This is a genomic window from Streptomyces sp. NPDC005151, assembly GCF_053599875.1.
In genome coordinates this window covers 1-49665 of record NZ_JBSFYR010000055.1, presented here as the reverse complement: position 1 = coordinate 49665, position 49665 = coordinate 1, and the positions used below count along the sequence as shown (strand labels likewise).

Annotated in this window: 50 protein-coding genes and 1 pseudogene; 25 read left to right on the top strand and 26 right to left on the bottom strand. The window is 70.2% G+C overall.

All coding sequences use genetic code 11. The annotated features are described in order from the left end of the window. Positions 1–98, bottom strand: a pseudogene (locus tag ACWD6R_RS26010) (CoA ester lyase); the annotation flags it as partial. Between the two features lie 58 nt (positions 99–156). Here ACWD6R_RS26010 and mmpB point away from each other — a divergent pair. Together mmpB and ACWD6R_RS26000 are read left to right on the top strand one after the other, a co-directional pair. Then, a complete protein-coding gene (mmpB, locus tag ACWD6R_RS26005) occupies positions 157–285 on the top strand; it encodes a morphogenic membrane protein MmpB (protein WP_266982230.1) in 129 nt (42 codons plus the stop codon). A gap of 77 nt (positions 286–362) precedes the next feature. Next, positions 363–974, top strand: a complete 612-nt coding sequence (locus ACWD6R_RS26000) for a nucleoside triphosphate pyrophosphatase (protein WP_451820907.1) — start codon at positions 363–365, stop codon at positions 972–974. A gap of 14 nt (positions 975–988) precedes the next feature. Here ACWD6R_RS26000 and ACWD6R_RS25995 read toward each other — a convergent pair whose 3' ends face one another. After that, on the bottom strand, positions 989–1459 hold the full coding sequence (locus tag ACWD6R_RS25995) for a hypothetical protein (protein WP_451820906.1): 471 nt from the start codon (positions 1457–1459) through the stop codon (positions 989–991). Between the two features lie 412 nt (positions 1460–1871). Here ACWD6R_RS25995 and ACWD6R_RS25990 point away from each other — a divergent pair, with 412 nt between their 5' ends. Both ACWD6R_RS25990 and ACWD6R_RS25985 read left to right on the top strand, forming a co-directional pair. Then, positions 1872–3626, top strand: a complete 1755-nt coding sequence (locus ACWD6R_RS25990; protein WP_451820905.1) for an acetyl/propionyl/methylcrotonyl-CoA carboxylase subunit alpha — start codon at positions 1872–1874, stop codon at positions 3624–3626. 183 nt (positions 3627–3809) lie between these two features. Beyond that, positions 3810–4406: a TetR/AcrR family transcriptional regulator gene (locus ACWD6R_RS25985; RefSeq protein ID WP_384036428.1), complete on the top strand. Its 597-nt coding sequence runs from the start codon at positions 3810–3812 to the stop codon at positions 4404–4406. 300 nt (positions 4407–4706) lie between these two features. Here ACWD6R_RS25985 and ACWD6R_RS25980 read toward each other — a convergent pair whose 3' ends face one another. Further along, entirely contained in the window at positions 4707–5669 is a 963-nt protein-coding gene (locus ACWD6R_RS25980; RefSeq protein WP_451820904.1) for a DeoR/GlpR family DNA-binding transcription regulator, read from the bottom strand. A 216-nt stretch (positions 5670–5885) separates the two neighbouring features. Further along, entirely contained in the window at positions 5886–7325 is a 1440-nt protein-coding gene (locus ACWD6R_RS25975) for an NAD(P)H-quinone dehydrogenase (RefSeq protein ID WP_451820903.1), read from the bottom strand. 274 nt (positions 7326–7599) lie between these two features. Here ACWD6R_RS25975 and ACWD6R_RS25970 point away from each other — a divergent pair, with 274 nt between their 5' ends. From ACWD6R_RS25970 to ACWD6R_RS25960, 3 genes are all read left to right on the top strand, one after another. Further along, on the top strand, positions 7600–8037 hold the full coding sequence (locus ACWD6R_RS25970) for a gamma-glutamylcyclotransferase (RefSeq protein WP_358857946.1): 438 nt from the start codon (positions 7600–7602) through the stop codon (positions 8035–8037). 102 nt (positions 8038–8139) lie between these two features. Next, positions 8140–8964 carry a purine-nucleoside phosphorylase gene (locus ACWD6R_RS25965; RefSeq protein ID WP_451820902.1) on the top strand — a complete coding sequence of 275 codons (825 nt, stop codon included), beginning with the start codon at positions 8140–8142 and terminating at the stop codon, positions 8962–8964. 108 nt (positions 8965–9072) lie between these two features. Further along, positions 9073–10713, top strand: a complete 1641-nt coding sequence (locus tag ACWD6R_RS25960; protein ID WP_451820901.1) for a phospho-sugar mutase — start codon at positions 9073–9075, stop codon at positions 10711–10713. 353 nt (positions 10714–11066) lie between these two features. Here the strand turns inward: ACWD6R_RS25960 and ACWD6R_RS25955 are convergent, their stop codons facing one another. Beyond that, complete coding sequence (locus ACWD6R_RS25955; protein WP_451820900.1) at positions 11067–12512, bottom strand: NCS2 family permease; 1446 nt, start codon at positions 12510–12512, stop codon at positions 11067–11069. A 275-nt stretch (positions 12513–12787) separates the two neighbouring features. Here ACWD6R_RS25955 and ACWD6R_RS25950 point away from each other — a divergent pair, with 275 nt between their 5' ends. From ACWD6R_RS25950 to ACWD6R_RS25940, 3 genes are all read left to right on the top strand, one after another. Then, positions 12788–13465, top strand: a complete 678-nt coding sequence (locus ACWD6R_RS25950) for a helix-turn-helix domain-containing protein (protein ID WP_451820899.1) — start codon at positions 12788–12790, stop codon at positions 13463–13465. A gap of 86 nt (positions 13466–13551) precedes the next feature. Beyond that, positions 13552–14166: a TetR/AcrR family transcriptional regulator gene (locus ACWD6R_RS25945; protein WP_451820898.1), complete on the top strand. Its 615-nt coding sequence runs from the start codon at positions 13552–13554 to the stop codon at positions 14164–14166. An 88-nt stretch (positions 14167–14254) separates the two neighbouring features. After that, complete coding sequence (locus ACWD6R_RS25940) at positions 14255–14485, top strand: hypothetical protein (RefSeq protein ID WP_451820897.1); 231 nt, start codon at positions 14255–14257, stop codon at positions 14483–14485. 447 nt (positions 14486–14932) lie between these two features. On the opposite strand, the gene ACWD6R_RS25935 is transcribed toward ACWD6R_RS25940, so the two are convergent. Beyond that, the gene (locus tag ACWD6R_RS25935) at positions 14933–15592 is read right to left on the bottom strand and encodes a PH domain-containing protein (protein ID WP_451820896.1); all 660 of its coding nucleotides are present in this window, start codon (positions 15590–15592) and stop codon (positions 14933–14935) included. Positions 15593–15728: 136 nt separating this feature from the next. On the opposite strand from ACWD6R_RS25935, the gene deoC reads away from it, so the two are divergent. Genes deoC through ACWD6R_RS25920 form a run of 3 tightly spaced genes read left to right on the top strand, consistent with a single transcriptional unit; the run spans position 15729 to position 19094 of the window. After that, entirely contained in the window at positions 15729–16691 is a 963-nt protein-coding gene (gene deoC / locus ACWD6R_RS25930) for a deoxyribose-phosphate aldolase (RefSeq protein WP_451820911.1), read from the top strand. A gap of 5 nt (positions 16692–16696) precedes the next feature. Further along, positions 16697–18133, top strand: coding sequence for an aldehyde dehydrogenase family protein (locus ACWD6R_RS25925; RefSeq protein ID WP_451820895.1), 1437 nt, complete (start codon positions 16697–16699; stop codon positions 18131–18133). Next, entirely contained in the window at positions 18126–19094 is a 969-nt protein-coding gene (locus ACWD6R_RS25920; protein WP_451820894.1) for an aldehyde dehydrogenase family protein, read from the top strand. Before ACWD6R_RS25925 ends, ACWD6R_RS25920 begins: the two co-directional genes overlap by 8 nt. Before the next feature lie 93 nt (positions 19095–19187). On the opposite strand, the gene ACWD6R_RS25915 is transcribed toward ACWD6R_RS25920, so the two are convergent. Next, positions 19188–19568 carry a hypothetical protein gene (locus ACWD6R_RS25915; protein ID WP_451820893.1) on the bottom strand — a complete coding sequence of 127 codons (381 nt, stop codon included), beginning with the start codon at positions 19566–19568 and terminating at the stop codon, positions 19188–19190. A 64-nt stretch (positions 19569–19632) separates the two neighbouring features. Between ACWD6R_RS25915 and ACWD6R_RS25910 the strand changes: the two genes are divergently transcribed. Further along, entirely contained in the window at positions 19633–20340 is a 708-nt protein-coding gene (locus tag ACWD6R_RS25910; protein WP_451820892.1) for a uridine kinase family protein, read from the top strand. Between the two features lie 743 nt (positions 20341–21083). Here ACWD6R_RS25910 and ACWD6R_RS25905 read toward each other — a convergent pair. Beyond that, positions 21084–21872, bottom strand: a complete 789-nt coding sequence (locus ACWD6R_RS25905) for a SigE family RNA polymerase sigma factor (RefSeq protein ID WP_451820891.1) — start codon at positions 21870–21872, stop codon at positions 21084–21086. A 181-nt stretch (positions 21873–22053) separates the two neighbouring features. On the opposite strand from ACWD6R_RS25905, the gene afsQ1 reads away from it, so the two are divergent. The 5 genes from afsQ1 (at position 22054) to ACWD6R_RS25880 (ending at position 26030) form a co-directional block, all read left to right on the top strand. After that, the gene (afsQ1, locus tag ACWD6R_RS25900; protein ID WP_189275392.1) at positions 22054–22731 is read left to right on the top strand and encodes a two-component system response regulator AfsQ1; all 678 of its coding nucleotides are present in this window, start codon (positions 22054–22056) and stop codon (positions 22729–22731) included. Beyond that, positions 22728–24266, top strand: a complete 1539-nt coding sequence (locus tag ACWD6R_RS25895; RefSeq protein WP_451820890.1) for an ATP-binding protein — start codon at positions 22728–22730, stop codon at positions 24264–24266. Before afsQ1 ends, ACWD6R_RS25895 begins: the two co-directional genes overlap by 4 nt. Beyond that, entirely contained in the window at positions 24266–24889 is a 624-nt protein-coding gene (locus tag ACWD6R_RS25890; protein WP_451820910.1) for a hypothetical protein, read from the top strand. Before ACWD6R_RS25895 ends, ACWD6R_RS25890 begins: the two co-directional genes overlap by 1 nt. A 288-nt stretch (positions 24890–25177) precedes the next feature. Further along, positions 25178–25732 (top strand): VanZ family protein, encoded by a 555-nt coding sequence (locus ACWD6R_RS25885; RefSeq protein ID WP_451820889.1) that lies wholly within the window; start codon positions 25178–25180, stop codon positions 25730–25732. A 94-nt stretch (positions 25733–25826) separates the two neighbouring features. Continuing rightward, positions 25827–26030, top strand: coding sequence for a PspC domain-containing protein (locus tag ACWD6R_RS25880; RefSeq protein WP_451820888.1), 204 nt, complete (start codon positions 25827–25829; stop codon positions 26028–26030). A 105-nt stretch (positions 26031–26135) separates the two neighbouring features. On the opposite strand, the gene ACWD6R_RS25875 is transcribed toward ACWD6R_RS25880, so the two are convergent. Together ACWD6R_RS25875 and ACWD6R_RS25870 are read right to left on the bottom strand one after the other, a co-directional pair. After that, positions 26136–26489, bottom strand: coding sequence for a hypothetical protein (locus ACWD6R_RS25875; RefSeq protein WP_451820887.1), 354 nt, complete (start codon positions 26487–26489; stop codon positions 26136–26138). Positions 26490–26623: 134 nt separating this feature from the next. Further along, a complete protein-coding gene (locus ACWD6R_RS25870) occupies positions 26624–27778 on the bottom strand; it encodes an adenosine deaminase (RefSeq protein ID WP_451820886.1) in 1155 nt (384 codons plus the stop codon). Between the two features lie 187 nt (positions 27779–27965). Between ACWD6R_RS25870 and ACWD6R_RS25865 the strand changes: the two genes are divergently transcribed. After that, positions 27966–28643: an alpha/beta hydrolase family protein gene (locus ACWD6R_RS25865; protein WP_451820909.1), complete on the top strand. Its 678-nt coding sequence runs from the start codon at positions 27966–27968 to the stop codon at positions 28641–28643. A 17-nt stretch (positions 28644–28660) separates the two neighbouring features. Here the strand turns inward: ACWD6R_RS25865 and ACWD6R_RS25860 are convergent, their stop codons facing one another. The 6 genes from ACWD6R_RS25860 to ACWD6R_RS25835 all read right to left on the bottom strand — a co-directional run bounded on the left by ACWD6R_RS25860 (position 28661) and on the right by ACWD6R_RS25835 (position 33445). Beyond that, positions 28661–28987 (bottom strand): hypothetical protein, encoded by a 327-nt coding sequence (locus ACWD6R_RS25860; protein WP_451820885.1) that lies wholly within the window; start codon positions 28985–28987, stop codon positions 28661–28663. A gap of 405 nt (positions 28988–29392) precedes the next feature. Then, positions 29393–30187: a hypothetical protein gene (locus ACWD6R_RS25855; RefSeq protein ID WP_451820884.1), complete on the bottom strand. Its 795-nt coding sequence runs from the start codon at positions 30185–30187 to the stop codon at positions 29393–29395. A gap of 326 nt (positions 30188–30513) precedes the next feature. Next, complete coding sequence (locus ACWD6R_RS25850; RefSeq protein ID WP_451820883.1) at positions 30514–31722, bottom strand: MFS transporter; 1209 nt, start codon at positions 31720–31722, stop codon at positions 30514–30516. An 85-nt stretch (positions 31723–31807) separates the two neighbouring features. Further along, positions 31808–32119: an ArsR/SmtB family transcription factor gene (locus ACWD6R_RS25845; protein WP_358861369.1), complete on the bottom strand. Its 312-nt coding sequence runs from the start codon at positions 32117–32119 to the stop codon at positions 31808–31810. A 65-nt stretch (positions 32120–32184) separates the two neighbouring features. Beyond that, positions 32185–32433 (bottom strand): hypothetical protein, encoded by a 249-nt coding sequence (locus tag ACWD6R_RS25840; protein ID WP_451820882.1) that lies wholly within the window; start codon positions 32431–32433, stop codon positions 32185–32187. A 58-nt stretch (positions 32434–32491) separates the two neighbouring features. After that, on the bottom strand, positions 32492–33445 hold the full coding sequence (locus tag ACWD6R_RS25835) for a LysR family transcriptional regulator (RefSeq protein WP_451820881.1): 954 nt from the start codon (positions 33443–33445) through the stop codon (positions 32492–32494). A 62-nt stretch (positions 33446–33507) separates the two neighbouring features. Between ACWD6R_RS25835 and ACWD6R_RS25830 the strand changes: the two genes are divergently transcribed. The 4 genes from ACWD6R_RS25830 to ACWD6R_RS25815 all read left to right on the top strand — a co-directional run bounded on the left by ACWD6R_RS25830 (position 33508) and on the right by ACWD6R_RS25815 (position 37000). Continuing rightward, positions 33508–34812, top strand: a complete 1305-nt coding sequence (locus ACWD6R_RS25830; RefSeq protein WP_451820880.1) for an MFS transporter — start codon at positions 33508–33510, stop codon at positions 34810–34812. An 87-nt stretch (positions 34813–34899) separates the two neighbouring features. Further along, complete coding sequence (locus ACWD6R_RS25825) at positions 34900–35616, top strand: L,D-transpeptidase family protein (RefSeq protein ID WP_451820879.1); 717 nt, start codon at positions 34900–34902, stop codon at positions 35614–35616. A gap of 125 nt (positions 35617–35741) precedes the next feature. Continuing rightward, positions 35742–36731, top strand: coding sequence for a sigma-70 family RNA polymerase sigma factor (locus ACWD6R_RS25820; RefSeq protein ID WP_451820878.1), 990 nt, complete (start codon positions 35742–35744; stop codon positions 36729–36731). Further along, positions 36728–37000: a hypothetical protein gene (locus tag ACWD6R_RS25815; protein WP_451820877.1), complete on the top strand. Its 273-nt coding sequence runs from the start codon at positions 36728–36730 to the stop codon at positions 36998–37000. The genes ACWD6R_RS25820 and ACWD6R_RS25815 overlap by 4 nt, the downstream gene beginning before the upstream one ends. Positions 37001–37024: 24 nt before the next feature. Here ACWD6R_RS25815 and ACWD6R_RS25810 read toward each other — a convergent pair whose 3' ends face one another. The 10 genes from ACWD6R_RS25810 to ACWD6R_RS25765 form a co-directional block, all read right to left on the bottom strand. Further along, positions 37025–37336: an STAS domain-containing protein gene (locus ACWD6R_RS25810; protein ID WP_451820876.1), complete on the bottom strand. Its 312-nt coding sequence runs from the start codon at positions 37334–37336 to the stop codon at positions 37025–37027. A gap of 73 nt (positions 37337–37409) precedes the next feature. Beyond that, entirely contained in the window at positions 37410–38000 is a 591-nt protein-coding gene (locus tag ACWD6R_RS25805) for a Uma2 family endonuclease (RefSeq protein WP_451820875.1), read from the bottom strand. A 98-nt stretch (positions 38001–38098) separates the two neighbouring features. Next, the gene (locus tag ACWD6R_RS25800) at positions 38099–39376 is read right to left on the bottom strand and encodes a thymidine phosphorylase (protein ID WP_451820874.1); all 1278 of its coding nucleotides are present in this window, start codon (positions 39374–39376) and stop codon (positions 38099–38101) included. A gap of 192 nt (positions 39377–39568) precedes the next feature. Beyond that, positions 39569–39967, bottom strand: a complete 399-nt coding sequence (locus ACWD6R_RS25795) for a cytidine deaminase (protein WP_451820873.1) — start codon at positions 39965–39967, stop codon at positions 39569–39571. Further along, positions 39964–41253, bottom strand: a complete 1290-nt coding sequence (locus ACWD6R_RS25790; RefSeq protein WP_451820872.1) for an ABC transporter permease — start codon at positions 41251–41253, stop codon at positions 39964–39966. Before ACWD6R_RS25790 ends, ACWD6R_RS25795 begins: the two co-directional genes overlap by 4 nt. After that, positions 41250–42365, bottom strand: coding sequence for an ABC transporter permease (locus ACWD6R_RS25785; protein ID WP_451820871.1), 1116 nt, complete (start codon positions 42363–42365; stop codon positions 41250–41252). Before ACWD6R_RS25785 ends, ACWD6R_RS25790 begins: the two co-directional genes overlap by 4 nt. After that, positions 42362–43954, bottom strand: a complete 1593-nt coding sequence (locus ACWD6R_RS25780) for an ABC transporter ATP-binding protein (RefSeq protein ID WP_451820870.1) — start codon at positions 43952–43954, stop codon at positions 42362–42364. Before ACWD6R_RS25780 ends, ACWD6R_RS25785 begins: the two co-directional genes overlap by 4 nt. 455 nt (positions 43955–44409) lie before the next feature. Then, positions 44410–45450, bottom strand: coding sequence for a BMP family lipoprotein (locus ACWD6R_RS25775; RefSeq protein ID WP_451820869.1), 1041 nt, complete (start codon positions 45448–45450; stop codon positions 44410–44412). 138 nt (positions 45451–45588) lie between these two features. Beyond that, complete coding sequence (locus ACWD6R_RS25770) at positions 45589–46860, bottom strand: amidohydrolase (protein ID WP_451820908.1); 1272 nt, start codon at positions 46858–46860, stop codon at positions 45589–45591. 477 nt (positions 46861–47337) lie between these two features. Beyond that, the gene (locus ACWD6R_RS25765) at positions 47338–48399 is read right to left on the bottom strand and encodes a hypothetical protein (protein ID WP_451820868.1); all 1062 of its coding nucleotides are present in this window, start codon (positions 48397–48399) and stop codon (positions 47338–47340) included. Between the two features lie 371 nt (positions 48400–48770). Between ACWD6R_RS25765 and ACWD6R_RS25760 the strand changes: the two genes are divergently transcribed. Further along, positions 48771–49589, top strand: coding sequence for a helix-turn-helix domain-containing protein (locus ACWD6R_RS25760; RefSeq protein ID WP_451820867.1), 819 nt, complete (start codon positions 48771–48773; stop codon positions 49587–49589). The last annotated feature ends 76 nt before the right edge of the window (positions 49590–49665 follow it).

Genomic DNA, 49665 nt, shown 5'->3' with positions numbered 1-49665 from the left:
TCCAGGTCCAGGACGTCCGGGAACACCGACTGGGTCGGCGGGGCAAGCCCCGCCGCGCGGGCGGCAACCACCACCCGGCTGCGCGACCAGTCCAGACCGGGCGGCTGAGTACCTGTACTCAGGCGCCGCGGGGGCGGCCGCAGCAGGATCGGGATCATGCTGTGGTCCGACCCCGAGAACAAGCCCCCGAAAGAGCTGCGCGACGCCCAGGACATGATGCGGCGCGTATGGCTGGTGCTTGCGCTCGCCATGGTCGTCGCGATGCTGGCGCTGGGCACACGCTGACGCCGTGGGCGCCCGGTGCCGCGGCGTGCGCCGAGGCCGTGGATGCGTGGCACTGCGGCGCGCCGGGCCCTTCTACGATGGCCGGTATGACTGATCAGCGCCGTCTCGTGCTCGCCTCCGCCTCCCCCGCCCGTCTCGGTCTGCTGCGCCAGGCCGGCTTCGCACCCGAGGTGATCGTCAGCGGTGTGGACGAGGACGCGCTGACCGCCCCGACGCCGGGCGAGCTGGCGCTCGTCCTCGCCGAGGCGAAGGCCGCCGCCGTGGCCGGCCGTCCGGAGGCCGCGGGGGCCCTGGTCATCGGGTGCGACTCGGTCCTCGAACTCGACGGCGAGGCGCTCGGGAGGCCGGCCGACAGCGAGGACGCCACCGCCCGCTGGAAGTCCATGCGCGGCCGGTCGGGGGTCCTGCAGACCGGCCACAGCGTGATCGACACGGCGACCGGGCGTACGGCGTCCGCGACGGCGTCCACCGTCGTCCGGTTCGGTGAGCCCACGGATGCCGAGATCGCCGCCTACGTCGCCTCGGGCGAGCCGCTCCATGTCGCGGGCGCCTTCACGCTGGACGGGCGCTCGGCACCGTTCATCGACTCCATCGAGGGCGACCACGGCAATGTCATCGGGCTCTCGCTGCCGCTGCTGCGCCGGCTCCTGGGCGAACTGGGTTTCTCCGTCACCGACTTGTGGGTCTGACACGCTCGGGCGGGTCACGCGGGCGCCGGAGCACCCTCTTCGGCGCCGCCGCCGTTCCCGTCCGCCTCGCCGTCACGCTTCTCGCGCACGGTCCCGTACGCCACCAGAGTCAGCACGATCAGTCCGAGCACGACCATCATGAAGGCGAACGCGGCCCAGCCGACCAGCCCCACGGTCAGCGCGCCCAGCACCCCGTGCACCACGGTGCAGCTGATCAGGGCGAACCGGCCGACCCGGCCGGGGGCGCGGTCCCGGATGCCGGTCAGCAGCAGGACGAGACCGCACAGCAGCAGATAGAGGCCGGCGACGCCGCCCATCGCCCACGCTCCGGCGGACATGGCGGCGGGATCGAGCCCGGCCAGTGACATCTCCTGGTTGTCGACGACCGTCGCCAGGATGCCGTTGACGAGCACCATGCCCGCGGCTTCCACGAACAGCACGATCGCGGCCACGAAAGCCACCGGTCTGCGCACCACGGCGCTCACCCCCTGTTACCTGCAGTACGTGCGATAGCGCGGACCCTACTAACGGGTAATCCTTCGGACAAGAGTTCAGACCGCCCCGCCTGCCTCTTTCCGCACCCGGACACGGATCACACTCGGAACACGAACCCCGCGTTGTCGTGCCCCTCGTGCGTCGCGCAAAGAAAACCCCGCCCATTAGTAGGTACTCCACAAAGAAACGCCAGGAGCTGGCGCTCCTCTGAACAGAGACCTGGACCACACCTCGTGGCTACTGTGCGGTCATGAATCCCGGCGTACCGTGGTGCCACAAGGGATTTCGCGCTTCGAGCAGGCCTCGAATCACGCTCCGTGTGGGCAAGCTCACCAATGGGGACGGGTCGTAAGGCCGTGTCGGTAGTCCCTAAACTCAGCTTGTTTCAAGGAGGGAGCCATCGTGCGCAAGGTGCTCATCGCCAACCGTGGCGAAATTGCTGTCCGTGTTGCTCGGGCGTGCCGGGATGCCGGGATCGGGAGCGTGGCCGTCTACGCCGACCCGGACCGGGACGCTCTGCATGTGCGTGCGGCCGACGAGGCATTCGCTCTGGGCGGTGACACCCCGGCCGCCAGCTACCTGGACATGGCCAAGGTGCTGCAGGCTGCCAAGGACTCGGGGGCGGACGCGATCCACCCGGGCTACGGCTTCCTGTCGGAGAACGCCGAGTTCGCCCAGGCCGTGCTGGACGCCGGGCTGACGTGGATCGGTCCGCCGCCGCAGGCGATCCGGGACCTGGGCGACAAGGTCGCCGCGCGGCACATCGCGCAGCGTGCCGGTGCGCCGCTGGTCGCCGGCACCCCGGACCCGGTGTCGGGTTCCGCAGAGGTCGTGGCATTCGCCGAGCAGCACGGGCTGCCGGTCGCGATCAAGGCGGCGTTCGGCGGCGGCGGTCGCGGGCTGAAGGTGGCCCGGACGCTGGAGGAGATCCCGGAGCTGTACGACTCCGCGGTCCGCGAGGCGGTCGCGGCGTTCGGGCGCGGGGAGTGCTTCGTGGAGCGCTACCTCGACAAGCCGCGGCACGTGGAGACGCAGTGCCTGGCCGACAGCCACGGCAATGTCGTCGTCGTGTCGACCCGTGACTGCTCGCTGCAGCGCCGCCACCAGAAGCTGGTGGAGGAGGCTCCCGCGCCGTTCCTGTCCGAGGCGCAGAACGCGGAGCTGTACGCGGCGTCGAAGGCGATCCTGAAGGAGGCCGGGTACGTCGGTGCGGGCACCGTGGAGTTCCTGGTCGGGGTGGACGGCACGATCTCGTTCCTGGAGGTCAACACCCGTCTCCAGGTCGAGCACCCGGTCACCGAGGAGGTCACCGGTCTCGACCTGGTCCGCGAGATGTTCCGGATCGCGGACGGCGAGAAGCTCGGTTACGACGACCCGGCGGTACGCGGGCACTCGTTCGAGTTCCGGATCAACGGTGAGGACCCGGGCCGCGGCTTCCTGCCCGCCCCGGGCACGGTGACGGTGTTCGCGCCGCCGACCGGTCCGGGTGTCCGCCTCGACGCGGGCGTCGAGTCCGGCTCGGTCATCGGCCCCGCCTGGGACTCGCTGCTGGCGAAGCTCATCGTGACCGGTGCGACGCGTGAGCAGGCTCTGCAGCGGGCGGCGCGCGCACTGGCCGAGTTCAACGTCGAGGGCATGGCCACCGCGATCCCGTTCCACCGCGCGGTCGTCACCGACCCGGCGTTCACCAGCGACCCGTTCCGCGTCCACACCCGCTGGATCGAGACCGAGTTCGTCAACGAGATCAAGCCCTTCGCCACCCCCGCCGACGCGGAGGCGGAGGAGGAGGCAGGCCGCGAGACGGTCGTCGTCGAGGTCGGCGGCAAGCGACTCGAGGTCTCCCTGCCCTCGTCGCTGGGCATGAGCCTGGCCCGCACCGGACTCGCGGCGGGCGCCAAGCCCAAGCGCCGCGCGGCGAAGAAAACCGGCTCCGCGATCTCCGGCGACACCCTCGCGTCCCCGATGCAGGGCACGATCGTCAAGATCGCCGTCGAGGAGGGCCAGGCGGTCAACGAGGGCGATCTGATCGTCGTCCTGGAGGCCATGAAGATGGAACAGCCCCTCAACGCGCACCGCGCCGGCACGATCAAGGGTCTGGCCGCAGAGGTCGGCGGCTCGGTCTCGTCCGGCGCCGTGATCTGCGAGATCAAGGACTGATCCACGGAGCCGTCCCGGGGCCCCTGCGGAGTCGTACGAACGACTCCGCAGGGGCCCTTGCCGTCTGCCGGCGCCGTCCCGGTGCCGCGGCGGGGTTCCGGTCCGGCCCCGGCAAGCGGAGGAGACCTACGTGTACGCAATGGCATCCTGGACCCCGGGGGGCGGAATAGGGAGGACTGCGCAATGGCGATGAGCACGGCACAGACGCCGGGCCGGCCCATGCGCGCCGACGCGCGCCGCAACTACGACCGGTTGCTGTGCGAGGCCCGTACGGCGTTCGCGGAGCACGGCACCGATGCCTCGCTGGAGGACATCGCACGCCGGGCGGGCGTGGGGATCGGCACGCTGTACCGGCACTTCCCGAACCGGCACGCGCTGATGAGCGCGGTGTTCCAGGAAGCAGTCGCCTCACTGCTCGCCCGCTCCCACGAGCTGGCTAAGGCGGATCCGTGCGGGGGTTTGGTGGACTGGCTCGGCGCGATCATCACCCATGCGGGTGAGTACCGCGGGCTTGCGCAGGCACTCATGTCGACGTCACGGGACGAGACTTCGGCCCTGTCCGACTGCAACGTGCCGCTGCGCGAGGCGGGGGCACGGCTACTCGCACGGGCGCAGGCAAGTGGGACGGTACGGGCGGACGTGTCGATCGGCGACCTGATGCAGCTGACGAATGCGATTGCGCTGGCGGCGGAGCAGGCGCCGGAGGATCCGGCGCTGGCCGGGCGACTGCTGACGCTGACGTTGCAGGGGCTGAAGGGGCCGCGGGCGGCGGCGGGCTGAGACTGCCCCTCAATCGCCGGAGGGGCCGGGTTCTGTCGGCCCCATCAAGTGCCGTAACCGGCAATGTTTGCCCCATGAGGAGCGTCGTCCGGTGCGTGCGGTCGCAAGGCGGCCGGAAGTCCCCCAGTGGGGTCTCCCCTGCTCGAACGAAGGTGAGAGCTTGGGGAAGGAGCTACCAGGACTTGTGGTCAACGCGGCGAGCGGGCGTGCTGGGCGGCGCGACGGGGCAAAGCTTGCCGGGAGGGGCACCAGCCCGTCCGGCACGTGGACGCTGGGGTTCGGGGCAGTGCCCCGATGGACTCAGCGGCGACGGAGGTCCGCCACGCGGGACCGGTCGCCCGGGGACTGATCCGTCAGGGCCGAAGCCGCGCTGCGCAGTTGCGGTCCCGGACCGCCATGCGTGCGCCGCTGACCGGGCAGGGGCATGTCGCGGCGCGCTTGGCGCCCCGACGGGTGGGAGTCGGTCCCGACCGGCCCCGTCCCCGCCCCGGCCACCGCGATCTGTACGCCCTGGTCGGCCAGCGCCTGCAACTCGGTGGCGGACCGCTCGTCGTGGGCCGGAGGTTCGTCCGTCACCAGACGGGTGATCAGGTCCGTGGGCACCGTCTGGAACATCGTGTCGGAGCCGAGCTTGGTGTGGTCCGCCAGGACCACCACCTCCGCGGCGGCCTGCACCAACGCCCGGTCGACGCTCGCCGAGAGCATGTTGGACGTGGACAGCCCCCGTTCCGCGGTGAGTCCGCTCCCGGACAGGAACGCGCGCGACACCCGCAGCCCCTGGAGCGACTGCTCCGCACCGCTGCCCACCAGGGCGTAGTTGGAACCGCGCAGGGTGCCTCCGGTCATCACCACTTCCACCCGGTTGGCATGGGCCAACGCCTGGGCGACCAGCAGTGAGTTGGTGACGACGGTCAGGCCGGGGATCCGCGCGAGCCGGCGGGCCAGCTCCTGCGTGGTCGTACCGGCTCCGACCACAATGGCCTCGCCCTCTTCGACGAGACCGGCGGCCAGGTCGGCGATGGCCGTCTTCTCCGCGGTGGCGAGATGGGATTTCTGCGGAAAGCCGGACTCCCGCGTAAAACCGCCCGGCAAAACCGCACCGCCATGCCGGCGGTCGAGGAGTCCTTCTGCCTCCAGTGCCCGCACGTCCCGCCGTACGGTCACTTCGGAGGTCTGGACGACGCGGGCGAGCTCACGGAGCGATACTGCCCCGTTGGCGCGCACCATTTCGAGGATCAACTGACGACGTTCTGCAGCGAACACGAAACTGACAGTAACGTGACCAGCCGAGAGTTTTCAGCAGTTTGCGCCGAATAACAGAAGTTGCACATACAAGGGGACGCCAAGTGATATAGGCGGCCCCGTTGTTGTTCCGTACTGATCGTCCGACGGCTTCCCGCCCGCCTGAGACCGACCGGCAATTGGGGGTCGGTCTGAGTTGCCAGGGGTTGCCGGGGAATGCCGGGTTCCCGAAGGCGCTTACGCCTCGCCCGTGAGCTTACGGGTGTGCAACTGACGAGCCACTTCCGCGATCGATCCCGACAGGGACGGATACACAGTGAAAGCGTTTGCGATCTGTTCCACCGTCAGATTGTTGTCGACCGCGATCGAGATGGGGTGGATCAGCTCGCTCGCCCGCGGCGCGACGACACAGCCGCCGACCACGATGCCGGTGCCGGGCCGGCAGAAGATCTTGACGAAGCCGTCGCGGATGCCCTGCATCTTGGCGCGCGGGTTGCGCAGCAGCGGCAGCTTGACCGCCCGGGCGTCGATCTTGCCGCAGTCGACGTCGGCCTGGCTGTAGCCGACGGTGGCGATCTCGGGGTCGGTGAAGACGTTCGAGGAGACCGTCTTCAGATTCAGCGGGGTCACCGCGTCACCGAGGAAGTGGTACATCGCGATCCGGCCCTGCATCGCGGCGACCGAGGCCAGCGCGAAGATGCCGGTGACGTCGCCGGCCGCGTACACGCCGGGGGCGCTGGTGCGGGAGACCTTGTCGGTCCAGATGTGGCCGGACTCCTTGAGCCGGACCCCGGCCTCCTCCAGGCCCATGCCCGCGCTGTTCGGGATCGCGCCGACCGCCATCAGGCAGTGCGAACCGGAGATGACCCGGCCGTCGGCGAGGGTGACCTCGACCCGGTCGCCGACGCGCTTCGCGGCCTGGGCGCGGGAGCGGGCCATGACGTTCATGCCGCGGCGCCGGAAGACGTCCTCCAGCACGGCGGCCGCGTCCGGGTCCTCGCCCGGCAGCACCCGGTCGCGGGACGAGACGAGCGTGACGCGGGAGCCGAGCGCCTGGTAGGCGCCGGCGAACTCGGCACCGGTGACACCGGAGCCGACCACGATGAGCTCCTCGGGGAGCTCGTCGAGGTCGTAGACCTGGGTCCAGTTCAGAATGCGCTCGCCGTCGGGGAGCGCGTCCGGGATCTCCCGGGGGTGGCCGCCGGTCGCGATCAGCACGGCGTCGGCGGTGAGCCTCTCCTCCGTACCGTCGGCCGCGGTCACGACGACCGTGCGGGAGCCGTCGGCGGCCTGGAGGCCTTCCAGACGCCCGCGGCCGCGCATCACCCGGGCCCCCGCACGGGTGACGGAGGCGGTGATGTCGTGGGACTGGGCGAGCGCCAGGCGCTTCACCCGTCGGTTGACCTTGCCGAGGTCGACACCGACCACCCGCGCCGCCTGCTCGACGTGCGGCGTGTCGTCGGCGACGATGATGCCCAACTCCTCGTACGAAGAGTCGAAGGTGGTCATCACCTCTGCCGTCGCGATCAGAGTCTTCGAGGGCACGCAGTCGGTGAGTACCGACGCGCCGCCGAGGCCGTCGCAGTCGACGACGGTCACCTCCGCGCCGAGCTGGGCGCCCACCAGTGCCGCCTCGTAGCCGCCGGGTCCGCCGCCGATGATCACGATCCGGGTCACGAAAAGTCCGCCTCGCGTATGTCATCCCGCGGCCGTCTGCCGCCCCGGCCGGGGGTCCGGGGGATCACCCCGGGGGTATGCAGTACGTACTCCATTGTCCCGCACGTGCCAACATGCTTCGCCCCGGGGCCCTCCATACGGGAGCCAGGACCGCGGAAGGGGCGCGGCGAGGTCCCCTTGCAGAGGCCTCCACTGGTTCTCCCCGGGGGCGCCGACCGGGGTCTTCCTCACAGGAAACGCCGCTCCCGGGGTCGCCTCCCGTACCCTCGACCCCATGTCGCTCTACGCCGCGTACGCCGGCAACCTCGACGCGCGGCTGATGACGCGCCGCGCACCGCATTCCCCGCTGCGCGGCACGGGCTGGCTCAACGGCTGGCGGCTGACCTTCGGCGGGGAGCAGATGGGCTGGGAAGGTGCGCTGGCCACGGTGGTGGAGGCGCCGCGCTCGCAGGTCTTCGTGACGCTGTACGACCTCGCGCCGATGGACGAGGACTCCATGGACCGCTGGGAGGGTGTCGGCCTCGACATCTACCGGCGGATGCGGGTCCGGGTGCACACCCTGGACGGCGAGGAGCCGGCCTGGATGTATGTGCTGAACGGGTACGAGGGCGGGCTGCCGTCCGCCCGCTATCTGGGCGAGATCGCGGACGCCGCCGAGTCGGCGGGCGCGCCGCACGACTATGTGATGGAGCTGCGCAAACGCCCCTGCTGACCCAGCGGACCAGCACTTTTGCATGAATGTACAAGCAGGCGTGGGCAGACTCTGCGTAGAGGCATCTACGCGCGTAGGGAATCACCGGCTACCCTCTTCCGCGTGAACGCATCTGTTATTCCGGACAACATCCAGGGCGACCCGCACGCCGCCGCTGCCGACGCCGCTGCCCGCCTGCGCGAGCTGACCGGTGCCGAGACCCACGACGTCGCCCTCGTGATGGGTTCCGGCTGGGCACCCGCGGGCGACGCGCTCGGCACTCCGGAGGCCGAGTTCCCGGTGACCGAACTGCCCGGCTTCCCGGCACCCGCCGTCCAGGGCCACGGCGGCACGATCCGCTCGTACCTGATCGGCGAGAAGCGCGCCCTGGTCTTCCTCGGCCGCACGCACTTCTACGAGGGCCGCGGCGTCGCCGCCGTCGCGCACGGGGTCCGTACCGCCGTCGCCGCCGGCTGCAAGACCGTCGTCCTGACGAACGGCTGCGGCGGTCTGCGCAAGGGCATGCGCCCCGGGCAGCCGGTCCTGATCAGCGACCACATCAACCTGACCGCGGCGTCCCCGATCGTCGGCGCCAACTTCGTCGACCTCACGGACCTGTACTCGCCGCGGCTGCGCGCGCTGTGCAAGGAGGTCGACGACACCCTCGAAGAGGGCGTGTACGTGCAGTTCCCCGGTCCGCACTACGAGACCCCGGCCGAGATCAACATGGTCCGTGTCATGGGCGGCGACCTGGTCGGCATGTCCACGGTGCTCGAAGCCATTGCCGCGCGGGAGGCGGGGGCGGAGGTGCTGGGCATCTCGCTCGTCACGAATCTGGCCGCCGGGCTGAGCGGGGAGCCGCTGAACCACGAAGAGGTACTGCAGGCAGGGCGGGACTCGGCGACCCGGATGGGGTCGTTGCTCGCGCGGGTGCTCGACCGCATCTGACCGGGCGTCGCCCTGCGGCGGGCGGTGGCTCCTGCCCGGGACCGCCCCGCGCGGCGTGCCACCCACCCGCACCCGGAAAACACCTCACCCCGCAGAAAGGCGGACACCGTGCAGCAGGACCTCATCACGCAGGCCAGGACCTGGCTCGCCGAGGACCCCGACCCCGAGACCCGCGACGAGCTCGCCAAGCTCATCGACGCCGAGGACCTCGACGCGCTCGCCGCACGGTTCGCCGGCACGCTGCAGTTCGGTACCGCCGGGCTCCGCGGTGAGCTGGGGGCCGGGCCGATGCGGATGAACCGGTCCGTCGTCATCCGCGCCGCCGCCGGTCTCGCCGCCTATCTGAAGGCGAAGGGGCAGACCGGCGGCACGGTCGTCATCGGGTACGACGCCCGGTACAAGTCCGCCGACTTCGCCCGCGACACTGCGGCCGTGATGACGGGTGCGGGTCTGCGCGCGGCGGTCCTCCCCCGCCCGCTCCCGACCCCCGTCCTGGCGTATGCCATACGTCACCTGGGCGCCGTCGCGGGCGTCGAGGTGACCGCGAGCCACAATCCGCCGCGCGACAACGGCTACAAGGTCTATCTGGGCGACGGCTCGCAGATCGTGCCCCCGGCGGACGGGGAGATCGCCGACGCGATCGCCGCGGTCGGCCCGCTGGCCGGCGTGGACCGGCCGGAGAGCGGCTGGGAGATCCTCGGCGACGAGGTCCTGGACGCCTATCTGGCCCGTACGGACGCGGTGCTCGACGCCGGGTCCCCGCGTACCGCCCAGGTCGTGTACACCGCCATGCACGGCGTCGGCACGTCCGTCCTGACCGCGGCCTTCGCCCGCGCCGGGTTCCCGGAGCCGGTGCTCGTCGCCGAGCAGGCCGAGCCCGACCCGGCGTTCCCCACGGTCGCGTTCCCGAACCCGGAGGAGCCGGGGGCGATGGATCTCGCGTTCGCCACCGCCCGGCACGCGCACCCGGACATCGTCATCGCCAACGACCCGGACGCCGACCGCTGCGCCGTCGCCGTCCCGGACGCGTCCGTGGACGGCGGCTGGCGGATGCTGCGCGGCGACGAGGTCGGCGCGCTGCTCGCCGCCCATCTGGTGGCCCGCGGTGCCACCGGTGTCTTCGCCGAGTCGATCGTGTCGTCGTCGCTGCTCGGCCGGATCGCCGAGAAGGCGGGGAACGGGTACGAGGAGACGCTGACCGGCTTCAAGTGGATCGCCCGCGTCGACGGCCTGCGGTACGGGTACGAGGAGGCGCTCGGCTACTGCGTCGACCCCGACGGCGTACGTGACAAGGACGGCATCACGGCCGCACTGCTCGTCGCCGAGCTGGCCTCCGTGCTCAAGGAGCAGGGGCGCACGCTCCTCGATCTCCTCGACGACCTCGCGGTCGAGCACGGGCTGCACGCCACCGACCAGCTCTCGGTCCGGGTGGAGGACCTGTCGGTCATCGCGGACGCCATGCGGCGGCTGCGCGAGGCCCCGCCGACCGCGCTCGCGGGGCTCGCCGTCACCTCGGCCGAGGATCTGTCGGAGGGCACGGAGCAGCTGCCGCCCACCGACGGACTCCGCTACCACCTGGAGGGTGCCCGGGTGATCGTCCGGCCGAGCGGCACCGAGCCGAAGCTCAAGTGCTACCTGGAGGTCGTGGTGCCGGTCGCTTCGACGGACGAGCTGCCCGCGGCCCGTGCGCGGGGTGCGGAGCTGCTCGCCGGGATCAAGCGGGACCTGGCGACGGCGGCCGGGATCTGACCGGTCACGGCGGCGGGTTTCACGTACGCGTCAGGTACGCATCAGGAACGTGAAGCCGGTGTCCGGGCCCACGCAGGACCGGAGGGGCAGGTCGCCCCGGTACCGGCCGTGGGCCGCACCGCCGGCGGGGGACGTCCGGGCGATCAGGCGGACGTGGTGTGCTCACACGCACCTCGTCGCTGATCGTCCTGGGCCGTCCCCCGCTCCGTTTCGGATCCACCGCGCAGAACCCCGCTCGTTGAAGGCGGGGATGACATCGCGCACGTGGTCCTCGCCGACCCGCATCGGCGACGCAGCCGCCTGATCGGCGGAAGGGGCGCCCCGTGCGGGTGGCTCGGTGGGTGTCCGCGCGGCTACTTGATGTTGAGCAGCTGCTCCAGCGGGTCGATCGCGAAGTAGACGAGGAAGAGCGTCGCGGTGCCCCAGAGCAGCCAGTGGACTTCGCGGGCCTTGCCCAGGCACGCCTTGATGACCACGTAGGAGAGGAAGCCGGCGCCGATGCCGTTGGTGATGGAGTAGGTCATCGGCATGACGGCGATGGTCAGGAAGGCGGGAATGGCGAGTTCGTACCGGTCCCAGTCGATGTGCTTGACCTGGGTCATCATCAGGAACCCGACCGCGATGAGGGCGGGGGCCGCAGCCTGGAGGGGCACGATGGTGAGAACGGGGGTGAAGAAGAGGGCGAGGGCGAACAGGCCACCGGTGATGAGGTTGGCGAACCCGGTGCGCGCGCCTTCGCCGACACCGGCGGCGGACTCGATGTAGGTGGTGGCGGACGAGGCGGAGGCGGCGCCGCCGGCGACGGCGGCTGCGCCGTCGATGAGCAGCACGCGGCCCAGACCGGGGACCTGGCCGCGCTCGTCGAGGAGTCCGGCTTCGGCGGTGACGCCGACGACGGTGCCCATCGTGTCGAAGAAGTCGGACAGGATGAGGGTGAAGACGAGCAGGACGACGGTCAGCACGCTGACCTGACCGAACGAGCCGAACAGATCGAACTTGCCCAGGAGCCCGAAGTCGGGTGCGGCGACGGGCTTGTCGGGCAGCGAGGGGTTAGTCAGACCCCAGGACTTGATGTCGGCAATCCCGTTGATGACGACGGCGACGACGGTCATCACGACGATGCTGATGAGGATGGCGCCCTGCACCTTGCGGGCCAGGAGGACGATCGTCATCAGCACGCCGAGACAGAAGACGAGCATGGGCCACCCGGTGAGGGCGCCTGTGCCGATCTGAACGGGCACGGTGGTGTGCGCGGCGTCCGGGATGCGGGTGACGAACCCGGAGTCGACGAAGCCGATGAAGGCGATGAACAGGCCGATGCCGACGCTGATGGCTTGTTTGAGAGCTTGCGGAATGGCGTGCATGATGGCCTCGCGCAGGCCGGTCATCACCAGTACGCAGATCAGCAGGCCTTCGAGCACGATGAGGCCCATCGCGTCTTCCCAGCTCATCAGGGGGGCGATCTGGAAGGCGGTGACGGCGTTGAGACCCAGGCCCGCGGCAAGGGCGAGCGGCAGGTTGCCGCCCACACCCATGATCACGGTCATCACGGCGGCCACCAGGGCCGTGGCGGTGGCTAGTTGGCCGGCGTCCAGCTGGTGGCCGAACTTGTCCTCGGTACTGCTGAGGATGATCGGGTTGAGTACGAGGATGTACGCCATGGTGAAGAAGGTGGCGAACCCGCCGCGTATCTCACGGCCGTACGTCGAGCCGCGTTCGCCGATGCGGAAGAACCGGTTGAGCGGGCCACCGGGTCTGATTGTCGGCGCTTCGGCCTGGCCTGTCGTGCTGGTGTGCATGACTGCGTCTCCTGGACCTGCAAGTGCGAGGGAAAACATGGCAGTGGCGCCGGAAGCGTGTGTCGGTCGGTTGCACGAACACACGTACGGCGCCTTGCGAGCGGATCATACGCGGCAGAGGCGTGATCTCAATCGCTTTGCGGAATCAATTAGTTGACCTTCCCGCAGCACCCCTGTCGGTTCCTCCAAAATCACCGGCGACCTATCCAGCCAAACCGGGATGCGGGCGACAGCGGCCATGGAGTTCACCCCGGGTGACTCCCTACTCTCATTCCGTGCATCCACCGCTCCCCTTCAACGCGCGCGCCGCCCGCCTCCTGCGCGAGAAACTCGGGATGGCCCCCGGCCACGTCGCTTACGGCATGCGCGCCTCCTACGGCACGACCCACATCACCCCCGACCACATCACCGCGTGGGAACGCGGCACCGCACTGCCCACCGCCAGCGAACTCACCGCACTGGCCGGCGCCTTGTGGTGCAACCCCCGCGAACTCATGGGCGCCCCCCGCACCCTGCGCGAACACCGTCTCGCCCGCAGACTGGCCGCCGAGGACGTCGCCCGCGCCACCGGCCTCACCCTCGACGCCTACCACCAGATGGAAGAAACCGGCCGATGGGCCGGCGACAAACGGCAGTCCGCCAAACTCGGCGCCCTCCTCAACCTCCCCCCACGCGACTTCATCGCCATCACCGGCCTGGAGGACGAACTCGCCGGCCTCCTCACCGAAGCCGTCTCCACCCGCTGGCAGGCCCACATCCGCGCCATCGCCCGCCTCGTCTCCACGGAACGCCGCCACCTGGAAGACCCCCTGCGCGACATGCACCACGAGTACCAGACCCTCATGGCCGCCACCCTCAGCCGAGCCGGCGGCACCACCGCCTCCGGCGAAAACGGACGACGCTACATCGACGACATCGTCAACCACTTCTGGGCCCGGCTCCCGGAGCATTAGCCACGCGTGTCCGCGCGGCCGGTGCATCGTGAGCCAACATGATTAGGTAGACTGGTCTACCTAATCATGGGCCACGGGAGGCAGACATGACCGAGGCGGGCGCCACCGGGCAGCAGCCGGGAAAGCGGCGGCGAGCAGGGCCTGCGCGGGGACGGATTCTCGATGCCGCGGCGCGGCGGTTCTACGCCGACGGCGTGGCGGCGACAGGGATCGACACGATCACGGCCGAGGCGGGCGTGGCGAAGATGAGCCTCTACAACAACTTCGCCTCCAAGGCCGACCTCGTCCGCGCCTACCTCCAGGCCCGCCACGAGGAGTGGCTCGGCCTCTACCAGCGGCGCCTGGCCGACGCGCAGAGCCCGCGGGAGGCCGCACTGGCTGTCTTCGACGCCTACGCCGACCATGCCGGTCTCGCCTACGAGCACGGCTTCCGCGGCTGCGGGCTGCTCAACGCGGCCGCCGAACTGCCGACCGGGCACGAGGGCCGGGCGGTGGTGCGCCGCCACAAGGAGGAGGTCGAGAGCCTGCTCACGGCCCACCTCCAAGAGCTGCTGCCCGGCCGGGACGAGCAGGCCCGGGCCACGGCGGAACACCTGGCGTTCCTGCTCGAAGGGGCCATCGTGCGCGCGGGCCTCGAAGGCGACGGCGCACGCATGCGGCGCGCCCGCGACATGGCGGCGCGTCTGGTGGACGGCCTGTGACGCGGCCTGCCGGGCGCGCCGCGGGCTGCCCCGCATCCCGGTCAGTACCGCGACCACCCTGTCCCTGCTGGAGCCCGCCGTAGCGGCCGTGTTCGCGGTCCTGGTCGTGGGCGAACACCTGCCCGCCCTCGGCTGGACCGGGGTCGTCCTCGTCATTGCCTGCCTCGGTGTGCTGACCGTTCCCTCCCGGCGTCGGCATCTTCCCGCCGTGTCGCAGGAAGTCCGGACCGCGCCCGGTGGACCCGGCCCCGCGGCCGCCGGACGCCGAATGCGCACGCCGCTGCGCGATGGATCGGGTTCGATCGAGCGGGCGCGATGATTTCGAGGCCGTGCGACAGTCTCTGATGCTGTAAACCCGGAGCGGGAAAAAGGGGAGCCGAAGACGGCGCACCGCACACCCTCGAACTGGCCTCGGCGGTCACCAGCGGCACGGGCGTGCATGTGTGCACCTACCGGACGACCGCGGAGGACCGACCCGGCGGACGGAGCTGCCTCGCGACCGGGACCGCCCGCGTGCGTACGTCGGGGGCCGATCGTCGTACGCGCGTACTCCGGCCCGCCTCAGAGCCTGTCGGGTGACCTCTGATCGGGCGGTCACGCCCTGGCACGCACGCTTCCCGCGTTGCCGAAATGCCCTAGTAGCTCCTTCCCCAAGCTCTCAGCTTCGTTCGAGCAGGGGAGACCCCATCCGAGGGCCTTCCGGCGCCTTGGAATCGCACGCACCAGACCACGTCCGCTTTCCGATCGAAGGTCACCCGACAGGCTCTCAGCCGGTCGCGAGCAGCACCACCAGCAGCACCACGCCGACCACCGCCGGGGCGATCAACTCGTACGCCCAGCGAACCGAAACCGAAGACTCCGAGGACGCCGAAGACCGTGCGGCCGCACCCGCCCCCGTCTTCGCCCGCTCCATCAGCTCACGGAGGTCCGCCATGGACTGGTCGGCCGTCGCCATGCGGGACCTGTCGTCCCGGACATCGGCGTGCGCGGACGTCCGGCCGTACGGGTCGTCCAGCGACTGCCGGGCCTGCTGCCGTGCCGCCTTCTTGCGCTGCCGCAGCGACACCGGCACCGCCCACAGCTGGTACTTCGCGCCGTCCTGGGTGAACAGTTCGGTGGAGAACCTGGCCCGCACGTCCGCGACCGCCGCCCACGGCATCGTGATCGTCCGGAACGGGTTGCGGATCCGGATCCGCTCCTCGTTCGCCGACACGACCGGTCGCAGCGTGAACGCGACGATCAACGGCACAGCCGTCAGCAGCCCGGCCAGGGCCAGCCACGGCGTCCGCCCGTCACCCCTGATCAGGGCATCCACGCCGAGCCAGCCGATCAGCAGGAGCAGCAGGACACCGCCCATCATCCCGGCGGGCGACCGGAAGGTCCGGTCGGCGTAGGTCGGCTCGGTGGGAGGTGTGGGGCTCGTCATGAGGCCGATTCTGCCTGACGTGCACAAGTCCCGCCGGAGCGGCCACCCCTCACCCGGACGGCACCGCGCCCCCACGCCGGTGGCCCCTCCCCCCTGTACAGGCCGCTACGCGCGTAGATATGCTCGTCTGGTGACCATGCCCACCACTGCACCCGCATTCTCCGACGCCACCGCGTCCGACAGTGCGCTGCGCCGCTTCCTGCACGGGCTGCCCGGCGTCGACGCCGTCGGCCTCGAAGCGCGCGCCGCGTCCCTCGGAACCCGTTCGATCAAGACGACGGCCAAGGCGTACGCCATCGACCTCGCCATCTCGATGATCGACCTGACGACGCTGGAAGGCGCGGACACCCCGGGCAAGGTCCGGGCTCTCGCCGCCAAGGCCGTCAATCCCGACCCGACCGACCGCACGACCCCGCGCACCGCCGCGGTCTGCGTCTATCCCGACTTGGCGGCGACGGCCGCCGCCGCGCTGGCCGGTTCCGGCGTGAAGGTGGCGTCCGTCGCGACGGCCTTCCCCGCCGGGCGCGCGGCGCTCGACGTGAAGCTCGCGGACGTCCGCGACGCCGTGGCCGCCGGGGCCGACGAGATCGACATGGTGATCGACCGGGGCGCCTTCCTCTCCGGCCACTACCTCAAGGTGTACGAGGAGATCCTCGCTGTAAAGGCCGAGTGCGCCCGTGCCGACGGCACCGACGCCCGCCTCAAGGTCATCTTCGAGACCGGCGAGCTGTCCACCTACGACAACATCCGCCGCGCCTCCTGGCTCGGCATGCTGGCGGGCGCGGACTTCATCAAGACGTCGACCGGCAAGGTCGGGACCAACGCCACGCCCGCGAACACCCTGCTGATGCTGGAGGCCGTGCGCGACTTCCGGGAGCAGACCGGTGTGCAGATCGGTGTGAAGCCCGCCGGCGGCATCCGCACCTCCAAGGACGCGATCAAGTTCCTCGTCCTGGTCAACGAGACCGCCGGCGAGGACTGGCTGGACAACCACTGGTTCCGCTTCGGCGCGTCGAGTCTGCTCAACGACCTGCTGATGCAGCGCCAGAAGCTGGCCACCGGCCGCTACTCCGGCCCCGACTACGTGACGGTGGACTGATCCCCATGGCATCTGCATTCGAGTACGCCCCCGCCCCCGAGTCGCGCTCGGTCGTCGATATCGCGCCCTCGTACGGCCTGTTCATCGACGGCGAGTTCACCGACGCGGCCGACGGCAAGGTTTTCAAGACGGTCTCGCCGAGCAGCGAAGAGGTGCTCTCCGAGGTCGCGCAAGCCGGCGCCGCGGACGTCGACCGGGCCGTGAAGGCGGCCCGCAAGGCATTCGAGAAGTGGTCGGCACTGCCGGGCTCCGAGCGCGCCAAGTACCTGTTCCGGATCGCCCGGATCATCCAGGAGCGCTCGCGCGAGCTTGCCGTTCTCGAAACCCTCGACAACGGCAAGCCGATCAAGGAGACCCGTGACGCGGACCTCCCGCTGGTCGCGGCGCACTTCTTCTACTACGCGGGCTGGGCCGACAAGCTCGACCACGCGGGCTACGGCGCGAACCCGCGCCCGCTCGGTGTCGCGGGCCAGATCATCCCGTGGAACTTCCCGCTGCTCATGCTGGCGTGGAAGATCGCCCCGGCGCTCGCCACCGGCAACACGGTGGTCCTCAAGCCCGCCGAGACGACCCCGCTCTCCGCGCTCTTCTTCGCGGACATCTGCCGCCAGGCGGGGCTGCCGAAGGGCGTCGTGAACATCCTCACCGGGTACGGCGACGCGGGCGCGGCCCTCGTCGAGCACCCGGACGTCAACAAGGTCGCCTTCACCGGCTCGACCGCGGTCGGCAAGGCCATCGCCCGCCAGATCGCGGGCACCGACAAGAAGGTCACCCTGGAGCTGGGTGGCAAGGGCGCCAACATCGTCTTCGACGACGCCCCGATCGACCAGGCCGTCGAGGGCGTCGTCACCGGCATCTTCTTCAACCAGGGGCAGGTCTGCTGCGCGGGCTCGCGCCTCCTCGTACAGGAGTCGATCCAGGACGAGCTGCTGGACTCCCTGAAGCGCCGGCTGACCACGCTGCGCCTCGGCGACCCGCTGGACAAGAACACCGACATCGGTGCGATCAACTCCGCGGAGCAGCTCTCCCGGATCACGGCACTGGTCGGGACGGGCGAGGCGGAGGGCGCCGAGCGCTGGTCCGCCCCGTGCGAACTCCCGTCCTCCGGCTACTGGTTCGCCCCGACGCTGTTCACGAACGTCACCCAGGCGCACACCATCGCCCGCGACGAGATCTTCGGCCCGGTGCTCTCGGTCCTGTCGTTCCGCACGCCGGACGAGGCGGTGGCCAAGGCCAACAACAGCCAGTACGGCCTGTCGGCCGGCATCTGGACGGAGAAGGGCTCCCGCATCCTCGCGGTGGCGAGCAAGCTCCGGGCGGGCGTCGTCTGGGCCAATACGTTCAACAAGTTCGACCCGACCTCGCCGTTCGGCGGATACAAGGAGTCGGGCTTCGGCCGCGAAGGCGGCCGTCACGGCCTGGAGGCGTACCTCGATGTCTGACCGCTTGACTGTGCTGAAGACCTACAAGCTGTACGTCGGGGGCAAGTTCCCCCGCTCCGAGAGCGGCCGGGTGTACGAGGTGACGGCGAAGACATCAGCCGCTGGCGCGGCGGGCAAGGGCAAGTGGCTGGCGAACGCCCCGCAGTCCTCCCGCAAGGACGCACGGGACGCGGTCGTGGCCGCCCGCAAGGCGTTCGGCGGCTGGTCGGGCGCAACAGCGTACAACCGCGGCCAGATCCTCTACCGCATCGCGGAGATGCTGGAGGGCCGCAAGGACCAGTTCGTACGGGAAGTGGCGGACGCGGAGGGGCTTTCGAAGTCCAAGGCGGCGGCCGTCGTGGACGCGGCGATCGACCGCTGGGTCTGGTACGCGGGCTGGACCGACAAGATCGGCCAGATCGTGGGCGGGGCGAACCCGGTCGCGGGCCCGTTCTTCAACCTTTCCACGCCCGAGCCGACGGGCGTGGTCGCGGTCGTCGCGCCGCAGAAGTCGTCGTTCCTGGGTCTGGTCTCCGTCGTCGCGCCGGTGATCGCGACCGGCAACACGGCGGTCGTCATCGCGTCCGCCGACGCCCCGCTCCCGGCGCTGTCCCTGGGCGAGGTGCTGGCCACCTCCGACCTGCCGGGCGGTGTGGTGAACATCCTGTCCGGGAAAACGGCGGAGCTCGCGGCCCCGCTCGCATCCCACCAGGACGTGAACGCGATCGATCTCACGGGCGCCGACGCCGATCTGGCGAAGGAGCTGGAGATCGCGGCAGCGGACAACCTGAAGCGCGTTCTCCGCCCACCGGTCTCCCGCCACCACCCGGAGAAGGAAGCGCAGAGCGCCGCTCGTCCACAGGCTGTGGACGGAAACGACTGGTCGGCCGACCCGGGCACGGACCGCCTGACGGCCTTCCTGGAGACCAAGACGGTCTGGCACCCCACAGGCGCACTCGGCGTCTCGGGTTCCTCCTACTGACCGACGCGGCTGCGGCCCGCCCCTCCGGCAACACTGCGGAGGGACGGGCCGCAGCCCTGTGCGCCGGGATCAGCCGTGCACCAGCCCCGTCACCTACCCCACCAACGGCAGGTCGTTCAGCGCACCACCCCTGCTCAGCGGGTCGGTGACGATGCCCGTGGTGACCGGCTTGAAGTCGGCGATCTGCGTCCCCACCCTGTTGGTCAGCGGGTCCGCACCCGTCTTGGCCAGCGGGTCGAGCTGAAGGTTCGTGACCGGAGAGACCCCGTGTCCGAGTGCCCCGGTCGCCGCGCCCCCGGTCGCCTCACCGACCGCGGCGAGGCTGCTGTCGGCGCCCGAGGCCGGAGCGATGGGCAGCGGCGCCGCCTGTGCCGCCGCACCTCCCGCACCGAGCGCGGCGCCCACCGCGGTGACGGTCAGACCTGCGCGCAGCAGCGCGCGGCGCCGGGACCTGGAAAGTGCATGTCGTGCCATGGAATTCCCACCTGCTCGATGCCAATCGAGTAATTATTTGTGTGCGTAGAGTAGTTGAGGTGTGATGCTGGATACCAACACGGACACCGGGGGATCCCCTGCGCGGGTCAATGCCTCACACTCGTGTCCTGTGAGTTCCCAACCGATCCCGACCCGCGTCGTGCTGCTCGCGGGCCCCTCCGGCTCCGGCAAGTCCTCCCTGGCCGCCCGCACCGACCTTCCGGTGCTGCGCCTGGACGACTTCTACAAGGAGGGCGACGACCCCACACTGCCGCTGGTACCGGGCAGTTCGGACATCGACTGGGACTCCGCACAGTCCTGGGACGCGGATGCGGCGGTCGCCGCCATCACGGAGCTGTGCCGCACGGGGCGTACGCACGTCCCGGTGTACGACATCGCCACCAGCTCAAGGATCGACCGCGAGGCGCTCCACATCGAGCGGACGCCGCTGTTCGTGGCCGAGGGCATCTTCGCGGCGGACATAGTCGAGCGATGCCAGGAACTGGGTGTCCTGGCGGACGCTCTGTGCCTGCGCGGCCGCCCGACGACGACGTTCCGCCGCCGGCTGCTGCGGGATCTGCGCGAGGGCCGCAAGTCCGTGCCGTTCCTGCTGCGACGGGGGTGGCGGCTGATGCGCGCGGAGCGGCGGATCGTGGCACGGCAGACGGCGCTGGGCGCTCACCCGTGCGGGAAGCAGGAGGCGCTCGGGCGCCTGGCGGCGGCTGCGGCAGGGCGGTGCCGCCGGGCACCGGTGGCGCGCGAGGTGGCGTAGCCGGTCGGACGCCGGGGGCTTACGCGTCCCGCAGCCTCAGAGCCTGTCGGGTGACCTCTGATCGGGCGGCCACGCCCTGGCACGCACGCTTCCCGCGTTGCCGAAACGCCCTAGTAGCTCCTTCCCCAAGCTCTCAGCTTCGTTCGAGCAGGGGAGACCCCATCCGAGGGCCTTCCAGCGCCTTGGAATCGCACGCACCAGACCACGTCCGCTTTCCGATCGAAGGTCACCCGACAGGCTCTCAGGACCAGCCCCCTCCCAGCAGCGCGGCCACGGCCCATCCCGTGAGCACTCCCAGCCCTGCCCACGGGCCGATGCGAACGTGCCGGCCAGGCTGCGCTCGATGGTCTGCCCGCCCGCGGTCACGGGCCCGCCCACGGCCGGTGCGATGTCGCCGGACCCGGTGACGGTGAACGTGTCGCCCGCCCGGCGGTGGTGACGGCCTACGAATCGGGCCTGGTCGTCCCGGGCTCCGGGGCAGAACCCCGGGTCCAAGGCCGTCGCGCGATTGAGGACCGGGGCCGGGGCAGAGCCCCGCGAGGCCCCCTGCCTTCCCCGCGCCCGCCCCGCCCCGGACGCACCGCAGGGCCGGACAGGACCCCCCGGCCCATCCGACCCCGCTGCGTTCCCCCGTAACGGCCTCCCCCGCGACAGGGAGTGTGCTCCCCATCGTGAAGGAGGCCGTAAGCCCGCCGCTTCCCCCGAAGCAGCAGTCCCCGGATCCCCCGGTTCCCCCGCTGCCTTCAGGCCACCAGCTCGCCGAAGGACTCCTCCTCGTCACGGCCGAAGCTCAGCACCTCGTCCTCGCGCAGCCGCCGCAGCGACCGCCAGATGCTCGACTTCACCGTGCCGACACTGATGTCGAGGATCGACGCGATCTCGGGGTCCGTGCGCCCCTCGTAGTACCGCAGGACCAGCATCGTGCGCTGGAGTTCCGGCAGCCGCGCCAGCGCCTGCCAGAGCACGGCACGCAGTTCCGTACCGCGCATCGCGTCCGTGTCGCCCACCGTCTCCGGCAGTTCCTCGGTCGGGTATTCGTTCAACTTGCGTCGGCGCCACGCGCTGATGTGTAGATTGGTCATGGTGCGGCGCAAGTACCCGCCGACCGCCGCCTTGTCACTGATCCGGTCCCACGCCCGGTACGTGGAGAAGAGGGCGCTCTGCAGCAGGTCCTCGGCCTCGAACCGGTCACCGGTCAGGTGGTAGGCGGTTGCGTACAGGGAGGCGCGGCGCTCCTGGACGTAGGCCGTGAACGCCGCTTCGGCGTCCGAGCTCTCCGTCCGGGACGTCCGCTCCCCCGTGACCTCCCCGTACGCGGCTCCCCCGCCGACTGCCGCAGTTGCGTCGACCACCGTCATACAGGACGTGTGCTGACGCCCGGCGCCACGAACGCACCCCCGGCCTCCCCCGAGCTCCCGGTTCCGCTCGAGCAGGGAGGCACCCCCTCCGGTGCCGGACTTCTCGGTGCCCCTGCCGACGTCGTGGAGACGCGTGACAACTGCGCTTGTGGTCGTGCTGTGCAGTGCGTTCATCTCGCGCCCCCCGTCGGTGGAGTCCGTCCGTTCCTTGTGCCAATGAGCTTGCCCGGGCTGTTTCATGGCGTTGTCCGCCGACTGTCACAGACCTGTCACAGGGCCTCCCACCGGTGCGCCGGATGTATGAGAGCGCTTCAAGTGTCGAACTGAAGCTCCACCATGGGCCAGAATGACCTCCGTGCCCTTCCTGTTGCTGATCGAGGACGACGACGCCATCCGCACGGCCCTCGAACTCTCGCTGTCGCGCCAGGGCCACCGTGTGGCCACCGCGGCGACGGGAGAGGACGGCCTGAAACTGCTGCGCGAGCAGCGGCCGGACCTGATCGTGCTGGATGTGATGCTGCCCGGCATCGACGGTTTCGAGGTGTGCCGCCGCATCCGGCGCACCGACCAGCTGCCGATCATTCTGCTGACCGCGCGCAGCGACGACATCGACGTCGTGGTCGGACTGGAGTCCGGCGCCGACGACTATGTGGTGAAGCCCGTGCAGGGCCGGGTGCTCGACGCCCGGATCCGTGCGGTGCTGCGCCGCGGTGAGCGCGAATCCACGGACTCGGCGACGTTCGGGAACGTCGTCATCGACCGTTCCGCGATGACCGTGACGAAGAACGGGGAGGACCTGCAGCTCACGCCGACCGAGCTGCGGCTCCTGCTCGAACTGAGCCGTCGCCCCGGACAGGCCCTGTCGCGCCAGCAGTTGCTGCGGCTGGTCTGGGAGCACGACTATCTCGGTGACTCCCGGCTGGTCGACGCCTGTGTGCAGCGGCTGCGCGCCAAGGTGGAGGACGTGCCGTCCTCGCCGACCCTGATCCGTACCGTACGCGGTGTGGGCTACCGGCTGGACTCGCCTCAGTGAGTGCTGCCGCCAAGCGCAGCCTGCTCGCCGGACTTCGCTGGACCAGTCTGCGGCTGCGGCTCGTCGTCGTGTTCGCACTGGTGGCGCTGACCGCCGCGGTGTCGGCCTCGGGAATCGCGTACTGGCTCAACCGCGAGGCGGTCCTGACGCGGACGCAGGATGCGGCGCTCGGGGATTTCCGGCAGGAGATGCAGAACCGGGCGGCTTCGCTGCCGCTGCGCCCGACCAAGGACGACCTGCAGAACACCGCGGTGCAGATGGCGAGCAGCAGCCCCGGCTACAGCGTGCTGCTCGTCGACAAGCGTGACGGCGGCAAGCCGATCGTGGGCAACTCCGACCTGGACTCGTTCACGCTCGACAACGTGCCGCTCTCGCTGCAGCGGCAGGTCAACCGGAAGCAGCCGGTGGAGGCGGGCAACAAGTACGCGTACCACCTGTTCTGGCAGCGGACCTCGATCCGCGGTACGCCGTACCTGGTGGCCGGCACGAAGATCATCGGTGGTGGTCCGACCGGCTACATGCTGAAGTCGCTGGACCAGGAACGGCAGGACCTCAACTCCCTTGCGTGGTCGCTGGGGATCGCCACGGCTCTCGCCCTGGTCGGCTCCGCGCTGCTGGCGCAGGCCGCCGCGACGACGGTGCTGCGCCCGGTGCAGCGGCTCGGTGACGCGGCGCGCAAGCTGGGCGAGGGGAAACTCGACACCCGCCTCGTGGTGTCCGGCACCGATGAACTCGCCGATCTCTCCCGCACGTTCAACAAGGCCGCGAGTTCGCTGGAGAAGAAGGTCGCGGACATGAGCGCGCGGGAGGAGTCCAGCCGCCGGTTCGTCGCCGACATGTCGCACGAACTGCGGACCCCGCTCACCGCGATCACCGCGGTCGCCGAGGTGCTGGAGGACGAGGCCGACAGCCTCGACCCGATGATCGCGCCCGCCGTGCACCTGGTGGTCAGCGAGACCCGGCGGCTCAACGACCTGGTGGAGAACCTGATGGAGGTCACCCGCTTCGACGCGGGTACCGCCCGGCTCGTCCTCGACACGGTCGATGTCGCCGACCAGGTCACCGCCTGCATCGACGCCCGCGCCTGGCTGGACGCGGTGGATCTGGACGCCGAGCGCGGCATGATGGTCCGCCTCGATCCGCGCCGGCTCGATGTGATCCTGGCCAATCTGATCGGCAACGCGCTGAAGCACGGCGGTTCGCCGGTACGGGTCGCGGTACGGACCGACGGCGCCGAACTCGTCATCGAGGTGCGCGACCACGGCCCCGGCATTCCCGAGGACGTCCTGCCGCACGTCTTCGACCGTTTCTACAAGGCCAGTGCGTCCAGGCCGCGTTCGGAGGGCAGCGGGCTGGGTCTGTCGATCGCCATGGAGAACGCACACATCCACGGCGGTGACATCACCGCGGCGAACTCGCCGGACGGCGACGGCGCGGTGTTCGTCCTGCGGCTGCCGCGCGATGCCGAGCAGCTCACCCGCACCGCGCAGGATCACGACGCGGAGGTCCAGGACGAGGAGGGCGACGCGACGTGATGCGCAGCAACCGTGGTAGGTGCCGGGCGCGCCGCTCGGCCGGGGCGCTGGCCGGCGCCGTCGTCTGTGCCGTGCTGGCCGCCGGGTGCGGGATCAGGACCACCTCGGTGCCGGTCGACGCGGGGGCCGCGCCGTCGCGGGTGCCGTGCTCGATGTCTGCGGAGGACGTCAGCACACAGGCGTCGAAGGGCATCCCGGTCCAGATCTATCTGGTCTGCGCCTCGCAACTGGTCACGGTGGACCGCGCGGTACAGGTCCACGACCCGAAGGCGGACCGGATCCGGGTGGCGCAGGCGCTCCTCGGCGAGCTGCAGCAGGAACCGGCCGGCGACGAGCGCCAGGCCGGCTTCTCCACGACCGTGCCGACCACGCTCCGGATCAGCGAGGCGCGTCGGGGCGATCCGGCGGCCGCGCTGCGGCTCAGCGAGCAGCCGGAGGACCTGCCGTCGGAGGCGCTGGCGCAGATCGTGTGCACCTACGCGGAGAGCGAGTCGCTCGCCCCGGACGGCACGGTGATGCTCGGCGGACCGGGGAACTACGCGCCGCGCGGCTATCTGTGCACTTCGGAGACGAAGGCCCGGCCGAAGTCCGTGTCGACGCTCGGCGCGCTCGAGCTGCCCTGACGGCCTCCCCCACGACAGGGAGTGGATCAGCGAGCGGTGTCATGCGGCTTCGACGGCAAGGCGGAGGACGGAGTCGACGCGGAGCGTCGGTGACCGACAACAACGCCGAAGGGGGCCCCTCCCTGCTCGAGCGAAGCCCAGAGCTTGGGGGAGGAGTCGCAGGGCGTCGGGAGCCCACTCCCTGTCGCGGGGGAGGGCCGTGAGCCCGCCGCCTGTCGCGCCGCCCCCGCCCGGGTTTCCTGGGGCGGGGGCGGAACCGATCCCGCCGCCAGGGGCGTCTTGGGGGGCGTGGGTCAAGGTTCGGACGGCCAGGCCGTCATCCGCTTCCGCGCGGCCGGGGGGTTCCTCCTCCTCGCGCATCTGCTGCTGGTCGGGTGGCTGACTCTGCGCCCGCTGGACGTCCCGTGGATGACAGCCGCGAATCTTCAACCGCTCGCCGGCATCAAGGCGGACCTGTCCCTCGGCCCGGCCGAGGCGGCGCACCGGATCGGTAAGCAACTGTTGTTGCTGGCACCGCTGGGGGTGCTGCTGCCGATGGCCGGGGGCCGGCTCCACGTCTCGCCGTGGGCCTCTCTGGCGCGTACCGTCGCCGCCGGGTCGCTGATCTCGCTGACCATCGAGCTGGCGCAGACCGGGGTGCCTGGGCAGGTCGTCGATGTCGATTCGCTGCTGCTGAACACGGTCGGGGTGGCGTTGGCCCATCTGCTGGTGGTGCCGGTGTTCCGGAAGCGGCTGCGCCGCCGGAAGCAGGAGCAGCTGGTACGGGGGGCGATTCCCCGCCAGAGGGAGGAAAGCTCTCAGGGATCGACCCCGACGATTTCCAGGGTCGGTATCGCACCGTAGAGCGACGCTTTGCCCCCGTTCGCGGAGCCACCATGGAGACATCGGGAGCACGACGGAGCTGCTCCCCAGCAGACGGTTCACGAAGGAGCCCACCATGGCCGCACTTGCCCGCCCCCGTGAAGGACGCATGATCGGCGGAGTGTGCGCAGCGCTGGCACGGCGCTTCGGCACGTCCGCCGGGACCATGCGCGTGATCTTCCTGGTCTCCTGCCTGCTGCCCGGCCCGCAGTTCCTGCTCTACCTGGCGCTGTGGCTGCTGCTGCCGGCCGAGAAGTCGTCGGCGGCGACCGCCTGGTAGGGGGCGTCCGGCGGATCATGGCCGGACATCCCCTCGTCCCTGGACGCACGTGTGGGGCGGGCACCCGGTCCGGGTGTCCGCCCCACGTGCGTGGGTGCGGGGGGGTCAGCCGCCGAGCGGGAGACCGTTGGTCGACAGACCGTTGGCCTTCACGCCGCCGGCGGGCAGTCCGCCGAGCAGGCCCCCCAGCGGTGAGGTGGCGTCGTGGACGACCTTCGTCTGACCGCTGCCGAGGAGCTTGGTGGCCGCGTCCTGGACCGGCAGGCTCTGGGTGGCGGTCCCCAGCGCGGAGCCGAAGGGGGTACCTCCCTGCTCGAGCGGAGCCGAGAGCTTGGGGGAGGGCAGCGCGGACGCGGCGCCGACGGGCAGCGCGGACGCGGAAGCGGTACCGGCGGCGGCAGCGGCGAAAGCGGCGCCGAGAGCGGCGACACCGAGAGTCCTGGCAGCAGACTGCTTCATGTGGAATTCATCCTTGGGGAAGGGGACGCGAGCGGCTCTGCAAACTAGTCAGCCCACGACCTGTCCCGCAAACATGCCGGACACGCCGAACGGCCGGGATTTGATCGTCCCGGCCGTTCGGCACAGAGCGCGAATCAGCCCGCGGGGGACGAAGAGCCGCTGGTCGCAGCGGTCTGCTCGAAGAGCCACTCGGACTTCAGCTCGGCATATCCGGGCTTGATCACGTCATTGATCATCGCGAGACGTTCATCGAAAGGAATGAACGCTGATTTCATGGCATTGACTGTGAACCACTGCATGTCGTCGAGCGTGTATCCGAAGGTCTCGGTCAGCCGCTCGAATTCCTGGCTCATGCTCGTACCGCTCATCAGCCGGTTGTCCGTATTCACGGTGAGGCGGAAATGGAGCCTCCGCAGCAGCCCGATGGGGTGGTCGGCGTACGAGGCGGCGGCGCCGGTCTGAAGGTTGGAGGTCGGGCACATCTCCAGCGGGATGCGCTTGTCCCGTACGTACGAGGCGAGGCGGCCGAGCGTCACGCTGCCGTCCTCGGCGACCTCGATGTCGTCGATGATGCGGACGCCGTGGCCGAGGCGGTCGGCGCCGCACCACTGGAGCGCCTGCCAGATCGACGGCAGACCGAAGGCCTCGCCCGCGTGGATGGTGAAGTGGTTGTTCTCGCGCTTGAGGTACTCGAAGGCGTCGAGGTGGCGGGTGGGCGGGTAGCCCGCCTCGGCGCCCGCGATGTCGAAGCCGACGACGCCCAGGTCCCGGTAGCGGTTGGCGAGTTCGGCGATCTCCAGGGCGCGGGCGGCGTGCCGCATCGCGGTGAGCAGGGCGCCCACCCTGATCCGGTTGCCGTCCTGACGGGCCCGGCGCTCGCCCTCGCGGAAGCCCTCGCTGACCGCCTCGACGACCTCTTCGAGGGTCAGCCCGGATGCCAGGTGCTGCTCGGGGGCGTACCGCACCTCCGCGTACACGACACCGTCCGCGGCCAGGTCCTCGGCGCACTCGGCGGCCACCCGGAACAGGGCGTCCCGGGTCTGCATGACGGCACAGGTGTGGGCGAACGTCTCCAGGTATCGCTCCAGCGAACCGGAGTCGGCCGCCTCGCGGAACCAGATGCCGAGCTTGTCCGGGTCGGTCTCGGGAAGGGCTTCGTAGCCCGCTTCACGGGCCAGGTCGACAATCGTGCCGGGGCGCAGACCGCCGTCGAGGTGGTCGTGGAGCAGCACCTTGGGGGCGCGTCGGATCTGGTCGGCGCCGGGCACATGGAGGGTCGGGCTCATCATCTGTGCACTCTAGCGCCTACGCGCGTAGAGCGCCGTGCACCGATGCGTAACAGTGACCGCGAATAGGGGTGGCGTACACCTCTTCTTCTGACACTGTTCCGTCATGGGACAGCGCGCACTTCCCCTGCCTGCTCCGAGGCTGGGACGGGCCGTGAAGACGGCCGGAGCACAACCTGCGGTCAGCGGAGTGGTCCTGCTGCTCCCGGACGGCGAGGCCGACTCGCACCGCCGCCCTTCCTCCCTGTCGTACGCACTGCAGCTGCCGCTCGCCCGGACCCTGGCCCGCGCGGGCCAGGACGACGGGCTGGCCGCGCATGTCGTGCGCTACCGCTGCCGGGGCTGGAACGCCACGGACGCGCAGCTCGCGGCGGACGCGGAGTGGGCGGTGGAGGAGGTCGTACGACGGTACGGCGACATCCCCGTCTGCCTGGCCGGGCACGGCATGGGCGGCCGGGCGGCGCTGCGCGCGGGTGGCCACGGGGCGGTCAGCTCCGTTCTGGCGATGGCGCCTTGGCTGCCCGGGGAAGCCTCGGCGGAAGCGGAACCGGTGAAGCACCTGCTGGGCCGCCAGGTATTGCTCGTCCACGGCACGAACGACAGCCGGTCCGACCCGGAGCTGTCGTTCCGACTGGCCGAGCGGGCCAAGAAGGCCAACCGGGACACCTGCCGCTTCGAGGTCCACTCGGACGGCCACGCCCTGCGCCAGCACCGCGCCGAAGTGTCGGCGCTGGCCGTGGACTTCGTCCGGGGATCGCTGTTCGGCCGGGCCTACGCCCGCCCGGTCGCCGACGCCCTGGCGGCGCCCCCGCCGCTGGGGCTGCGGATGCCGCTGGCGGCGGGGTTCGGGCGGTCGCTCGGGCGGTGAGGGACGGTGACCCGACCTCAGCCGGAGGAGACCGCCCACACAAAGACGGTGGCCACATCACCGGCATCCTCGTCCGCAAGCAGCGTGTGGGTGAACACGCCGTTGGTCACTGAGCCGGCCTCATACTTCTGCGCGACCGACACATCATGTCCCGCCTTGGTGGCGAAATCGGAGAACTCGGCGCGCACGTCAAGGCCAGGGAGCGCCTCCACACCCATCTGCGCGAAATACCCGTCCCTCTGGTCCTGCGGTATCCGGAAGGCGAAATACGTCGATCCCGCCGGTCCGCCCCCCGGGCCGTCGGCACACCGGAACACTTCGGACGTCCCGGCAGGGACGGTCACGACCTCGGGTGCCGCATACGCCTGAGAGCCTGTCGGGTGACCTTCGATCGGAAAGCGGACGTGGTCTGGTGCGTACGATTCCAAGGCGCCGGAAGGCCCTCGGATGGGGTCTCCCCTGCTCGAACGAAGCTGAGAGCTTGGGGAAGGAGCTACTAGGGCATTTCGGCAACGCGGGAAGCGTGCGTGCCAGGGCGTGGCCGCCCGATCAGAGGCCACCCGACAGGCTCTGAGCCAGCGACCGGCTTCACGAGCCCGTCCTGGTCGGGTCGTACTTTCAGCAGGCATGCGGCCTCGACGTTGTCCGACGTGACTTCTTCGAGGCAAAGTGATGAAGACATCACACTCGCCCCCGTCACGGCTCCGGGTCGTGACGAGGGCGTCCGGACAGCTCTCCTGCGGGAGGCGTCAGTTGGCGGGGGCCTGGTAGAGGCCCCGGCCGGCGCGGTGCGCCCGGGAGGTGGCGACGAGCCGGTCGAGGGTGCTGCGTACGGTGTTGATGCTGTTGGGGGTCAGCTCACGCCCCAGAGCCTTCGTGACCTCACGGGCACGGACAGGGGTGTCGCCGAACCCGGACAGCACCTTCATGGCCATCTCGGTGAGGCTGCCACTGTCGTCGACGGCCGGAGCGGCGGTGTCGGTCTTCTTCGGTGCCTTGGCCTTGGCGGGCTTGGCGGGCTTGGCGGTCGCGGCGGACTTGGTGCCCTTGGCGGCGACGGCCTTCTTGGCAGGCTCGGCGGACTTGGCGGCGACGGCCTTCTTGGCCTGGCCGCGCTCGGTCTTCGGCTTGGCGGGAGCCTGCTTGCGGCCCTTGGGCACAGACGCCTTCCGGGCGGTGCGGCGCGCAGGGGCGGCCGCTGCCTGCTCCTGCGGGGCCTCTGCCTGGACGGCGGAGTCGATGGACTCCTGCGCCTGCCGCGGAATCCTCGGAGCGACAACGCTCTCCGCTTCCGCCTCAGCGTCGACCTCTGCCTTGACGTCCGCTGCCTTGACGTCCTGCGCCTCCGTGTTCGAGGAGGGAACAGGAGCAGAAGACAGCGCACGCAGAGCTGTCAGAGCAGTCCGCATCGACTCCAGACGTTCGGTGACAGTCGCGAGTTCTTTCTCCAGGGCTTGCTGGTGCTGTTCCAGGCGGGGAAGTTCCGCCTGCAGCAAGGCAGTTGTGGCATCGATGGTGCCCAGTGCGTTGGTCTCGGAGGTCATGTTGTCACCCTTCTGTCCCGGCCGACTGTTGGTGACCGATGTGTTGCAGCGTAAGGGGTGTTGTGTTGTGGCCGGAAATCGCCCCTCCGGTATGTGCTGCCAAGAGGCACCGTCAGCACTGGCGGCAAGTCTCCGGAACTCCGTACCGCGCGCCCCGCAGACCGAGTGGGCAACGCTCTTTTGGCCGCTCACGCTTCACCGGCCGGGCACTCCGCGCACTGTCTCTGGCCGGTACGGGAATCGCCACAACCTGGTCTTCGGTAGCCCGCCGGTTGATCTGCTGTGCTTGCATGACCGCAAACTGTCGTGGCGGCGGAGGAGGACGGTCAGGTAAGAGCCTCACCGAGCGTCCGTGTGCGCGGGTCAGGCTGCGGCGCGCGCCGCTCACCGGTGCGTTCCAGGCCCAGTCGCAGCGCCGTGGCGATCAGCGCGGCGACCGCGAACCCGCTTCCTGCCCAGGCGAGTTGACGGACACCGTACTCGGCCATGACCCAGCCCCCGACCGCGGTTCCGACGGTGATGCCGAGGTTCGAGAACGAGATGAAGAGGCTGTTGCCGAACTCGGGCGCGTCGACGGCGTCCCTCCCCAGCCAGCTCTGGCTCACGATGAGCCCGCCCGAGTGCACGGCCCCCCAGACCAGTACGGCCAGAACCATCGGCGCGAACATGGGGCCGACGGCGTACAGGAGCACGTAGACGAGCAGGCACAGGACCGGGTAGGCGACCACGGTACGGAGGAGGCTGCGCCGCAGCAGACTGCCGAAGGCGAAGTTCCCGAGGATCATCACGATACCGAACGCCATCAGCATGGCGCTGACCCAGGTGCCATCCATGTGCGCGACCTGGCCCAGGTACTCGGCGAAGTAGCCGTAGACCGAGAACATCGCGGCGAAGACGAGGACGACGGACGCAATGGTCAGCCACATCCGGGGCCGCTTGAGAACGCTCAACTGGGCGCCGTAGGAAACCCGTTGCCCGACGGGCATCGGCGGTACGAACCGCAGGATGCCGAGGAAGGCGATCAGGTTGACGAGCGCGCCGAACCAGAACGCCGACGCCAGGGACACGTGCTCGGCGAGGTACGAGGTCAGCGGCACGCCGAAGGCGAAGCCGAGGGTGACACCGCCGAACACGGTCGTCGTGGCCCGGGTCGCGTCCTCGGCGGGCACCAGCTGTGCGGCGGTCGCGAGCGCGACCGCGAAGAACACCGGATGGAAGAGGGCGGGAACGACGCGGAAGGCCAGCATCACCTCGTACTGCGTGGTGAGCGCGTAGACGGCGTTGGAGGCGGCGAACACCGCGATTGCGGCGGCGAGCACCTTCTTACGGTCGATGCCGGAGGCGAGCAGTGTTGTGAACGGCCCGGACACGGCGATGACCAGGGCAAAGGCCCCGACGAGCCACCCCGCGGCGGACGGCGTGACACCGAGCTCGGCCGAGACCTGGGGGAGCACGCCGACCATGCCCATCTCGGTGGTGATGATCCCGAACACGCCCAGGGCGAGCACCAGGACGGTGAGGGAGGTCTTTCTCATCGCGACCTTTCATCAAATCTAGAAAAGTAGATGCATTGAGCTGTGGGAGAGGACATACGCGGGAATCGGGCGGGCCGCGGGCGGGCTACAGCTCGTCGCGGACGTGCGTGGCGAACTCGGCGATCACTGGTTCGTTGCGTCGGTAGTAGGTCCACTTGCCGATGCGTTCCGAGGTGAGCAGCCCCGCGTCCTTCAGGGTCTGCAAATAGCCGGACACCACCGACTGGGCCAGCCCGGCACGCTTCTGGATGTCACCGACGCACACACCGATGTGGAAGCCGAGCCCCTGCTGCCGGTAGGAGTCCTCGTCGAAGTACTTCGCCGGATCCTTGAGCCACTGCATGAACTGCAGGCGTGCGGGGTTGGCGAGCGCCTTGTGTACAGCCAGGGGGTCCATCGGCCTGCCTTTCCGTCCGCCTCTCCATTGGAACGCATCTAGCTTTCGCGATATGTAGTGGCAAGTCAAATCGCGCGACCCTCGCTTTCTCCAGGTGATGTTTCGATGCAGCAGGGAGTGGCGGAGTGGTTGATGTCGACCAGAGTCGTCGGCATTTCGAGCGTCGCGAAGCGATCAGTACCGACGCCGAGCGCGTCGCTCGCCTCGTCGTCGGCGATCAGCGCCTCCGCGTGGACGGAGAGGGCGGCACGCACCCGCCGGTCGGCGAACATCGCCTCGACCGCGTCCGCCGGCATGCGGACGATGTCGCGCATGTGGATCCACATCGCTTCGACCCGGTCGCCCGCCGGCCCCCGCATCCCCGTCCGCGGGTCAGTCCGGCAGCAGATGCCCCCGGCGCGACAGCAGGAACTGCTTGAACGCCGCCACCGGAGGTGTGTCCGGGTGGCCGTCCAGCCAGGCCACGCCGATCTCGCGGGCCGCGCGGGGCGCCGTGACCGTCAGTTCGACCACGCCCGGGCGGGCCACCGCCGGGGGCGGCAGCAGGGCGACGCCCAGGCCCGCCGCAACCAGGCCGCGCAGGGTCTCCGCCTCCTCGCCCTCGAACGCCACACGCGGGGTGAAGCCCGCCTCGGCGCACAGGTCGTCGGTGATCCGCCGCAGGCCGTAACCGGGCTCCAGGGTCACGAACGCCTCGTCCGCCGCCTCCACCAGGCGGATCCGCCTGCGGGAGGCGAGGCGGTGGTCCTCCGGGACGACCAGACGCAGCCGCTGCTCGTCGAGGCGGCGGGCGACCAGGTCGGGGGCGTCCGGGACGGGGGAGGTGAGGCAGAGGTCGAGGCCGCCGGCCCGAAGGCGTTCGATCATCGCCTCGCCGTAGTTCTGCACGAGCTGGAAGCGGACCCGGGGGTGGTCGGCGCGGAAGGCGCGGAGCAGGGCGGGGACGGTCTCGGAGCCCATGGTGTGCAGGAAGCCGAAGGCGACCTTGCCCGCCGTCGGGTCGGCGTCCGCCCGTACCGAGTCCGCGGCCCGCTCCACCTCGGTGAGGGCCCGCTCGGCGGAGCCCAGGAAGGTGCGGCCCGCGGGGGTGAGCGAGACGGTACGGCCCTTGCGGGCGAACAGGGCGACGCCCAGGTCCTGTTCCAGTCTGACCATGGCCCGCGACAGCGTGGACTGCGGGACGCCGAGCTCGTGCGCGGCGCGCGTCACATGCTCGTGGCGGGCCACCGCCTCGAAGTACGCGAGCCGCGGCGCGAGCACTGCGCGAATGTCTTCTTCGTAACTACTCGGTGACAGCCGAGGCTGTGAGCTGCGTTTATGCACCATGGGATTGATTATCGCAAGTTCGTGCATTGGACGCATGAATCAGAGAGATCTACTTTCGAGGTATGCCTCCTGCCAGTACCAAGGCGTCCACGCTCACGCTGGACGCCTCAGCCCCTTCATCGCCCGTCGCGCCCGTTTCCTCCCCTGACCGGCTGGAGCCCGGCCGGCCCGGCTACCGCCGGATGAGCTTCGCGCTCTTCGCCGCCGGTGTCGCGACGTTCGTACTCCTCTACTCCACCCAGGCGCTGCTGCCCGCCGTCTCCGCCGGATTCGGCGCCACGGCCGGACAGGCCAGCTGGACGGTCTCGGCGGCGACGGGTGCGCTGGCGCTGTGTGTGCTGCCGATGAGCGCGCTCTCCGAGCGGTTCGGGCGGCGGCAGATGATGACCGCGTCGCTGACGGTCGCGGTACTGGTCGGGCTTCTCGTCCCCTTCGCCCCCTCGCTGGGCTGGCTGATCGCCCTGCGCGCCGTCCAGGGCGCGGCCCTCGCCGGACTTCCCGCCTCCGCGATGGCGTACCTCGCCGAGGAGGTGCGGCCGAAGGCGCTGGTCGCCGCGATCGGACTGTTCGTGGCGGGCAACAGCATCGGCGGCATGAGCGGCCGCATCCTCACCGGCTGGATCGCCCAGCTGTGGGGCTGGCGGGCGGCGCTCGGCGCGGTCGGGCTGCTGGCCGTGGCCTGCGCGGTCGTCTTCCACTTCATGATCCCGAGGGCCCGTAACTTCACGCCCGGCACGCTGAACCCGAAGGCCCTGGCCAAGACGGTGGGCGGGCACCTCGCCGACCCGCTGCTGCGCAGGCTGTACGCGATCGGCGCACTGTTCATGACGGTGTTCGGCGCGGTCTACACGGTGATCGGCTACCGGCTGGTCGGGGAGCCGTTCAACCTCCCGCAGGGCGTCATCGGCTCGGTCTTCCTGGTCTACCTCGTCGGTACGGTGTCGTCGGCGGCGGCGGGCAGGCTCGTCGCCCGGCTCGGCCGCCGGGGCGCCCTCTACCTGGCCGTCTCCACCACGGCCGCCGGTCTGCTGCTCTCCCTCGCCGACCAGCTGATCGCCGTACTTCTCGGTCTGGTCCTGATCACGGCGGGCTTCTTCGCCGGGCACGCGGTCGCCTCGTCGTCCGTGAGCCGGACCGCGACGACCGGCCGGGCGCAGGCATCGGCGCTCTACCAGTCCGCGTACTACCTGGGCTCCAGCGCGGGCGGCACGCTCGGCGCGATCGCTTTCCACGCCGGTGGCTGGGCGGGCACGGTGACGCTGGGGCTGCTCGCGGTCCTCGGCGTCGTCTCGATCACGCTGTACGGGTCGCGGGTCGCCCGCGCCGAGCGGCGCCGCCTCGTCCCGATGGTGTCAGTACAGAACTGAGACATACACCCGCACAACCACCGACTCCCCTTCGCGCGTCTATCAGGCGTAATCAACGCACTGCGGCGCGAAGGGGAGTTGGCGTACATGGCAGTCGTAGGGAACATACGGGGAGTCCGGACGCGGCGCGCGGTCGCGCTGTCCGTCGCCGGGCTGATGGCGGCGCCGGCGCTCGTCCTGGGCGGTGGCACGGCGGCGCAGGCGGCGTCCTGCACCACATCCACCGGGCCGTACCAGAAGCAGGTCGAGAACTATCTGCACCGGCCGGTCGACGGGAAGCAGTCGGCCGCCGACTGCACGGCGATCCAGTCCTTCCAGCGCACCTACGGGGTCACCCCTGACATCGGGTACGCGGGACCGGTCACCTGGCGGACGATGAAGACGCTCACGGCCCAGAAGGCGGCCGGCACGAACCCCAACAAGGACAAGAAGTGCCCCACGGACAAGGGGCGCATCGCGTGTGTGGACCTGACCCGGCAACTCAGCTGGATCCAGGACGGATCGAAGCTGAAGTTCGGTCCGGTGCCGATCCGCAGCGGGCGGAACGGGTACGAGACGCGCACCGGTTCGAAGAAGATCTACCTGCGGCACATCAAGCACTGGTCGTCGCTCTACCACGTGTGGATGCCGTACTCCCAGTTCTTCGACGGCGGGCAGGCGTTCCACTCGGTGAATCTGAAGATGTGGAACCCGCCCGGCTCGCACGGCTGCGTCAACATGCGGGACGCGGACGCGAGGACGTACTGGAACCTGCTGAAGAACGGCGACGACGTGTACGTGTACGGGCGCAAGCCCGGAACGTGACCGGAAATGGGGGACGTGGCCGGAGAGCGGGCGGCTTCGGCACTTCCCGCCCCCGTTGTCAGTGGCCTGCGGTAGCTTCCGAAGTGCCGAAGTGAGCGGCGTCACAGCACAACAGGGGTGGAACGATGAGTGATCTGACGGCAGCAGCGGATATCGACAGCCGTCTGGAGGGACACCGGGTCGAGCTCACCGGTTACTGCTACCGCATGCTCGGCTCCGCCTTCGAGGCGGAGGACGCGGTACAGGACACGCTGGTGCGCGCCTGGCGGAACTTCGACAAGTTCGAGGGCCGTTCCTCGCTGCGCTCCTGGCTGTACCGGATCGCCACCAACGTCTGCCTGGACATGCTGAACGCGGGGAAGAAGCGGGCCCGCCCGGTCGATCTGACGGACCCGACACCGCTCGACCGGGCCGCGCTCAACCCGCTCCCGGAGAACACCTGGCTGGAGCCGATGCCGGACGGGCGGATCCTGCCGTCGGTGGCCGACCCGGCGGAGGCCGCGGTGGCGCGGGAGTCGGTGCGGCTGGCGTTCGTCGCCGCGCTGCAGCATCTGCCGCCCAGGCAGCGTGCCGTGCTGATCCTGCGCGAGGTGCTGGCGTGGAAGGCGAGCGAGGTCGCCGAACTGCTCGACACGTCGGTCGCCTCGGTCAACAGCGCCCTGCAGCGGGCGCGGGCCACGCTCACGGACCATCGGAGCGCGGCCACCGACACCGCTGATCCGCTCGACGAGAAGCAGCGCAAGCTCCTTGAGCGGTACGTCGCGGCGTTCGAGGGCTACGACATGGCGGCGCTGACCGCGCTGCTCCACGAGGACGCCGTGTTGACCATGCCGCCGTTCGACCTCTGGCTCCAGGGGCACGACGACATCACGGGCTTCATGGGCTCCCTCGGTGCGAGCTGCGAGGGTTCCCGCCTGGTGGCGACCACGGCCAACGGCACCCCGGCGTTCGCGCACTACAAGCCGGATCCGGACGGTCCGGGATTCGTGCCGTGGGCGGTGCAGGTCATCGACATCTCGGACGGTGCGATCACCGGCATGCACTGCTTCCTGGACACGCCCCGCTGGTTCCCGCTCTTCGGCCTGCCCGACCACCTCGAGGCCGAGGCGGCGTGACGCGGCGGCCGCGGCTGCGGCACGCGCTGGTGGCGGGCTGGGTGGTGCTGGCGCTCGGCGGCTGGGGGATCACGCAGTGGCTGGGTGAGCCCGTCGCCACCGAGGGGCCCGGCCCGGTCCGTCCCCCTGCCCCCGGCGCCGAACCGGGACCGCAGCCGGAGCACTGGTACGACGGCGCCTGCGCCGGCGACGCGAAAGCGACGCTGGCACCGCACCCCCCGGCCTCGGCAGCCCCGCAGGTCGCGGTGTACTGCATGCGGGCCGGCTGACGCCGGGGAGCGGGGCCGGGCACCTCAGCCCTGCTCCCCCAGGTCCACCACGTCGGCCAGCCCCACCAGGTCCAGCAGATGCTGCAGTCCGGGCGGCACATTGCGCAGCCGCAGCTGTCGGCCGCCCGCCCGGCGCGCGATGAGCCCCAGCCGCGCTATCGCCTCGACCAGGGCCAGATCCGCCTGTACGACCCCGCCCACATCACAGTCCACCCCGGCGTCCGGGTCGCGGATCGTGCCCTCGGCGTCGTACAGCAACGATTCGAGCTCGGCGCAGAGTCCCGGGACGGCGGCGCGCGTGACGCGGCCGGTGACGACCAGAACGATCGGGGTCATGGCTTCCACGTCAGGAAGACCGGCCGGGCAGCCGGAACTCATCGCTGAGCGGTCCCGCTCTTCGTGACGCCTCTCAGCCGGCGGGGAAGACCCCGGTGTCCAGATCCAGCGCGAACGGCTCGGGAAGCCTCAGCTTCTCCCCGTACTCGACCGCGTCCAGAACCCGATAGGTGCCCTCGGCGGGTTCCCCGTACAGGGTGGCGGTGGGGCGGCCGGAGTGCCAGGGATCGAGGAGCAGGAAGAGCTCGACGCCGGCCTTCGCGTATCCGTGCGCCTTGCCGATGCGGTCGTGGTTGGCGTTGGCCTGCGAGGTAATCTCGACGACGAGCCGCACCTCTTCCGCAGGAACGCGGTTGCCCGGTCCGGTCGCCACGGCGCGCGGCAGGACGACGAGATCGGGGATGTAGAGCCCGGCCCGGCCCGGCACGGAGACGCCGAGGGTCTGGTAGATCTCCCAGTCCTCCGGGATGACGGTGTAGAGCCGGCGCTGCAGCAGCGCCGCAGTGGTGTTGTGGTCCTTGGACGGCGGTGGCGACACGGTGACGATCCCCTCGATGATCTCCACCTTGCAGCCCTCGGGTGCGTCCGTCTCCTCCCAGATCCGGACGAGGTCGTCCCAGTCCTGGCCGTGGCCCGGCACGGGGTCGACAGTGAGTGCGCTCATGGCGGTCTCCTCTTGGCGGTGCGTCACCGAGTCCAGCATGCCGAACGGGACCGGCGGGAGTCCACCGGCCCCGTTCACCCGTACGGGAAAGCTCCAGGTCAGGCGATACGTTCCCGCACCACAGGGGTGGCGGTGAAGTCCGTACCGGCCGGGGCGATGTCGAACGAGCCGGGCAGGGCCTTCAGTGCGTACTCGAACTTCTCCGGGGTGTCCGTGTGCAGGGTCAGCAGCCGCTGTCCCTCGGTCACCGGGTCGCCCGGCTTGGCATGCAGCTCGATGCCCGCACCCGCCTGCACCGGGTCCTCCTTGCGCGCCCGGCCGGCGCCGAGGCGCCAGGCGGCGACGCCGATGTCGTACGCGTCCAGGCGGGTCAGTACGCCGGAGGACGGCGCCGTGACCACGTGCTGTTCGCGGGCGACCGGGAGCGCGGCGTCCGGGTCGCCGCCCTGGGCGGAGATCATCCGGCGCCAGACGTCCATCGCGGAGCCGTCGGCCAGGGCCTTCTCCGGGTCGGCGTCCTTGAGCCCGGCCGCGTCCAGCATCTCGCGGGCCAGGGCGAGGGTGAGGTCGATGACGTCCTTCGGGCCGCCGCCGGCCAGGACCTCGACCGACTCGCGCACCTCCAGGGCGTTGCCCGCGGTCAGGCCGAGCGGGGTGGCCATGTCGGTGAGGAGCGCGACCGTCCGTACGCCGCTGTCGCTGCCCAGCGCGACCATGGTGGAGGCCAGTTCGCGCGCGTCCTCAATGGTCTTCATGAAGGCGCCGGAGCCGACCTTGACGTCCAGGACGAGCGCCCCGGTGCCCTCGGCGATCTTCTTGGACATGATCGAGCTGGCGATCAGCGGGATGGCCTCGACGGTGCCGGTGACATCGCGGAGCGCGTACAGCTTCTTGTCGGCGGGGGCCAGCCCGTCACCGGCGGCGCAGATCACGGCGCCGGTGGTGTCCAGGACGCTGAGCATCTCGGCGTTCGAGAGGTGGGCGCGCCAGCCGGGGATGGACTCCAGCTTGTCGAGCGTGCCTCCGGTGTGGCCGAGACCGCGGCCGCTGAGCTGCGGCACGGCGGCGCCGCAGGCGGCGACCAGCGGGGCGAGCGGCAGGGTGATCTTGTCGCCGACGCCGCCGGTGGAGTGCTTGTCGGTGGTGGGGCGGGAGAGCGCGTCGAAGTTCATCCGCTCGCCGGAGGCGATCATGGCGGCGGTCCAGCGGGCGATCTCGGTGCGGTTCATGCCGTTCAGCAGGATCGCCATGGCCAGCGCGGACATCTGCTCGTCGGCGACCTCGCCGCGGGTGTAGGCGTCGATGACCCAGTCGATCTGCTCGGGGCTCAGCTCGCCTCGGTCCCGCTTGGTGCGGATGACGGAGATGGCGTCCATGTCCTGGGAGTCCTTCCGGCCGGTACGTGCGCAAGAGTCCCGAATGACTCTACGCGCATAGAGAGTGGGAACGGGTGTGGCCCTCCCGAAGTTTCAGGAGGGCCACGGGAGTTCTGGGCCTGCCTTGCGGATCAAGCCGGGCCCGCGGGCCCTGGCACGCACCCTGATCCGGCCTGATCCGAAAGCAAAGCTCTACCTGAGATGGTCCGGCCCGAATGCCTGCGGCAGCATCTCGTCGAGCGTACGGAGGCCGTCCGGGGTCTCCAGGACGAGCTCCGGTCCGCCGAACTCGTACAGCAGCTGACGGCACCTGCCGCAGGGGACCAGGATCTCGCCCGCCCCGTCCACACAGGTGAAGTGGGTCAGCCGGCCGCCGCCGGTGGCGTTCAGCTGCGAGACCAGGCCGCACTCGGCGCACAGGCCGAGTCCGTACGAGGCGTTCTCGACGTTGCAGCCGACCACCGTGCGGCCGTCGTCGACGCGCGCCGCAACGCCGACCGGATAGCCCGAGTAGGGGGCGTACGCCCGGGACATGGCGTCCCGGGCGGCGACGCGCAGGGCGTCCCAGTCGACGTCGTCGGTCGCGGTCACTTGCCCTGGCCCTTCCGGTACCGCATGCCGTCCGCCTTCGGCATCCGCAGCCGCTGCGCGGAGAGCGAGAGGACGAGCAGCGTGACGATGTACGGGGTGGCGCTCACGAACTCGGTGGGCACCGTGTCCGTGGCGAGGTACCAGACCAGTACGGCGGCGGCGATGACGGCGCTGACCGCACCCTGGACAAAGCTCTTGCGGTAGAGCTTCCAGGCGGCGAGCGCGGCCAGCACGACCACCAGCAGGAGCAGCAGCGCGTGGACGGACTCGCCGCCGTTGCGCAGCTGGAGCGCGTCGGCGAAGCCGAACAGGCCCGCGCCCATGGCTAGTCCGCCGGGCCGCCAGTTGCCGAAGATCATCGCGGCGAGACCGATGTATCCGCGGCCGCCGGTCTGGCCCTCGTTGTAGATGTGCGAGGTGACCAGGGAGAGGAAGGCGCCGCCGAGTCCGGCCATGCCGCCGGAGATGATCACCGCGATGTACTTGTAGCGGTAGACGTTCACGCCGAGCGACTCGGCGGCGATCGGGTTCTCGCCGCAGGAACGCAGCCGCAGCCCGAACGAGGTCTTCCACAGGACGAAGAAGGTCACGACGAAGAGGACCGCGGCCAGAACCGTCAGCAGCGACACATTGGTGACCAGACCGCCGATGACACCGGCCACGTCGGAGACGAAGAACCAGTGGTGCTTCTCGATCGAGTGCAGCCAGTCGGACAGGCCGGGGATCGTCACCGAGGTGATGTCGTCGGACGGTGGCGACTGCTTGGGGCTGCCGCCCTTGGCCGCCGCCTCGCCCGTGTTGAACCAGAGCTTGGCGAAGTAGGTGGTGAACCCGAGCGCCAGGATGTTGATGGCGATACCGGAGATGATGTGGTCGACGCCGAACGTGACGGTCGCGACGGCGTGCAGCAGCCCGCCGAGCATGCCGCCGATGACACCGGCCAGCACGCCGAGCCAGGGGCTGGTCTGCCAGCCGGCCCAGGCACCGAAGAACGTACCGAGAATCATCATGCCTTCGAGGCCGATGTTGACCACACCGGCCCGCTCGGCCCACAGGCCGCCGAGACCGGCGAGCCCGATCGGCACGGCCATCGCGAGCGCCGCGCTGATCTGCCCGGCCGAGGTGACGTCCTGGGCGCCGGTGATGGCGCGTACCGCGGACAGCGCGAGCAGCGCGCCCGCGACGATCAGCAGAACGACGGGGAAGGAGAGGCGGGTGCGGCCGCCCTTGCCACCGGCGACCTTGGGGGCGGCGGGCGGCGGGGTGGAAGTCGCCGTGGCGGTCACGCCGACACCTCCTGCTGGTCGGAGTTACGGGCGGCCTGTGCGGCGAGTTCCGCGCCGACCTTGCTCTGCTGGCGCCCCAGTCCGTAGCGGCGGACGACTTCGTAGGCGATGACGACGCACAGGACGATGACGCCCTGGATGACGCCGACGATCTCCTTGTCGTACCCCTCGAACTCGAGCTTTCCGGTACCGCGCTCCAGGAAGCCCCAGAGCAGCGCGCCGAGCGCGATGCCGATGGGGTGGTTGCGGCCGAGGAGGGCGATGGCGATACCGGTGAAGCCGATACCGATGGGGAAGTCGCCGCTGTACTCGTAGCTGTCGTTGAGCAGCGTCGGCATACCGACCAGACCGGCCACCGCGCCGGAGATCAGCATCGACGTGACGACCATCTTCTTGACGTTGACACCGCTGGCCTCGGCCGCGGAGCCGGACTGGCCGACCGTACGCAGATCGAAGCCGAACCGGGTGCGCGAGAGCGTGAACCAGTAGGCGATGCCCGCGACGACCGCGACCACGATGAAGCCCCAGACGGGCGTCGGGGTGGTCGGGAACTCGAAGAAGTGCGAGGACTCCGGGAGCGGGGTGGTGGAGATCTTCGTGCCGGCCACGTCGAGGTGACCGAGGCGGCCCTGCTGGAGCAGGTAGCCGATGATGGCGGTCGCGATGGCGTTCAGCATGATCGTCGAGACGACCTCGCTGACGCCCCGGGTGACCTTGAGGACACCGGCGATCCCGGCCCACATCGCGCCGACGATCATCGCGGTGAGGATGATCAGCGGGATCTGGAGGGCGCCCGGCAGGGTCAGTGCGCCACCGACGGCGGCGGCGAAGAAGGCGGCAAGGCGGTACTGGCCGTCGACGCCGATGTTGAAGAGGTTCATCCGGAAGCCGACGGCCACCGCGAGACCCGCGAGGTAGTACGTCGTCGCCTTGTTGAGGATGTAGACCTGGCTGTCCGACTTCACCCCGTAGTCGAACATGATGCCGAACGCGCTGAATGGTTCCTTGCCGCTGGCGGCCAGCACGAGGGCGGTCACCAGGAAGGCGACCACGATCGCGAGTACGGGGGCCGCGATCCCCAGGAGCAGCCGCTCCTTGTCGAACTTCTTCATCGGTCCTCTCCCCCGTCCCGGGGGTCGGTGTCGGCGGCGTCCGGACCGGACTCCGCATCCGTCCCGGGCTCGGCGGGCGCTTCGAGATGGCCGGAGGCCGCTCCCGTCATCGCCGAGCCGAGCTCCTCCGGGGTGATGGTCGCCGGGTCGGCGTCCGCGACCAGGCGGCCGCGGTACATGACGCGCAGGGTGTCGGAGAGCCCGATCAGCTCGTCCAGGTCGGCGGAGATCAGCAGCACCGCCAGGCCCTCGCGGCGCGCCTCGCGGATCTGGTCCCAGATCTGCGCCTGCGCGCCGACGTCCACGCCCCGGGTGGGGTGCGCGGCGATCAGCAGCTTCGGGGCGTGGCTCATCTCGCGGCCGACGATCAGCTTCTGCTGGTTGCCGCCGGAGAGCGAGGCGGCGGTGACCTCGATGCCGGGGGTACGGACGTCGTACTCGCGCACGATCCGCTCGGTGTCCGCGCGGGCGGCCTTGAGGTCGAGGAACGCGCCCTTGCTGTTGGGGCGTTCGGTGACATGGCCGAGGATGCGGTTCTCCCAGAGCGGGGCCTCCAGCAGCAGTCCGTGCCGGTGGCGGTCCTCGGGGATGACAGCCATGCCGTCCTCGCGGCGCCCCCGCGTAGGCATCCGGGAGATGTCCGCGCCGTCCAGGGTGAGTACGCCGTGGTCCGGGTGGCGCATGCCCATGACGGCGTCGACCAGTTCGGACTGGCCGTTGCCCTCGACGCCCGCGATGCCGAGGACCTCGCCCTTGTGGATGGTGAAGGTGATGCCGTCGAGCACGGCACGCACCACCCCGTCCGGGTCGGTGGCGGTCAGCCGCAGGTCGTCGACGGTGAGCATCGGCGTGTCGGTGACGGTCGACTCGCGGGTCTCCGGCGACGGCAGCTCGCTGCCGACCATCAGCTCGGCGAGCTGCTTGGGCGTGGTGTTCGCCGGGTCGGCGGTGCCCACCGTCGTACCGCGCCGGATGACGGTGATCTCGTCGGCGACCGACAGCACCTCGCCCAGCTTGTGCGAGATGAAGATGACGGTCAGGCCCTCGGCCTTGAGCTCACGAAGGTTGTCGAAGAGTGCGTCGACCTCCTGCGGCACGAGGACGGCGGTCGGCTCGTCAAGGATCAGGGTGCGGGCGCCGCGGTAGAGGACCTTGAGGATCTCCACGCGCTGGCGGTCGGCGACACCGAGGTCCTCGACCATGGCGTCCGGGCGGATCCCGAGGCCGTACGCGTCCGAGATCTCCTTGATCCTTGCGCGGGCCCGGTCGCCGATCCCGTACAGCTTCTCGGAGCCGAGGACGACGTTCTCCAGGACGGTGAGGTAGTCGGCGAGCATGAAGTGCTGGTGCACCATGCCGATGCCGCGCGCGATGGCGTCACCCGGGTTGTGGAACGAGACCTGCTCGCCATCCACCGCGATGGTGCCCTCGTCCGGCTTCTGCATGCCGTAAAGGATCTTCATCAGAGTGGACTTGCCGGCACCGTTCTCGCCGACGAGAGCGTGGACGGTGCCGCGACGCACGGTGATGGCGATGTCGTGGTTGGCCACGACCCCGGGGAACCGCTTGGTGATGCCGCGGAGCTCCACGGCATGGGGACTGCTGGACGCGTTGATGGCGCACTCTCCTTGGCAGGAGCGGAGGGCGGAGGGCGGAGGCGGTGGGGCGGGAGGCGGTGGGAGCGGAAAAAGGTACCGCGTCCGGCACGCGCTACGCGCGTAGCGCCACCGAATCGTTGGCCACCCGACAACGGGTGACCGACAGTGTGCGTACGGCTACGTTCCGGGCCCGGCCGGAAGCCGTACGCGACTCGGGGCCCGGCCGAGCAGCCGAAGCAGCCAGGGGGTGCCCGCGACATCCCGCCGTCCGCCCGAAGGGCGGGGCCCGCGGCGTCCGGCGCGTGCGATCGCAAGGCGGAGGATCATCCTCGTACTGGACGTACGTGGATGACTCCGACAACACTGCGAGCGTGCGCGCCAGGCGTCGCGGGCCAGGCGGGACGTCGCGGGCACCCCCTGGCCCGGGCCCCGATGGACGGGTCGGATCAGGTCGTGGTCTTGACCGTGACCGTGCCGTCGACGATCTTCTTCTTCGCCTCGTCGAGCTTCGTCTGGACGTCCTTGAGGTGGTCACCCGTGGTGGTCAGCGAGACGCCGCCCTTGGCCAGGGAGTACGCCTGGACGCCGGTCACCGGCTTGCCGTCCTTGACGGACTTGACCAGGTCGTAGACACCGGCGTCGACGTTCTTGACGACCGAGGTCAGGATCGTGTCCTTGTACTTCGCCAGCGCCGGGTCCAGGGCCTGGTCGGAGTCGACACCGATGGACCAGGCGCCCTTCTTGCCCGCGACGGCCTCGATCGAACCGGCACCCGAGCCGCCCGCGGCGGCGAAGATGACGTCCGCACCCTTGTCGAGCATGCCCTTGGCAGCTTCCTTGCCCTTGTCGGGGCTGCCGAAGCCGGACAGGTCCGAACCGGTGGACAGGTACTGGATCTGCACCTTGGCCTTCGGGTTCGTGTCCAGGACACCCTGCTGGAAGCCCGCGGCGAACTTCTTGATCAGCGGAAGGTCCACACCGCCGATGAAGCCGACCTGGCCGTCCTTCGACTTCAGCGCCGCCGCGACACCGGCGAGGTACGAGCCCTGCTCCTCGGTGAAGACGATGGAGGCGACGTTCTTCACGTCGGAGACCGAGTCGACCAGACCGAAGTTGACCTTCGGGTACTTCGGGGCGATCTTGTCGACCGCGTCCTTGTACGCGAAGCCGATCGCTATGACCGGGTTGTAGCCGCCCTCGGCGAGCGACTGCAGACGCTGCTCACGGTCGGCCGGGGTCTCACCGTTCTTGGCGGTGAGCTCCTTCGTCTGGGCCTTGAACTCGGCCTTGGCCTTGTCCAGACCACGGGCGGCGGAGTCGTTGAACGAGTTGTCGCCCCGGCCGCCCACGTCGTAGGCCATGCCGATCTTCATCTGGCCCTTGTCGGAGCTGGTGCTCTCGTCGGACGAGCTGCCGCACGCGGTGGCGGTGAGCGCGAATGCTGCAGTGATGGCACACGCAGCGGTGATCTTGGATACCCGGCGCAAGGGAAGGCTCCTTCAAACCTGACCGAAGCGCCTCTTCCGGCGCTGGTTTCGCCGTGATCGTAACGCGCGTAGATGTCAGATAAAGCCCTGTACGGAAGCCGTTATCGGATCGTCGCGAACGGGGGGTGACCTGTCCGGTTACGAACGGTTGCCGTCGAGCAAAGCCGCGGCGGTGAAGAGCTCCACGCCAACGGTGATCGCCTCCTCGTCCGCGTCGAAATCGCCCCGGTGCAGATCAAGGCGCCGGGTGTCGCCGGGCGTGCGCACCCCGAGCCGCGCCATGGCCCCCGGGACGTGCTCCAGATACCAGGAGAAGTCCTCCCCGCCGAGGCTCTGCTCGGTGTCCTCGATTGCATACGATCCGCGGCGCCCGGTCATCGCGGCGGCCAGCAGATCGGTCACGGCCGGATCGTTCACGACGGGCGGGACCCCGCGGATGTAGTCGATCACCGACTTGGCCCGGTGCATTCCGGCTACCTCGTCGATCGCGGCGTGGACCAGGTCCGGCGCCTCCCGCCAGGCCGCCAGGTCCAGGCAGCGGACCGTTCCCGACAGCTCGGCATGCTGCGGGATCACATTGCACGCGTGCCCGGCCTCCAGTCGCCCCCAGGTCACGGCGAGCCCGGCCCGCGCGTCGACCCGCCGCGCCAGCAGCGCGGGCACCTCGGTGGCCACCTTGGCGGCGGCGGTGACCAGGTCGGTGGTCAGATGTGGCCGGGCGGTGTGCCCGCCGGGCCCGTCGAGCGTGACCTCCAGCCGGTCGCAGGCGGAGGTGATCGCCCCGACCCGCAGCCCGATCCTCCCCACGTCGACCTTCGGGTCGCAGTGCACCCCGATGATCCGCCCGACGCCTTCCAGCACCCCGGCCTCGATCGCATCGGGCGCGCCGCCGGGCAGCACCTCCTCGGCGGGCTGGAAGATCAGCCGCACGGGGTGCGGCAGCAGCCCCTGCCGGTCGAGCTCGGCGAGCACGAGCCCGGCGCCGAGGACAGTGGTCGTGTGAATGTCGTGCCCGCAGGCGTGCGCCCGGTCGGGAACGGTGGACCGGTACGGGACGCCGGCCTTGGTGTCCGGAATGGGCAGGGCGTCGATGTCCGCGCGCAGGGCGAGCATGGGCCGGGTGTCACTGCCCGCCCGTCGCCCACCACCACCCTTGTCCGAGCTTCGCGCCCCTCCCGATGTACCCACGTCGCACAGGAGCCCGGTTCCGGTGGCGAGCACCCGGGGCCGGAGCCCGGCCTTCTCCAGCCGGGCCTTGAGGGCAGCGGTGGTGCGGAACTCCTGGTTGCCGAGCTCGGGGTGCATGTGCAGATCGCGCCGGAACGCGATCAGCTCGGCCCGCAGGGGTTCGGGCAGCGTGCCGGGCAGGGCGGCGTCCTCGGGCAGGCCGGCATCGGAATCGCGGGACATCAACTGGTTCACCTGGTGAAGGGTAGGCCCCTTCACCCCTCAACTGACCACAGATCAACAAAAGTTCAGCCGCATAGAGGAACAAAATGTGGCGTCGGAGCGTGTGCCGTGAGATGGGGTTGGGTAAACTCCCCCATTTTCCTCCGATACCCCCGCAGTCCCGCTCCGTGGTGCGCCCGGTCTACGCCGCGTCGCCGACGCGCTCGATTCGACTGCGCCGTGGACAGCGTCGGTCCCGGCCGGGGCCATTTGCCACGGCTCGCGGTCCGTGCGCCGTCCCGGGGCCACGGTCCGGCCGGCGGCGCCTACGCCTCTGTGACCGCCGTCGCCCGCCACGGTGCGAGGCGCTGTACGTCGCGGGCCGTCTCCGTGACACCGCTCAGGAAACCCTGCGCGCGTGGCGACGCCGTGTCGCGCAGCCACTCCGGGGCGATGTCACCGCCTGCCGAAGGTTCTGGCGCGAGCACCTCACCGCGCTCAAGACGCTGCTTGAGTCCAGCGGTTGAGCGTCTCGCTCCCGTCGTCGTAGGTGAGCCAGGTCCCGTCGCCGAGCGGGCGCACACAGCTGTCGACAGGGCCCGCGGGATACGCGACCGTCCCGCGTATCTCCAGGGTGCGGGCATCGAGCAGCCAGTGGCGGGCCCGCTCCGGGTCCTCGTCGGATTCGACTGTCGAGGCGATGACGGTGTCGGCGTCGACAAAGCCGCAGCCGTAGTCCCAGCAGGGAGAGTCCTCCTCGTCGGTCGGCTCGGGCTCCCCGTCGGCGAGCACAGCGCCATCCAGGGCGTGCAGTTCCAGGTCTGCTCCGTAGTGCTCGACCGTCAGGTAGCCGGGATGCCCCGCGTGGACGTCCATCAGGATGCGGTCCATGGTCTCGTTGTCCCAGCCGGTCAGGTTCTTGCCGTCCCAGCGTGCCCAGTGGAGCAGGATGCCGTCCTGGCCCATACCGATGCAGAGACCCATGTGGACACCGTCCGGGTGGGAGAGGTGGTGCGAGCCGGCGGCTGCGCTGTCCAGCGGCAGTCGGGCCAGCTCTCGTCCGTCACAGGCGTCCAGGACGACCCAGCACTCCCCCCAATTCCCGTCCTCCGGCTCGACCACGACATGCGCCCAGACGAGCCGACCGTCGTCGGAGACCCGGCATGACCCGTGCTCGAGGCCGCGGCACACCTCCTGCTCATCCCCCGTGTGCGCGTGACCGATCTCGGATCCCCAGCAGCCGTGCCGGTACTCCCACAGCGTCTCTCCGCCCACGCCCACGGCCCGCACCGCGCGCTGACCCGAGAACACCGCGAACGTGCCTTCAGGGCTCACCGAATGGACACCACGGTCCCACCCCGGCCAGGGAAGTGGGAAGACCGCGGTCGGCGCCCGCTCCCCCGCGAAGACCTCGTACAGGTCGTATACCTCCAGCTCATGCCCGTTCCGGAGGAGGGCGCGGCGAGGCCCGTCTCCACGGCTCTCGAAGGCGAAGCCGTTGACCAGTGCGCCCCCATCCGGCAGCCTCACCGAGTCGCGCAGATGTGCGGTGATCGACATGGTCATGAAGGTATAGGACCTCTCTGACAGCGTGGCCGGTGTCGAGCGCTCGGACACCGCCCGTTCCCCTTCGTACCGTGACCTCTCCACCGGGTCGCGGATTCCCGCGACCCGGTCCCTTGCGGCGCGGTGGGCCGCGACGCGGTGACGCACGACGTAAAGGTCTTTGAAGTACCCGGGGAAATCACCCTTCCCAACCCCACCCGGCCTCCCGTCACCCACACGGGTGAGATTGGTCAATTCGGCTGGATTCGCGCCTGGTTGGTCGGCATATGCTCGCGGCGACCAACAACCCCAGACATGCGACGGCCCCCGGCCAGGACGCCAATCCTGATCGAGGGCCTGACCACCGAGGAAGTAAGGGCTTCCCGATGGATACCCAGCAGGTTACCGCGCCCTCGCGCGCCCCGTCCCGCGTACGTGGCATCGCCACGCCGTCGTCCGGTGTCGTGCACATCAACTCCCGTCACACCAGCCGCTTCACGGTCGTCGGTAACCACCTCACCCAGCATCGCGAGCTGTCCCTCACCGCGATCGGACTTGCCACGCACATCCAGTCGCTGCCCGCCGGAGCCAAGATCGGCATCAGGTTCCTCGCCGACCGCTTCCCGGAGAGCGAGGTCCGTATCGCCGCCGCCCTGCGCGAACTCGAGGCCCACGGTTACTTGCAGCGCACCCGGGAACGGCTCCCCAGCGGCCAGGTCGTCACCCGCACGGTCTCGTACAACCAGCCGAGCTCCGAGGCCAGCCGCCCCCCGGTGTCCAAGCCGCAGCCCAGGCCCGAGCTCGGTCCCCGCCGCACGGCGCCCAGGTGTCCGGCCGCGGCCACGCCCCCGACTCCAGCACCGGCACCCGCCCAGCCCTCGGCACCGGAGCCCACCCCTGCCCCCACACCCCGGCCGGACGCGCAAGCCCCCGCACCCGCCCCCGAACCGCAGCAGGCGCCCACGCCCCCGCGCCCGCCGCTGCCCCAGCCGCAGGTGCCCGACCTGGACCGTCACCGCGCGGCCGCCGAGCTCCTGGCCGACCTACGCCGCCACGAACCCCGCCTGCTCCTGGCCGAGAACGACATCCACCGCCTGACTCCCGCCGTCGCCGCCTGGCTGGAACGCGACGCCCACCCCGACGCCGTACGCCACGCCCTCACCACCAACCTCCCCGGACACCTCAACCCGGATCCACCGGCTTGATTTCGGGTTGATCGTTTCGGGGGTGTGCAGGCCGTGTCGGGGCTGGGTTGCGGATTCGGGCGTGGGGTGGCCGCTG

Excerpts from the sequence above, each read along its gene's own strand:
- ACWD6R_RS25925 (WP_451820895.1), top strand. The coding sequence starts at position 16,697 with ATGGCATCTGCATTCGAGTACGCCCCCGCCCCCGAGTCGCGCTCGGTC.
- ACWD6R_RS25935 (WP_451820896.1), bottom strand. The coding sequence starts at position 15,592 with ATGACGAGCCCCACACCTCCCACCGAGCCGACCTACGCCGACCGGACC.
- ACWD6R_RS25830 (WP_451820880.1), top strand. The coding sequence starts at position 33,508 with ATGCCTCCTGCCAGTACCAAGGCGTCCACGCTCACGCTGGACGCCTCA.
- ACWD6R_RS25800 (WP_451820874.1), bottom strand. The coding sequence starts at position 39,376 with ATGGACGCCATCTCCGTCATCCGCACCAAGCGGGACCGAGGCGAGCTG.
- ACWD6R_RS25820 (WP_451820878.1), top strand. The coding sequence starts at position 35,742 with ATGAGTGATCTGACGGCAGCAGCGGATATCGACAGCCGTCTGGAGGGA.
- ACWD6R_RS25910 (WP_451820892.1), top strand. The coding sequence starts at position 19,633 with ATGCTGGATACCAACACGGACACCGGGGGATCCCCTGCGCGGGTCAAT.
- mmpB (WP_266982230.1), top strand. The coding sequence starts at position 157 with ATGCTGTGGTCCGACCCCGAGAACAAGCCCCCGAAAGAGCTGCGCGAC.
- ACWD6R_RS25945 (WP_451820898.1), top strand. The coding sequence starts at position 13,552 with ATGACCGAGGCGGGCGCCACCGGGCAGCAGCCGGGAAAGCGGCGGCGA.
- ACWD6R_RS25970 (WP_358857946.1), top strand. The coding sequence starts at position 7,600 with ATGTCGCTCTACGCCGCGTACGCCGGCAACCTCGACGCGCGGCTGATG.
- ACWD6R_RS25785 (WP_451820871.1), bottom strand. The coding sequence starts at position 42,365 with ATGAAGAAGTTCGACAAGGAGCGGCTGCTCCTGGGGATCGCGGCCCCC.
- ACWD6R_RS25955 (WP_451820900.1), bottom strand. The coding sequence starts at position 12,512 with ATGCACACCAGCACGACAGGCCAGGCCGAAGCGCCGACAATCAGACCC.
- ACWD6R_RS25985 (WP_384036428.1), top strand. The coding sequence starts at position 3,810 with ATGGCGATGAGCACGGCACAGACGCCGGGCCGGCCCATGCGCGCCGAC.
- ACWD6R_RS25905 (WP_451820891.1), bottom strand. The coding sequence starts at position 21,872 with ATGAACGCACTGCACAGCACGACCACAAGCGCAGTTGTCACGCGTCTC.
- ACWD6R_RS25890 (WP_451820910.1), top strand. The coding sequence starts at position 24,266 with ATGCGCAGCAACCGTGGTAGGTGCCGGGCGCGCCGCTCGGCCGGGGCG.
- ACWD6R_RS25920 (WP_451820894.1), top strand. The coding sequence starts at position 18,126 with ATGTCTGACCGCTTGACTGTGCTGAAGACCTACAAGCTGTACGTCGGG.
- ACWD6R_RS25810 (WP_451820876.1), bottom strand. The coding sequence starts at position 37,336 with ATGACCCCGATCGTTCTGGTCGTCACCGGCCGCGTCACGCGCGCCGCC.
- ACWD6R_RS25870 (WP_451820886.1), bottom strand. The coding sequence starts at position 27,778 with ATGATGAGCCCGACCCTCCATGTGCCCGGCGCCGACCAGATCCGACGC.
- ACWD6R_RS25845 (WP_358861369.1), bottom strand. The coding sequence starts at position 32,119 with ATGGACCCCCTGGCTGTACACAAGGCGCTCGCCAACCCCGCACGCCTG.
- ACWD6R_RS25765 (WP_451820868.1), bottom strand. The coding sequence starts at position 48,399 with ATGTCGATCACCGCACATCTGCGCGACTCGGTGAGGCTGCCGGATGGG.
- ACWD6R_RS25840 (WP_451820882.1), bottom strand. The coding sequence starts at position 32,433 with ATGCGCGACATCGTCCGCATGCCGGCGGACGCGGTCGAGGCGATGTTC.
- ACWD6R_RS25805 (WP_451820875.1), bottom strand. The coding sequence starts at position 38,000 with ATGAGCGCACTCACTGTCGACCCCGTGCCGGGCCACGGCCAGGACTGG.
- ACWD6R_RS25760 (WP_451820867.1), top strand. The coding sequence starts at position 48,771 with ATGGATACCCAGCAGGTTACCGCGCCCTCGCGCGCCCCGTCCCGCGTA.
- ACWD6R_RS25770 (WP_451820908.1), bottom strand. The coding sequence starts at position 46,860 with ATGTCCCGCGATTCCGATGCCGGCCTGCCCGAGGACGCCGCCCTGCCC.
- ACWD6R_RS25855 (WP_451820884.1), bottom strand. The coding sequence starts at position 30,187 with ATGACCTCCGAGACCAACGCACTGGGCACCATCGATGCCACAACTGCC.
- ACWD6R_RS25850 (WP_451820883.1), bottom strand. The coding sequence starts at position 31,722 with ATGAGAAAGACCTCCCTCACCGTCCTGGTGCTCGCCCTGGGCGTGTTC.
- ACWD6R_RS25825 (WP_451820879.1), top strand. The coding sequence starts at position 34,900 with ATGGCAGTCGTAGGGAACATACGGGGAGTCCGGACGCGGCGCGCGGTC.
- ACWD6R_RS25880 (WP_451820888.1), top strand. The coding sequence starts at position 25,827 with ATGGCCGCACTTGCCCGCCCCCGTGAAGGACGCATGATCGGCGGAGTG.
- ACWD6R_RS25915 (WP_451820893.1), bottom strand. The coding sequence starts at position 19,568 with ATGGCACGACATGCACTTTCCAGGTCCCGGCGCCGCGCGCTGCTGCGC.
- ACWD6R_RS25835 (WP_451820881.1), bottom strand. The coding sequence starts at position 33,445 with ATGGTGCATAAACGCAGCTCACAGCCTCGGCTGTCACCGAGTAGTTAC.
- ACWD6R_RS26000 (WP_451820907.1), top strand. The coding sequence starts at position 363 with ATGGCCGGTATGACTGATCAGCGCCGTCTCGTGCTCGCCTCCGCCTCC.
- ACWD6R_RS25875 (WP_451820887.1), bottom strand. The coding sequence starts at position 26,489 with ATGAAGCAGTCTGCTGCCAGGACTCTCGGTGTCGCCGCTCTCGGCGCC.
- deoC (WP_451820911.1), top strand. The coding sequence starts at position 15,729 with ATGCCCACCACTGCACCCGCATTCTCCGACGCCACCGCGTCCGACAGT.